Source organism: Pseudomonas sp. 18058 (genome assembly GCF_902706155.1).
Lineage (GTDB): Bacteria > Pseudomonadota > Gammaproteobacteria > Pseudomonadales > Pseudomonadaceae > Aquipseudomonas > Aquipseudomonas rustica.
Map to the genome: position 1 here is coordinate 1 of NZ_CACSJY010000012.1, position 57,671 is coordinate 57,671.

Genomic DNA, 57,671 nt, shown 5'->3' on the forward strand with positions numbered 1-57,671 from the left:
GTTACATTTGTGTTGTCAGGTCGGACGCCTTCGCGAGCAAGCCCGCTCCCACATTCGACCGCATTCTTCCCGATGGAATGCGGTCACCTGTGGGAGCGGGCTTGCTCGCGAAGAACGATAACGCGGTCTACCTAGTCAGCACTGCGCGGCAATTGCAGGGTCACCCGCAACCCACCCTCACGCAAATTCTGCAACGTCACTTCGCCGCCATGACTGTGGGCGATGTTGCGCGCAATGCCCAATCCCAAGCCATACCCCTGCTGCTGCCCCGCCAACCGGAAGTGCGGCTCGAACACCTGCTCCAGCCGCTGCTCCGGCACTCCCGGGCCTTCATCATCAACGTGCAAGACAAAGGCGCTGTCATCGTCATCGATGTGCAGATGCGCGTTCTGCCCGTACTTCAACGCGTTGTCGATCAAGTTGCCAATGCAGCGTTTCAACGCCAACGGCTTGCCCGAATACGCCGCCAGTGCCCGGCCCTGTTGGGTCACGCGGCCATTGCCGTTTGGCGCCAGATACGGCTCGACCAGACAATCGAGTACGTGGTTAAGGTCGACCGGTTCAATGTTCTCGTGGATGTCGGTGTCTTTCACGCATTGCAGCGCGCCTTTGACCAGCAACTCCAACTCGTCGAGATCGCGGCCGAACTTGGCTTGCAACTGTTCGTCTTCGAGCAACTCCACGCGCAAACGCAATCGCGTGATCGGTGTGCGCAAGTCATGGGAAATAGCACTGAACAACTGGCTGCGTTCGGTCAGGTAACGACTGATACGTTCGCGCATGCTGTTGAACGCGCGCCCCACTTCCACCACCTCACTGCCGCCGCCCTCCGCCACCGGCTCAACGTCGGCACCCAGCGACATGTCCCGCGCCGCACGAGCCAGACGCTTGAGCGGGCGGCTCTGCCAGTGCACCAGTACGCCGATGAACAACAACAGAAAGCCACTGGTGAGGACGATAAACCACACCTGCTGCGACGGCAGGCCTTGTTCTTCAAGACTGGTGTACGGCTCGGGCAGCAACGAGGCGATGTACAGCCATTCGCCCGGCGCCATCTGGATTTGCGTGACCAGAACCGGCGGATTGACCGGCTCGAGGGTCAACGCGTAATGCGCCCAAGAGCGTGGCAATTCATCGAGTTTCAGCCCGGCGTTGAAGATCCGCAGATCCTCGGGGCTGACGAAGGTCACCGAAATATCGGTGTCATGGCCAAGGGTCTGGCGCAGCACTTCGTCGACGGCTTTCATCACTGCGGCTTTACGCGGGGTGACCGGCAGAACGTCCATGCCCAGCGGTTTGTCATTGAGCGTCACGACAAATCGGGTGCCGCCCATGCTGCGCAATTGGTCGAGCACCAGTGGGCGATAAGCCACTGGCAACGAGCGGAAATAACTGACGCTGGCGGTCATCGAATGGGCGAGGCTGCGGGCGCTGGTGACCAGGCCTTCAAGCTGGGTGGCGCGCAGTTGCGAGACCCAGATCACGCTGGACAACGTCTGCGCAAACAGCACGGCGAGCAAGGTCAGCAGCAACATCCGCCCAAGCAGCGAGCGCGGCACTGGTACCTTGGCGGCGAGTTTACGCAGCGACTCAGTGACCATTGCCGGCAACCACATTGGCTGCCAATTGGTAACCGCTGCCGCGCACGGTGCGGATCAGTCGCGGCGGTTTTTCCGTATCGCGCAGGCGTTGGCGCAAGCGGCTGACGGCCATGTCGACGATGCGATCGAGCGGCATCAGGTCGCGGCCACGGGTGGCATTGCCGATGGTGTCGCGGTCGAGAATTTCCTGCGGATGATCAAGGAACAGTTTCAGCAGGGCGAAATCGGCGCCGGAGAGAATCACTTCTTCGCCGTCGGTGTGAAAGAGACGATGACTGACCATGTCCAGCCGCCATTCATCAAACGCCAGCACTTCGCTGCCATTACGTTCCTGACCGAATTGCGCGCGGCGCAGCAGGGCTTTGATCCGCGCTTGCAGTTCGCGCGGGCTGAAGGGTTTGCCGAGGTAGTCGTCAGCGCCGAGTTCGAGTCCGATCACGCGATCGGCTTCGTCGGAACTGGCGGTGAGCATGATGATCGGCACCTGCGCCTGACGCGGATGCTGACGCACCCAACGGCAAAGGCTGAAGCCGTCTTCGTCGGGGAGCATGACATCGAGGATCACCAGATCACTCGGCGCCTCGTTGAGTGCCTGACGGAAACTGGCGCCATCGGCCGTGGCACGTACCTGAAACCCGGCGCGGGTCAGGTAGGTTTCCAGCAACTCGCGTATTTCCTGGTCGTCATCGACCAACAATATCGACTTGTTGACTGAGCTCACTTCGAAGGCATCCTTGTTGTTGGAATTGGGGCGGATTATGCCTGATGAACCGATCGTTCCCACGCTGATCGTTCCCACGCTCTGCGTGGGAATGCCTCTGGGGACGCTCCGCGTCCAGTGACGCGGAGCGTCACGGGCTGCATTCCCACGCGGAGCATGGGAACGATCTCACGCTTCAGCCTGCCTGTTCCAGAGCCACACCCGCGCCCATCAGCCCGGAATACGGCGCTGTCACCAGCCACACTGGAATGCCTTTGAAGTAATCACTCATGCAACCTTTATCCGCAAAGCTGCGAGCAAAACCGCTTTCGAGGAAGAAATCAGCAAACCGTGGAATCACACCGCCAACGATAAACACCCCGCCACGCCCACCCGTGGTCAGCACGTTATTACCGGCGACACGGCCGAGCCAGCAGCAGAATTGCTCGAGCACTTCCAGCGCTATCGGATCACCCGCCAGCCCGGCCGCGGTAATCGCTTCCGGCGTATCGAGTGTCGGCTCATGCCCATCGACCGCGCAAATAGCCCGGTAAACACGCGGCAAACCGCCGCCGCTCAACGCCGTCTCGGCACTGACATGGCCGATTTCGTTATGGATGTGCTGCCACAATTGCGTTTCACGCGGGCTGCTCAGCGGCAGATCGACGTGACCGCCCTCGCCCGGCAGCGCCGCAAAACGGCCTTCGCCCAAATCGAGCAAAGTGCCCACGCCAAGGCCAGTGCCCGGGCCGATCACCACCGCCGGGCGCAACGGCTCCGGCGTGCCTTCGCAGACCACGCGAAATTCGCCCGGCTGCAAACGGGTCATGCCCAGCGCCATTGCCGAGAAGTCGTTGACCAGCAACAACTGCTCGACCTGCAAGGTTTTGCAGAACGCCGTGCGGCTCAGCCGCCAGTGGTTATTGGTGAATTTAAATTCATCACCACTGACCGGACCGGCCACCGACAGGCACACCGAACCGATCGAACCCGGCGCCAGACCGAGCCCGCTCAGGTAAAGGCTGATCGCCTCTTCCGGGCTGGCGTGGTCGGCGGTGGCCAAGACCTGAACCGATTCCAGTTGCTGATCTTTCCACAACGCAAACCGTGCGTTGGTGCCTCCGATGTCACCGACCAAAGCCAGTTTCAATTAAGCGTCTCCAGGGCAGAAGTGAAGGCGCTGGCGCCCTGCTCTGCCGAGCTGAAAGCCATGCGCATAAAGCCGAACAGTTCGCGACCGCTGCCGATGTTGTTGCCCAACAGGCCTTTGGCGGGTTCGCGCGCTGCAAATTCTGCGGCGTCGACTTTAAGTTCCAAAGTGCCTTTGACGCCATCGACGCGGATGATATCGCCCTCTTGCACGCGTGCCAAAGCGCCGCCGACATAAGCTTCGGGGCTGACGTGAATCGCCGCCGGAATTTTCCCCGAGGCGCCGGACATGCGTCCGTCAGTCACCAGCGCGACTTTGAAGCCGCGATCCTGCAGCACACCGAGGAACGGCGTCATCTTGTGCAACTCGGGCATGCCGTTGGAGCGCGGGCCCTGGAAGCGCATCACGGCGACAAAATCTTTTTCCAGCAGACCGGCCTTGAACGCGTCGGCCAGATCCTGTTGATCCTGGAACACCATCGCTGGTGCTTCAACGATCTGGTTTTCCAGCGCCACCGCAGACACCTTCATCACACCGCGCCCGAGGTTGCCTTCCATCACGCGCAAACCGCCTTCCTGCGAGAACGCACGCGCGACCGGGCGCAGGATGTTTTCGTCGAGGCTGTCGACCGGCCCTTCGCGCCAGACCAGTTCACCGTTATCGAGGAACGGTTCTTTGGTGTACTTGCTCAAGCCGTGGCCTAGCACGGTGTTGACGTCTTCGTGCAACAGACCGGCGCCGAGCAGTTCGCGGATCAGGAACGACATACCGCCCGCCGCCTGGAAGTGGTTGATGTCGGCTTTGCCGTTCGGGTAGACGTGGCTCAGGGTCGGCACGACTTCGGAGAGGTCGGCCATGTCCTGCCAGGTCAGTTGAATGCCTGCCGCCATGGCGATGGCCGGCATGTGCAGGGTGTGGTTGGTCGAACCGCCGGTGGCGTGCAGCGCCACAATCGAGTTGACCAGCGACTTCTCGTCGACGATTTCGCCGATCGGCATGAAGTTGCCGTTTTGTTTGGTCAGGCGCGTCACCTGGTGCGCGGCTTCGCGGGTCAGCGCGTCACGCAGCGGCGTGTTCGGGTTGACGAACGAGGCGCCCGGCAAGTGCAGACCCATGACTTCCATCAGCAACTGGTTGGTGTTGGCTGTGCCGTAAAAGGTGCAGGTGCCCGGGCTGTGGTAGGACTTCATCTCCGATTCCAGCAGCTCTTCGCGGGTCGCTTTGCCTTCGGCGTACTTCTGGCGCACGTCGGCTTTTTCCTTGTTGGAAATCCCCGAGACCATCGGCCCGCCCGGCACGAAAATCGTCGGCAAGTGGCCGAAACGCAGCGAGCCCATCATCAGGCCCGGCACGATCTTGTCGCAGATGCCGAGCATCAGCGCGCCGTCGAACATGTTGTGTGACAGCGCTACCGCTGTGGACATGGCGATCACTTCGCGGCTCGGCAGGCTCAGTTCCATGCCCGGCTCGCCTTGGGTCACGCCGTCGCACATCGCCGGAGTACCACCAGCGAACTGTCCGACCGAGCCGATTTCGCGCAGGGCGTTTTTGATCTGTTCCGGGAACACTTCGTACGGCTGGTGCGCCGAGAGCATGTCGTTATAAGACGAAACAATGGCGATGTTCGCCGAGTTCATCATCCGCAGGCTGTGCTTGTCTTCGCTGCCGCAACCGGCCACGCCATGGGCGAAGTTGGCGCATTGCAGCTTGCCGCGCATCGGCCCGTCAGTGGCGGCGCCGCGAATCAGTGCAAGGTAAGCCTGACGCGTGGCGCGGCTGCGGGCGATAAGCCGTTCGGTGACCTCAAGAACGCGGGGATGCATGTGTAGAACTCCAGGCTAACGGATGTGGCGACCTGATTGTCTATGCTGATCAAACGCCGTTGTTGTTGGAATGACAGACGGTTTTTTTGATCATTCGGACCAGTTGATTCAGGTCACTCGTTGTAGATAAAACAAAATATTGCCATTAAAAAGGCTTGTTTTCTATTTTTATGCGAATAATCTTGTAATTCCAACAACAAAACGACGGCGGCGCTGTTCCATGACTCTACGAATCGCAATCAATGGTTTTGGCCGCATCGGCCGTAATGTCCTGCGCGCACTGTATACCCAAGGCTATCGACAGGATTTGCAGATCGTCGCCATCAACGATCTGGGCGACAGCTCGATCAACGCCCATCTGCTCAAATACGACACCGTTCACGGCACGTTCGACGCGCAAGTCGAGCATGACAACGAGAGTCTGACCGTCAACGGCGACCGCATTGCGGTCAGCGCGATTCGCAATCCGGCCGACCTGCCCTGGGCCGCGGAAAAGATTGATGTGGTGTTTGAATGCACCGGTCTCTTTACCGACCGCGCCAAAGCGGCCGCGCATATTACTGCCGGCGCGCGCAAAGTGATTATCTCGGCCCCGGCCAAAGGCGCCGACGCCACCGTCGTTTATGGTGTGAACCACGACATTCTGCGCCAGTCGCACCAGATCATCTCCAACGCTTCGTGCACCACCAACTGTCTGGCGCCAGTGGCGCAGGTGCTGCACCGTGAGCTGGGCATCGAAAGCGGCTTGATGACCACCATTCACGCCTACACCAACGATCAGAACCTCACCGACGTCTATCACACCGACCCGTACCGCGCGCGTTCGGCCACGCAGAACATGATCCCGAGCAAGACCGGCGCTGCTGAAGCGGTCGGCCTGGTGCTGCCGGAACTGGCCGGCAAACTGACCGGCATGGCCGTGCGGGTGCCGGTGATCAATGTCTCGCTGGTGGATTTGACCGTGCAATTGAAGCGCGAAGCCTCGGCGGATGAGGTCAATGCGCTGCTCAAGGCTGCGAGCCAGCATTCGAAGATTTTGGGTTACAACACGTTGCCGCTGGTTTCCAGCGACTTCAACCACAACCCGCTGTCGTCGATCTTCGACGCCAACCACACCAAATCCAGCGGCAAACTGCTGAAAGTGCTGGCCTGGTACGACAACGAGTGGGGCTTCTCCAACCGCATGCTGGATAACTGCCTGGCGCTGTGTAACGCCGAGTAAGGGTGCCTCGCTCTCCCCGTAGGAGCTGCCGAAGGCTGCGATCTTTTGATCTTGTTTTTAAGTTCAACATCAAAAGATCGCGGCCTTCGGCAGCTCCTACATTTATCCGTGTCGATCACAAAACAATACTTGACCATTCGCATAGATGATAAGCATTATCATTCGCTCGAAATGGATCAGGTTCCCCCGTGAGTCAATCGCGCTTCAACCACGTCTTCCTCACCCAGCGTATGTCCCTGCTGCGGACGCTGGAACGGATGGTCAACAATCACAGCACCGCTGAAGACCTGCTGCAGGAAACCTACCTGCGCGTGACGCGGGCGTTGAGCGAGCGGGCCATCGATCACCTCGAGCCCTTTGTCTTCCAGACCGCGCGCAATCTGGCGCTGGATCATTTGCGTGCGCGCAAGCTGCACTCACGGACGATGGTCGATGACGTGCCGCAAGACGTCGTGCACAGCATCGCCGCCCCCGCCAGCAGCGCCGAAGACGCCGCCCACGCCGAACAAATGCTGGAGCGATTGAACGTGAGTCTCAGCGAACTCAGCTCGCGTCAGCAGCAGATTTTCATCCTCAGCCGTTTGCACGGCAACAGCTACCAGGAAATAGCGGACGAACTGAACGTCTCCCTGAGTACCGTGCAGAAAGAATTGAAACTGATCATGTCCATTTGCATCGGCGTCGCCGAACGGCATAACAGCAGCGGCGAGTTATAAGCTTCAAGCGGCAAGCTGAAAACTCAAAGTTCACACCGAATGAGCTTTAGCTTGCAGCTTGTCGCTTGAAACTCGAAACTTGCTTTGAAAAAGCCCGAGGAAACACCGTGACGGACACCCACCGCTCGCCTTCGCCTGATTCGGCGCGGGACGCTGCAGACGCAATGGACCAGGCGCTGGACTGGCTCATCGTGCTCGGCAGCCCGGACGAGGAGCAGACCCGGCAGTTCCATGCCTGGCTGGCGGCTGATCCGTTGAACGCCGAAGCGTTCGCCAAGGCGCAGGCGATCTGGGATGGCCCGCAAGTCATTCAGTGCGCGCAAAGCCTCGCGGCGAAACCTGCCAAGGTCACCTTTCTCAAGCGGTTGCGCCCGCACTGGAAACCGTTGGCCACTGCTGCAGTGCTGATTCTTGGTCTGTTCAGTTTCAGTAACCTGCCGATGCGCATTCAGGCCGATCACTTGACGGTGGTCGGCGAGCGTCAGCGTCTGCAACTGGAAGACGGTTCGAAAGTCCTGCTCAACACCAATTCCGCTTTCTCCAGCACGATCAATGATCAGCAACGCGTTGCTCGCTTGTATCAGGGCGAGGCGTATTTCGAGATCGCCGGCAGCCGCACTCAGCCCTTGGAAATCGATGCTGGCCCGGTCAAAGCCAGCGTGCGCGACACCGAATTCGCCGTGCGTTATCTCGATGGCGTCGCGCAGGTCAACGTCCAGCGTGGCGATGTCGATTTGCGCGCGACCCACAACGATGCCCGCGTGCGCCTGTCGGCCGGGGAAAGTATCCGCATCGGCCCTAATGGCTTCGACCGCCCGTCCAAACTTGATGCGGCGACCGATCTGGCCTGGGTACAAGGCCGACTGGTGTTCGAAAACTGTCCGCTCAACCAAGTGCTGGCCGAGTTGCGCCGCTACTATCCGGGCTGGATCATCAACACCAACGAGCAGTTGGCCGACGTCGCCGTGACCGGCAATTATCGCCTCGATCAGCCACTCGACGTGGTGCGTTCCCTCGCCCACATCACCTCCGCGCGCTTGCAGGAATTCCCGGCGCTGGTGATCTTGAACTAAATGAGAATTATTTTTACTCGATAGCTGAAGCCCGTTCGTCTCGTTATAGCCAATGCAATTGATTCGCATCACGATGCCAATCAGCACCTATAAAGATTCGTGCGACACGGAGCGCTATCGATGTCCTCACGCCTTACCCGTCAGACTTCCCCTTCCCGCGTATTGTCGCTGCTGACCGCTGCCATTCTCATGGCCGGCACCGCACCGCTGATGGCTGCCACCGAGCAACCGGCGCGCAACATGGGTGATTACGCGTTCTCCATCAACCAGCAACCGCTGGTGTCGGCGCTCAATGCCTTCACCTCTGTGACCGGTTGGCAGGTCGGCTTGCCGGCGGAACTGGGTCAGGGCGTATCGTCGCCGGGCGTGCGCGGCTCGCTGCCGCCGGAGAAAGCGCTGGAGCGGCTGTTGGTGGGGACCAATTTGAGCTTCCGCAAGCTGAGCAACAACAATGTGGTGCTGGAAAAGCGCAACAGCAGCGGCACCCTTAACCTTGATCAGGTGACCATCAGCGCCACGCGTCAGGAACAGTCGGTCAACAGCGTGCCGGCCACCGTCAGCGTGCAGACCCGCGAAGATCTCGATCGCAACAACGTCAATTCGATCAAAGATCTGGTGCGGTACGAGCCGGGCGTTTCGGTGGGCGGCGCCGGTCAACGTGCCGGCATCACCGGCTACAACATCCGTGGTATCGATGGCGACCGTGTGCTGACTCAGGTCGACGGCGTGCAAGTGCCGGACAGTTTCTTCAACGGCCCGTACGCGCAGACCAACCGCAATTACGTCGACCCGGAAATCGTCAAACGCGTCGAAATTCTCCGTGGCCCGGCCTCGGTGCTGTACGGCAGCAATGCGATTGGCGGCGCCGTCAGCTACTACACCCTCGATCCGGACGACATCATCAAGCCTGGCCAGGACGTCGGCGCCCGGCTGAAAACCGGTTACAGCTCGGCCGATGACAGCTGGCTGACCTCCGGTACCGTTGCTGGCCGCACCGGCGACTTCGACGGTTTGCTGCACCTGAGCCAGCGCAACGGTCACGAAACCGAATCCTACGGCGAAACCGGTGGCACCGGCCTGAACCGCACCGAGGCCAACCCGGAAGACGTGCGCACCACCAACGTGCTGGCCAAACTTGGCTGGAACTACGCTGACGACGCGCGCTTCGGCCTGACCTACGAACACTATAAAGATGATCGCGACACCAACCAGTTGAGCGCCGTCGGTGGCCCGTTCAACGCTGGACGCGGTTTCGGTTTCTATAAGTCGCGCACCGGCAACGACACCGTTACCCGCGAGCGTTTTGGTCTGGAACACCGCTTCGCGCTGGACACTGTGCTGGCCGACAACATCAAGTGGTCGCTCAACTATCAGATCGCCAAAACCGATCAGAGCACCCAGGAAATCTACGCGCCGTCGCGCACTGTGCTGCGCAACCGCGACACCAATTACAAAGATCGCCAGTGGGTATTCGATGCGCAGGCTGACAAGTCGTTTGCCATCGCCGACACCGATCACACCATCACCTACGGCACGACCATCAAGCAGGACAAGGTCACCGGTCTGCGCACCGGCTCCGGCACTTGCCTGACCGTCGCCGGCGCCTGCCGCGTGATCGGTGCGCCAAGCGCGGCCGACACCTTGACACCGGCCAGCGACTTCCCGGATCCGACCATCAACAGCTACAGTCTGTTTGCCCAGGATCAGATCAGTTGGGGCAACTGGACGTTCCTGCCGGGCGCACGTTACGACTACACCGAACTCAAACCGCACATCACCGATGAGTTCCTCGCCACTGCCGACCAGAGCGGCAACGGTCAGGTCAGCGACGAGAAGAAAACCTGGCATCGTCTGTCGCCGAAGTTCGGCACCACTTACAGCTTCAACGACAACTACACCTGGTACGGTCAGTACGCCGAAGGCTTCCGCACCCCGACCGCCAAGGCTTTGTATGGTCGCTTTGAAAACCTCGCGGGCGGCTACCAGGTCGCGCCGAACCCGGATCTGGAACCGGAAAAAAGCAAAAGCTATGAAACCGGTCTGCGTGGCCAGTTTGAAGCGGGCACCTTCGACGTTGCGGTGTTCTACAACAAGTACCGTGATTTCATCGACGAGAACGCCATCACTCCCGGTTACACCGAGACCACGTTCCAGAGCAACAACATCAAACACGCCACCATCAAAGGCGTGGAGCTTAAAGGTCGCTTGAACCTCGATACCTTCGGCGCACCGACCGGCCTCTACACCCAAGGCTCGATGGCGTACCTGTATGGCCGCAACGATGACAGCGGTGAGCCGCTGAACAGCATCAACCCGCTGACCGGCGTGTTCGGCCTCGGTTATGACCAGGACAAATACGGCGCGCTGCTGAGCTGGACGCTGGTCAAGCGCAAGGATCGTGTCGACAGCACCATGTTCAAAACACCGGACGGCACCAGCACCCAGTTCAAGACCCCGGGTTATGGCGTGCTCGATCTGGCGGGCTTCTACAAAGTCACCGACGACGTGACCGTCAACGCCGGTCTCTACAACCTGACCGACAAGAAATACTGGCAGTGGGATGACGTGCGCGGTTACGACAGCGTCGGCGAAGCCTCGGTCACGCAACCGGCCAACCTCGATCGCCTGACCCAACCGGGCCGCAACTTCGCGATCAATCTGGTCTGGGACATCTGATCCGGCCAACCTCACTGCGCGTGTTCAAGCACCGCGCAGTGAGGTTTTTTTACGCTCATGCGTCTGCTTGTTCGTCTCGTTAGCAAGCGCCTCTCTTTCTCAAGGATTTCCCATGACAGCTCAAGACACCGAACAACGCCCTGCCCTGCGTTCGCAACGCTTGAACCAGATCACCAACGAACCGCACACCAAGCTCGATGCCCTGGTGAAGGCTCACGCGCCGTTCGAGACCCGCGCCAACTTCGCCCGTTTCGTCGTCGCGCAGTACCTGTTCCAGTCGGAACTGGTCGACCTCTACAACAGCGCCGAACTGACCGCCATTGTCCCTGACCTGCCGGCCCGCTGCCGCGCTGAAGCGGCCAAGGCTGACCTCGCCGATCTCGACACCGAAGTCCCGGCCCCGGTTGCCGGCGCGGTAAAAAACCCGAGCAAGGCACGGGCACTGGGCTGGATCTTTGTGTCCGAAGGTTCGAAGCTCGGCGCTGCGTTCCTGATCAAACGCGCCGTGGCCCTTGAGCTGAGCGAAACCTTCGGCGCCCGTCACCTCGGTGAGCCAGAAGGTGGCCGTGCCGAAGGCTGGAAGAGCTTCGTGCGCACCCTGGATTCACTGGAATTCAGCGCTGAAGAAGAAGCCGAAGTGGAGCAAGGCGCGATCGACGCGTTCAACCGCTTCACCGTGTTGCTGGAACAGGCTTACGCCACCGAGGCCGAACCGGCCTGATTCCCGACACAGCACAAAACCCATTGTGGGAGCGGGCTTGCTCGCGAATGCGGCCTCACATTCGACAGAGATGTTGGCTGACATACCGCCTTCGCGAGCAAGCCCGCTCCCACATGGGAACTGCAACAACCTGTAAGATCCCGATCCCGCTTCAGAAGCATCCCGCCGAGCCCATGCCGCAACCAGCCTCCTCCAAACTCGCCCGCGTGCTGTTCGGCCTCCTGGCCTACGTCAGCCTCGGCATCGGCCTGATCGCCATTGTCGTGCCCGGCCTGCCGACCACCGAGTTCATCCTCCTCGCCGCCTGGGCCGCCACCCGCAGTTCGCCGCGCCTGAGTGCCTGGCTGGAGAACCATCGCCTGTTCGGGCCGATTCTGAGCAACTGGCGCAACGGCAAAATCATCGCGCGCAAAGCCAAAGTCAGCGCGACGGTAAGCATGTTGCTGTGCGCGACGTTGATGCTGGTGATGCTCGATCACGGCTGGCCGATCTATCTGGCGATTGCCGGGATGGGGTTGGGGAATCTGTGGATCTGGTCGCGCCCGGAATCGATTCCTGTTTAAGCCACACCGAGTTTCTGTGTGAAGAACTTTTGTGGCGAGGGGATTCTGTGGCGAGGGGATTTATCCCCGATTGGCTGCGAAGCAGCCACAGTCCAGAAACCCTGATTTTTCCGACAGAACCCATTCTCAGGTTTTGGGCCTGCTTCGCAGCCGAACGGGGATAAATCCCCTCGCCACAAGTGCCCTCCAATTCACGCAGACACTTCCCTGAAATTGCTCTGATTTCCAGCACTTTCCCCTGCGCAAACGTTTAGCGCTGACCGTTCGTCGGCGCGCGCCTCATGCCTTTTCGCCTCGCGCCGATGAGCATTCATGGCGCTGAATGGATTTGGCGAACCGGGTAGTCCATACCCGCAAGCCACCCGTTTATCCATTCGCGAGATCGCCCCATGTTCGACTCTCTGTCCATCCGCCTGAAAATCGTCCTGCTCTCCGGTCTGTGCCTGCTCGGTGTGGTCGCGCTGATTGTTGGCATGAACATCTACCAGACCAACCAGAACGATGAACTGGTCAGCAATTCCAGCAACCAGCTGCTCACCGCCAGTGTGCAAAACCTGCTGCAAGCCAAAGCCGCCGAACAAGCGGTGCGGGTGCAGAAAACCTTTGGCGAAAGCTTGTTGGTGATTACCGCGCTGGCGGATCAGATCAAAGACATGCGCGTGATGGCCGCCAAGCGTTCGCTGGACGCCGGCGCCCTGCGCGAAGAGTTGAACCAGAGCCTGAAAACCGCGTTCGAGCGCAACGATAAAGTGCTCGGAATCTGGCTCGCCTTCGAACCCAACGGCCTCGACGGCAAGGACAGCGAGTTCGCCAACGACGCCGCGCGCCAGTCCAACGAAGCCGGACGTTTCGCGACCTATTGGAGCCGCGCGGCCGGCGCCTCGCTGAACACGATCATGGTCGAAGAAGACCTGACCAAAACTACCCTCAGCGTCAGCGGCACACCGTACAACAGCTGGTACACCTGCCCTCGCGACAACAAACGCACCTGTTTGCTCGACCCGTACGCAGACACCGTGGGCAATAAGGAAATGCTCATGACGACCATTTCCGTACCATTGATTGTCGACGGCAAAGCGATCGGCGTGGTCGGTGTCGACATCGCCCTCGACGCGCTGCAAGCAGCCGCCGTCGAGTCGCAACGCAACCTCTTCAACAACGCCGGGCACATGCTCATCGTCTCCGGCAGCGGCGTGCTCGGCGCCGACAGTTCGGACGCGGCCAAGGTCGGCAAAAAGATCAACGACACCCTCGGCGCTAATGGCCAGGACGTACTGCAACTGCTCGCCTCCGGCACACCGAAAATCCTCGAACAGGGCGACCTGATCCGTGCGGTGTACCCGGTCGACCCGATTGGCAACTCGCGCGCTTGGGGTGTAGTCATCGACCTGCCGAAACAAGTGCTGCTGGCCGACTCGGTCAAGCTGCAAGCGGTGCTCGATGATGCCCAGGAAACCGGCGTGCTCACCGCGTTGCTGGTGGCTGTGGTGGCTGGCGTGGTCGGTCTGCTGCTGATCTGGCTGACCGCGTCTGGCGTTACCCGTCCGATCAACAGCGTCGCCGAGATGCTGAAGAACATCGCCAGCGGCGAAGGTGATCTGACCCAGCGTCTGAACTACAGCAAAAAAGATGAACTGGGCGAACTGGTGAACTGGTTCAACCGTTTCCTCGACAAGCTGCAACCGACCATCGCGCAGATCAAACAGAGCATCACCGAAGCGCGCGGCACCGCCGACCAGTCTTCGGAAATCGCCCGTCAGACCAGCGAAGGCATGCAGGTGCAGTTCCGCGAAATCGACCAAGTGGCTACCGCGTCCAACGAAATGAGCGCCACCGCCCACGACGTCGCCAACAGCGCGTCGAACGCAGCCAACGCCGCGAAAGGTGCCGATCAGTCGGCGAAGGACGGCATGTCGATCATCGAACGCAGCACCCGCGACATCAATCAATTGGCCGATGAAGTCAGCAAAGCGGTGACCGAAGTTGAAGCGCTGGCGGTCAACAGCGAGCAGATCGGTTCGGTACTGGAAGTGATCCGCAGCATCGCCGAACAGACCAACCTGCTCGCGCTCAACGCGGCGATTGAAGCGGCCCGTGCCGGTGAAAGTGGACGCGGTTTCGCGGTGGTCGCCGATGAGGTGCGCAACCTCGCCAAACGCACGCAGGATTCGGTGGAAGAAATTCGCGTGGTGATCGAGCGTATTCAGACCGGCACCCGTGGCGTGGTCGCGACCATGCATTCGAGCCAGACCCAGGCGCACAACAACGCCGGGCAGATTCGTCAGGCCGTGGATGCGCTGGGCAAGATCAGCGACGCGGTGACGGTGATCAGCGACATGAATCTGCAGATTGCCAGCGCGGCGGAACAGCAGAGCGCGGTGGCCGAAGAGGTTAATCGCAACGTTTCGGCGATTCGCACCGTGACCGAGACCTTGACCGGACAAGCCACCGAGTCGGCCGCGATCAGCAGCCAGCTCAATGCACTGGCGAGCCAGCAGATGAAATTGATGGATCAGTTCCGCGTCTAGACCCTCACCACACAAACTTGTAGGAGCAGAGCTTGCTCGCGAAGAGGCCGTCACATTCAACATCTTCGTCGACTGACACACCGCTTTCGCGAGCAAGCTCAGCTCCTACAAGAGCCTTCATCTAATCCCGTGACGTTTTGCACTATCATCGCCCTCTCGCTCCGGAGGGCCTTCGATGACTGATTTACTCACGTCCATTCAAGCCGCACTCGGCTTGCCGCACACGCCGATTGCGTTCACCGCCAGTGGCGCCCTGCCCTCGGCCTTCGCCGTCACCGATCTTGCCTGCGCCAGCATCGCCGCTGCCGGGCAAGCCATCAGCGAACTCTTGCAGCAACAAACCGGCCACCTGCCCGCCGTAGAAGTCGATCGTCGCCTGGCCTCGTTCTGGTTCTCCTCATCACTGCGCCCGATCGGCTGGCAAGTGCCACCGCTGTGGGATCCGGTCGCCGGCGACTACGCAACGCGCGACGGCTGGATTCGCCTGCACACCAACGCCCCGCATCACCGCGCCGCCGCTGAACGCGTGCTCGGTGCCTGCTCCGATCGCGCGGCGATGGCGGTGAAAGTCGCGCAATGGGCGAGCACGGAACTGGAGCAAGCGGTGGTCGACGCCAAGGGTTGCGCCGCCGAAATGCGCAGTTGGGCGCAGTGGCAACAGCATCCGCAGGGGTTGGCGGTGAATGCCGAGCCGCTTGTTCACTTCTTCTCAGATCAGGATGAACATGCGAAATCCTGGCAAGGCTCGGTGGAACGCCCATTGGCCGGGATCAAGGTGTTGGATCTGACGCGCGTGCTCGCCGGCCCTACCGCCAGTCGTTTCCTCGCGGGGCTCGGTGCTGAGGTTTTGCGCATCGATCCACCGACCTGGAATGAACCCGGCGTCGTCCCGGAAATGACCTTGGGCAAACGCTGCGCACGGCTGGATTTGCAGGTTCCGGCGGATCGCGCGGTGTTCGAGAGTCTGCTGAAAGGCGCCGACATTCTGCTGCACGGTTATCGCGCTGATGCGTTGGAGAATCTTGGTTTCGGCGTTGAACGTCGTCGCCAATTGGCACCGGGATTGATCGACGTCTGCCTCAACGCTTACGGCTGGAGCGGCCCGTGGCAAAACCGTCGGGGCTTCGACAGTCTGGTGCAAATGAGCAGCGGCATCGCCGAGGCCGGGCAGCGCTGGAAGCACGCGGACAAACCGACGCCGTTGCCGGTGCAGGGGCTGGATCATGCGACCGGGTATTTGATGGCGGCGAGTGCGATCAGGTTGCTGACTGAGCGGTTGCGGAATGGGCATGGTGGTTCGGCACAGTTGTCGTTGGCGCGGACGGCGAGTTTGTTGATCGAACAAGGGTTCGGAATAGCCGAAACGTTGCGTGCCGAGGATGAACAAGACCAAGGGTTGCCCTTGGAACAAACCCCATGGGGGCCAGCACATCGGTTGCTGGCGCCGGTGAAGATCAGCGGCACACCGTTGCAGTGGGCGTTGCCTGCCATGGATTTGGGCGCCCACCGGCCGCAGTGGGTTTGAAGAGCCCCTCACCCTAGCCCTCTCCCAGGGGGAGAGGGGACTGATTGGGGGATATTGGCGAGATTCACCGACTTGAAAGATTGGTGTTGAATCCAACATCAGCATGGAAAATTGGCCTTGAATCCATAATCGCCTCGGTTACTCAGGTCGATGTATAGCGCCAGACACCTCGGTCGGCCCCCTCTCCCTCCGGGAGAGGGCTGGCGTGAGGGTGACTCAAAGACGCCCACAACACCTGCGCCGCATACCCGCGATAAGGCCGCCAACCCTCCGCCCGCACAGCCAATTCCCGCGCCGTCGGCCGCTGTCCTTCCAACACTTCCAACGCCCGCAACAACCCGACATCCCCGTGCGGAAACCCATCCAGATCGCGCAATTGCCGCAGCGCAATGTACTGCGCCGTCCACTCGCCAATCCCGTGCAACGCCAGCAACCGCGCCACCCCGCCTTCGCAATAAGGCTCAAATAATGCAGGATCATCAAGCAACGCTTGAGCCACGCCCGACAGTGTCCGCCCTCGACTCTTGGGCATCCCCAACGCCGCCAAATCCGCCTCAGCCAACACACTCGCCTCAGGAAACACGTAACTCAAACCCGGCACCGTCGATTGCAACGGCACGCCATACTGAGCCACCAATTTCCCGCCAAGCGAATCGCCGCCAGCACGGTAATCTGCTGCCCGAGCACAGCACGAAACGCCAGTTCCAAACCATCCCACGCCCCCGGAATGCGTAACCCGGGACGCTCAGCCATCAACCGCGCCAGCAGCGGATCCTGCGCAAGATGCCCTTGCATCACTGCCACATCCGCATCCAGATCGAACATCCGCCGCAACCGCCGCACAATCTCTGGCAGCGCCTGCGAATCAGGAAAATCCACTTCAACCGCCAGCGAATCACCAGCACCGGGCCACACTGAAACCGTGCCATGCACCCCGCTCAACCCGATGCTGCGCGAGTACACGCCATCGACCACGGCCTCCATCCCGACCACCGCCCGCGCCGTGAGAAAACCCAGCATCGCCTCCCAGTCATAGGGCGGTTGATAGTCCAGCGCCAACCTTACAACGACAGCATGCCGCTGTACAAGCCATACGCCGCCAGACCCGCACCGATGATGACGACGGTAAAGATGCCCTTCTCAATAGACGTGAAGATCGGCTCGCCCTGCTCATGTTTGGCCTTGGCAAACAGGATCACCCCCGGCGCATACAGCAGCGCCGACAGCAGCAAATATTTCACCCCGCCGGCGTACAGCAACCACACCGCATAACCCAGGGCGATGCCGCCGATCAGCAAATCCTTGGTGCGTTCGGCCGAGGCGTGTTCGTAGGTTTCGCCACGCCCGCTCAGCAGCACGGCATACGCCGCCGACCACAGATACGGCACCAGAATCATCGACGAGGCCAGATAAATCAGGCTGGTGTAGGTGCCCGCCGAAAACAGGGTGATCAGCAGGAAAATCTGGATCATCGCGTTGGTCAGCCACAACGCGTTCACCGGCACGTGGTTTTTGTTTTCCTTTTTAAGGAACGCCGGCATGGTTTTGTCTTTGGCCGTGGCGAAGAGGATTTCTGCGCAGAGCAGCGCCCACGACAGCAGCGCACCGAGCAGCGAGATTGCCAGGCCGATGCTGATCAGCAGCGCGCCCCATGGCCCGACGATGTGTTCCAGCACCGCTGCCAGCGAAGGGTTTTGCAGGTTGGCCAGTTCCGGCTGGCTCATGATCCCCAGCGACAGCACGTTGACCAGCACCAGCAACGCCAACACACCGATAAAGCCGATCACCGTGGCGCGGCCGACGTCGCTGCGTTTCTCCGCACGCGCCGAGTAAACACTGGCGCCTTCGATGCCGATAAACACGAACACCGTGACCAGCATCATGTTGCGCACTTGATCCATGACATTGCCGAAATTCGGGTTGCTGGTGCCCCAGATGTCGCGGGTAAAAATGTCGGCCTTGAAGGCGACGGCGGCAATGACGATGAACATGACCAGCGGCACGATCTTCGCCACCGTGGTCACCTGATTGATGAACGCTGCCTCTTTGATCCCGCGCATCACCAGAAAATGCACGCACCACAACAGCACCGAAGCACAACCGATGGCGATCGGCGTATTGCCCTGACCGAACACCGGAAAGAAGTAGCCGAGGGTGCTGAATAAAAGGACGAAATAACCGACGTTACCCAGCCAGGCGCTGATCCAGTAACCCCACGCCGATGAAAACCCCATGTAGTCGCCGAACCCGGCCTTGGCATAGGCGTAGACGCCGGAATCCAGTTCAGGCTTTCGGTTGGCCAGAGTCTGAAAGACGAACGCCAGCGTGAGCATGCCGATCGCGGTGATGCCCCAACCGATCAATATCGCCCCGGCATCGGCCCGCGCCGCCATGTTCTGCGGCAGCGAGAAAATCCCCCCACCAATCATCGACCCCACCACCAGAGCGATCAACGCGCCTAGGCGCAGCTTTTGCGTCGGTTGCGACATTCAAATCTCCCTTCCTGATCAACGAATTCTCAATTTCCAGCCAAACCCCAGGATCCACCCAAACCCCAGATGCACCGAACCCCTCACCACAGGTTTATGACTTAACTAACTAAATGGGTAAAGAGTAAGTACGTTTATTAGATAACGCCAACAAATGCCCATTTATATATAGCCGATCACGCTAACGCCTAGCACGCTCAGACAATTTTGTGCGCTGATCCTAATAAATCAATTCTGTACTGAAAACAGACGCGGAAAATTTGCCAATCCGCCAAAACGAACTAGCGTCATAATTCGAAAGTAATAATAGCCATTCCCAAGCATGTAGCCACAAAGCGTCTAAATCGGGCTTCGCAGACGATAGCTTTATGCCTTCAGCCGATTCATAAGTCATTCATTAACAATGGAATGTGACCATGCACTGATCTAAGTCAGCTAACTGAACAGACAACAGAACTACGCTGTGATCTCTCTTCTCCTGCAATGGAGTCATGCAATGTCTGAAGCTCCCGGAAAACTACGACTCGGTGCATTGGTTGCGTTGGTAGTCGGTTCAATGATCGGTGGCGGGATATTCTCTTTGCCACAAAACATGGCCGCCAGCGCCGACGTTGGCGCCGTGCTGATCGGTTGGGCCATCACCGCTGTCGGCATGCTCACCCTCGCTTTTGTCTTTCAAACCCTCGCCAATCGAAAGCCTGACCTGGACGGCGGTGTCTACGCCTACGCCAAGGCCGGTTTCGGCGACTACATGGGTTTCTCGTCCGCCTGGGGTTACTGGATCAGTGCCTGGCTGGGCAACGTCGGTTACTTCGTTCTGCTGTTCAGTACCCTCGGCTACTTCTTCCCGATTTTCGGTGAAGGCAACACTGTCGCAGCCGTGATCGGCGCCTCGGTGCTGTTGTGGGCTGTGCACTTCCTCGTCCTGCGCGGGATCAAGGAAGCGGCGTTCATCAACCTCGTGACCACGGTCGCCAAGGTTGTGCCGCTGGTGCTGTTCGTTCTGATCGCGATTTTCGCCTTCAAACTGGACATCTTCACCGCCGACATCTGGGGCATTAAAAACCCGGATCTGGGCAGCGTGATGAACCAGGTGCGCAACATGATGCTGGTCACCGTGTGGGTGTTCATCGGCATCGAAGGCGCGAGCATCTTCTCGGCCCGCGCGGAAAAACGCTCGGACGTCGGTAAAGCCACCGTGATCGGCTTCATCACCGTGCTGCTGTTTCTGGTGCTGGTCAACGTGCTGTCGCTGGGCATCATGACTCAGCCGGAACTGGCGAAACTGCAGAACCCGTCGATGGCCGCCGTGCTTGAGCATGTGGTCGGTCACTGGGGCGCGGTGCTGATCAGCGTCGGTCTGATCATTTCGCTGCTGGGCGCACTGCTGTCGTGGGTGCTGCTGTGTGCGGAGATCATGTTCGCCGCCGCCAAAGACCACACCATGCCGGAGTTCCTGCGTAAGGAAAACGAGAACCACGTACCAGTCAACGCCCTGTGGCTGACCAACGCGATGGTGCAGATTTTCCTGATCATCACTCTGTTCTCGGCGAGTACTTACCTGTCGCTGATCTACCTCGCCACTTCGATGATTCTGGTGCCGTACCTGTGGTCGGCGGCGTATGCCCTGCTGCTGGCGGTGCGCGGCGAAACTTACGAAGGCTTTGCGGCCGAACGGCGCAAGGATCTGATTATCGGCGGCATCGCGCTGATCTATGCGGTGTGGCTGTTGTATGCCGGCGGGGTCAAGTACTTGCTGCTTTCGGCCCTGCTCTACGCACCTGGCGCGATCCTGTTCGCCAAAGCCAAGCTGGAACTCAAACAACCGATTTTCACTAATGTCGAGAAGCTGCTTTTCGCCTTGGTGATCGTGGGTGCCCTGGTGGCAGCCTATGGTCTCTACGACGGCTTCCTGACGCTGTAATACCCGACTAATTTGTCATCTGGAGGATCACTGAAATGACCACGGAAAAAGTTAAGTACGGCGTACATTCCGAAGCCGGCAAACTGCGCAAAGTCATGGTTTGCTCCCCAGGTCTGGCCCACCAGCGGCTGACCCCGAACAACTGCGATGAGCTGCTGTTCGACGACGTGCTCTGGGTTGCCCAGGCCAAGCGCGACCACTTCGACTTCGTCACCAAGATGCGCGAGCGCGGCATCGATGTGCTGGAAATGCACAACCTGCTGACCGACATCGTCGCCATCCCTGAGGCGCTGGACTGGATTCTCGAGCGCAAGGTCACCGCCGATTCGGTGGGCCTGGGCCTGATCAACGAAGTCAAATCCTGGCTGAAAAGCCTCGAGCCACGGCACATCGCCGAGTTCCTGATTGGCGGCGTGTCCGCTGATGATCTGCCGGACAGCTTTGGTGGCAAGACCATCCAGATGTTCCGCGACTTCCTCGGCCACTCCAGCTTCATTCTGCCGCCGCTGCCGAACACTCAGTTCACCCGCGACACCACCTGCTGGATCTACGGTGGCGTGACGCTGAACCCGATGTACTGGCCAGCGCGCCGTCAGGAAACCCTGCTGACCACCGCCATCTACAAATTCCATCCACAGTTCACCAACGCCGAATTCGAAATCTGGTACGGCGACCCGGACAAGGATCACGGCAGCTCCACCCTTGAAGGCGGCGACGTCATGCCTATCGGCAACGGCGTGGTGTTGATCGGTATGGGCGAACGCTCGTCCCGTCAGGCCATCGGCCAACTGGCGCTGAACCTGTTCAAGAACAAAGCCGTGGAAAAAGTCATCGTTGCCGGCCTGCCGAAATCCCGCGCGGCGATGCACCTCGACACCGTGTTCAGCTTCTGCGACCGCGACCTCGTGACGATTTTCCCGGAAGTGGTCAATCAGATCGTCGCCTTCACCCTGCGACCTGACGAAGGCAAACAGGGCGGCATCGACATCCGCCGCGAAGAAGGCACTTTCCTCGACACCGTGGCCAAGGCCCTCAATCTGAAAGCGTTGCGCGTGGTGGAAACCGGCGGCAACAGCTTCGCCGCTGAACGCGAGCAATGGGACGACGGCAACAACGTGGTGGCCGTGGAACCGGGCGTGGTCATCGGCTACGACCGCAACACTTACACCAACACCCTGCTGCGCAAGGCCGGCGTGGAAGTCATCACCATCAGCGCCGGTGAACTGGGCCGAGGCCGTGGCGGTGGCCACTGCATGACCTGCCCAATCGTGCGCGACGCAATCGACTACTAAACCTCTGAGCCCTGGCCGTCACTTATAAAGTGCGGCCAGGGGGATAACCGACACCGAAGGAGATCCATCATGGCTTTTAACATTCACAACCGTAACCTGCTCAGCCTGGAACACCACACCCCACGTGAGCTGCGTTACCTGCTCGACCTGTCCCGCGACCTCAAACGCGCCAAGTACACCGGCACCGAGCAACAACATCTGAAGGGCAACAACATCGCCCTGATCTTCGAAAAAACCTCGACCCGTACCCGTTGCGCGTTCGAAGTGGCGGCGTATGACCAAGGCGCCAACGTCACCTACATCGACCCGAACTCTTCGCAGATCGGTCACAAGGAAAGCATGAAAGACACAGCCCGCGTGCTGGGTCGCATGTACGACGCCATCGAGTACCGTGGCTTCAAACAGGAGATCGTCGAAGAGCTGGCCAAGTTCGCTGGCGTGCCAGTGTTCAACGGTCTGACCGATGAATATCACCCGACACAAATGATCGCCGACGTGCTGACCATGCGTGAGCACGCCGACAAGCCGATTCACGAAATCAGCTACGCCTACCTTGGCGATGCGCGCAACAACATGGGTAACTCGCTGCTGTTGATCGGCGCCAAACTCGGCATGGACGTGCGCATCTGCGCGCCGAAAGCCCTGTGGCCGCTGGATGATCTGGTTGAGCGTTGCCACAAATATGCCGAAGAAAGTGGCGCGCGCATCACCCTGACCGAAGACCCGAAAGCGGCGGTCAAAGGCGTCGATTTCATCCACACCGACGTTTGGGTATCGATGGGCGAGCCGGTGGAAGCCTGGGCCGAGCGTATCCAGCAACTGCTGCCGTACCAGGTCAACGCCGAGCTGATGAAAGCTTCCGGCAACCCGCGCACCAAGTTCATGCACTGCCTGCCGGCGTTCCACAACAGCGATACCAAAGTCGGCAAGCAAATCGCCGAACAGTATCCGCACCTGAAAAACGGCATCGAAGTGACCGACGACGTGTTCGAGTCGCCAGCCTGCATCGCCTTCGAGCAAGCGGAAAACCGCATGCACACGATCAAGGCGATCCTGGTCTCGACCCTCGCTGATCTGTAACCACTGCTTATCCATGATCGTTCCCACGCTCCCGCGTGGGAATGCATCCCGTGACGCTCTGCGTCACAGCGGACGCGGAGCGTCCGTGGCGGCATTCCCACGCAGAGCGTGGGAACGATCACTAAGAAAAGGACATGCACCATGCGTATCGTCGTAGCTCTGGGCGGTAACGCCCTGCTCCGCCGTGGTGAACCGATGACCGCTGACAATCAGCGCGCCAACATCCGCATCGCCACCGAGCAAATCGCCAAAATCCATGCCGGCAACCAACTGGTCATCGCCCACGGCAATGGCCCGCAAGTCGGCCTGCTGTCGCTGCAAGCGGCGGCTTACACCTCCGTCACCCCTTACCCGCTGGACGTGCTCGGTGCCGAAACCGAAGGCATGATCGGCTACATCATTGAACAGGAACTGGGCAACCTGCTCGACTTCGAAGTCCCGTTCGCCACCCTCCTCACTCAGGTTGAAGTCGACGCCAACGACCCGGCCTTCAAGAATCCAACCAAACCGATCGGCCCGGTTTACGACAAAGCCGAAGCGGAAAAACTCGCCGCTGAAAAAGGCTGGGCGATTGCGCCGGACGGCGATAAGTACCGTCGCGTGGTGGCCAGCCCACGACCAAAACGCATTTTCGAAATCCGCCCGATCAAGTGGTTGCTGGACAAGGGCAGCATCGTGATTTGCGCCGGGGGTGGCGGGATTCCGACCATGTATGACGAGAACCGCAACCTCAAGGGTATCGAAGCGGTGATCGACAAAGATCTGTGCTCTTCGCTGCTCGCCGAGCAACTGGAAGCGGATCTGCTGGTGATCGCCACCGACGTCAACGCGGCGTTTATCGATTACGGCAAACCAACGCAGAAAGGCATCGCCGAAGCGCATCCGGACGAACTCGAGCGCCTCGGTTTCGCCGCCGGTTCGATGGGGCCGAAGGTGCAGGCAGCCTGCGAATTTGCGCGCCATACTGGCAAGGTCGCGGTGATCGGTTCGCTGGCGGACATCGAAGCGATTGTCCAAGGCACCGCCGGTACACGCGTGACCACAGCGAAGCCTGGCATCACTTACCGATAATTAGAAACGGCGGGGGCAGGCCCAGGGTCTGCCCTCTTTCCATGCCTTGAAAGGAGTTCCTCATGGCCCAGTTTGAACCCGGTCATTTGCACATCGAGCGGCATGCGTTGACCGACGATGACGTCAATTACAACGTCTGCCTCGACTATGAAGTGTTCAACGATCCGCAAAAAGGCAAAGGGATACAGTTCACCCTGCACGGCAATATGCAGGGCAAGGACATGAAGGAAACGTTTTTCCTGCCCAAGGAAGAGGCCTACAACTTCGCCCGCGACGTGACCCGGATTGCCGAAAAATACGGGATTCCCAAGACGCACAGCCAGATCGGCTCGGTGCACAAGCATTACGATCTGATGTTTGAAGACATCCGCAAGCAGCTGAATATGCAGTCCGGAGATCCGGTTAATCCTGAGCATTTTGAGTAACCGTCAAGATCAAAAGATCGCAGCCTTCGGCAGCTCCTACATCGATTGATCGTTCCCACGCTCTGCGTGGGAATGCCGCCACGGACGCTCCGCGTCCGCTGTGACGCAGAGCGTCACGGGATGCATTCCCACGCGGAGCATGGGAACGATCAGCGCAGGACACAGATTTCACCATTAGCCCGCCCCAAGGCATACTTGCCACCCTCCGCTCTGCAGATCACTGAACCGCCCCATGCGTATCCACGTCAGTTTCATCGACCGCGTCGGTATCACCCAGGAAGTCCTGGCTATCCTCGGTGGGCGCAACCTCAATCTGGATGCGGTGGAGATGATCCCGCCGAACGTCTATATCGACGCGCCAACCCTGAGCCCGACAGTGCTCGAAGAGCTGAAAGATGCGTTGTTCCGCGTGCTCGGCGTGGAGGCGGTGACCGTGGTCGATATCCTCCCCGGCCAGCGTCGGCACTTGCAGCTCGATGCCTTGCTCGCGGCGATGACCGATCCTGTTCTAGCCCTCGACAGCGCCGGCAACGTCCTGCTTGGCAACCCGGCCTTGATCGCCCTCTACGGTCGCGAACCGGCCGGTGAAAGCGTCTCCGAATTGTTCAACGACCCCGGCCTGCTCGACACGCTGCTGGAACACGGCTTCCGTCTGCCGCTGCGTGAAATCACCGTCAATGGTCAGACTCTGCTGCTCGACGCCACGCCAATCACCGACGCAGGCGCGCTGCTGACGTTGTATCAACCCAACCGCATCGGTGAACAACTCTCGGCGCTGCACCACGACCACGCCGAAGGTTTCGATGCGCTGCTCGGCGAGTCCCCGGCGATCCGTACGCTCAAGGCCCGCGCTCAGCGTGTGGCGGCCCTCGATGCGCCGCTGTTGATTCAAGGCGAAACCGGCACCGGCAAAGAACTGGTCGCCCGCGCCTGTCACGCGATCAGTGCGCGGCACAACGCGCCGTTCCTTGCTCTGAACTGCGCAGCGCTGCCGGAGAACCTCGCCGAGAGCGAGCTGTTCGGCTACGCCCCCGGCGCCTTCACCGGTGCGGCGCGTGGCGGCAAACCGGGGCTGATGGAGCTGGCCAACCAGGGCACGGTGTTTCTCGATGAGATCGGCGAGATGTCGCCGTACTTGCAGGCGAAATTGCTGCGCTTCTTGAATGACGGCAGTTTCCGTCGCGTGGGCGGTGATCGCGAAGTGAAGGTCAACGTGCGCATCCTCAGCGCGACACACCGCGATCTGGAAAAAATGGTCAGCGAAGGGTCGTTCCGTGAGGATCTGTTCTATCGCCTCAACGTGCTCAACGTGGAAGTGCCGCCGCTGCGTGAACGTGGTCAGGACATTCTGCTGTTGGCGCGCTACTTCATGCAGCAGGCCTGCGCGCAGATTCAGCGCCCGGTCTGCCGCCTCGCCCCGGGCACTTACCCGGCGCTGCTCGGCAATCGCTGGCCGGGCAACGTGCGGCAATTGCAGAACGTGATCTTCCGCGCGGCGGCGATTTGCGAAAGCAGCCTGGTGGACATCGGCGACCTCGACATCGCCGGCACCTCGGTGGCGCGGCAGACTGACAGCGATGTCGACAGCCTCGAACAAGCGGTCGAGTCGTTCGAGAAAGCGCTGCTGGAAAAACTCTACGTCAGCTACCCCTCGACCCGGCAACTGGCGAGCCGCCTGCAGACTTCGCATACCGCTATCGCCCATCGGTTGCGCAAGTACGGCATTCCCAACAAGCCATAAGCCGAACGCGGTCAAAAATGTGGGAGCGGGCTTGCTCGCGAAGGCGGTGGGTCAGTCGACATCATTGGTGAATGACACACCGCATTCGCGAGCAAGCCCGCTCCTACATTTTGAACTGTGCTCCAGATTGTTTTCTGTAGGAGTTGCCGGAGGCTGCGATCTGTTGACTTTGAATGTGTATTGGCCGGGACAAGATCGCAGCCTTCGGCAGCTCCTACAGTTCGGGTTTCCAATTCAACAATTGTATTTCCTGCTTAAAAGCGACCTTTATCTGTACTGAAAGCGCTACAGCGGAATGATGTCGTTACACCCTCCTCTGATCACCGCTGTGCAAGGCTTTGATCCGGTTCAGCTTTTCTCCTCGCCTTGTGCTGTAGCGATTTCGCTACACACACCACTGAGTCACATCCGTCCAAATCACTCAACTCATTGATTTATAACGATAAATCAACCTTGGCCGCGTTCTTGCTAATCAACCCTTCATAAATAAAGGGCTTCCCTGCCCAAGCCTTCCACCGCGTCCACCAGACGAGTCTGGCCCCTGAGGAGTTTCCATGAGCGAGTTGCGTTTTACTGAAGATCACGAATGGCTGCGCACCGAAGCTGACGGCAGCGTTACTGTCGGCATCACCGCTTTCGCGCAGAACGCCTTGGGCGACGTGGTGTTCGTGCAACTGCCTGAATTGCAGGCGTACGACAAAGGCGCCGAAGCCGCCACCGTGGAATCGGTGAAAGCCGCCAGCGGCGTGTACATGCCTCTCGACGGTGAAGTGCTGGCAACCAACCCGGCGCTGGAAGACAGCCCGGAACTGGTCAACGAAGATCCGCTGGGCGAAGGCTGGTTCTTCCGCTTCAAGCCAAGCGACGCCGCCGCTGTCGGCAAACTGCTCGATCAGGACGCGTACGACCGTCTGATCAAAGCCCAAGCCGAAGCCTGAGGAACACCGACATGACTCAAGTAAACCTTGGCACCGCCAACGAATTCATCGCCCGTCACATCGGCCCGCGCGCCGGTGACGAGCAAGCCATGCTCAACAGCCTCGGCTTCGATTCGCTCGAAGCGCTGAGCGCCAGCGTCATCCCGGAAAGCATCAAGGGCACCAGCGTGCTCGGCATGGACGACGGCCTCAGCGAAGCCGATGCTCTGGCGATGATCAAAGGCATCGCCGGCAAGAATCAGCTGTTCAAGACTTACATCGGCCAGGGCTACTACAACTGCCACACGCCGTCGCCGATCCTGCGCAACTTGCTGGAAAATCCGGCCTGGTACACCGCTTACACGCCGTACCAGCCAGAAATTTCCCAGGGCCGTCTCGAAGCGCTGCTGAACTTCCAGACCATGATCAGCGACCTCACCGGCCTACCGATCGCCAACGCATCCTTGCTCGACGAAGCCACCGCCGCTGCCGAAGCCATGACCTTCTGCAAACGCCTGAGCAAGAACAAGGGCAGCCACCAATTCTTCGCCTCGATCCACAGCCACCCGCAAACCCTCGACGTGCTGCGCACCCGTGCCGAGCCGCTGGGTATTGAAGTTGTAGTGGGCGATGAGCGTGAACTGACTGATGTGACGCCGTTCTTCGGCGCGCTGCTGCAATACCCGGCCGCCAATGGTGACGTGTTCGACTACCGCGAACTGACCGAACGCTTCCACGCCGCCAACGCGTTGGTGGCCGTGGCCGCTGACTTGCTGGCTCTGACTCTGCTGACCGCCCCGGGCGAATTCGGCGCTGACGTCGCCATCGGTTCGGCACAACGCTTCGGCGTGCCGCTGGGCTTCGGTGGCCCGCACGCCGCTTACTTCTCCACCAAAGATGCGTTCAAGCGCGACATGCCGGGCCGTCTGGTCGGTGTTTCGGTTGACCGTTTCGGCAAGCCGGCCCTGCGTCTGGCGATGCAAACCCGCGAGCAACACATCCGTCGCGAGAAGGCCACGTCGAACATCTGCACCGCGCAAGTGCTGCTGGCCAACATCGCCAGCATGTACGCCGTCTACCACGGCCCGAAAGGCCTGACGCAGATCGCCAACCGCGTGCATCACTTGACCGCGATTCTGGCAAAGGGCCTGACCGCGCTGGGCGCGACAGTTGAACAAGCCAGCTTCTTCGACACCCTGACCGTCGCCACCGGCGCACAAACCGCCGCACTGCACGACAAGGCGCACGCTGCGCAGATCAACCTGCGCGTGGTCGACGCTCAGCGCCTGGGCCTGTCGGTCGACGAAACCACCACCCAGGCGGATATCGAAACCCTGTGGGGCCTGTTTGCCGACGGCAAAACCCTGCCGGACTTTGCTGCCCTCGCCGCCTCCGTGCAAAGCACCATTCCTGCGTCGCTGGTACGTCAGTCGCCAATCCTCAGCCACCCTGTGTTCAATCGCTATCACTCGGAAACCGAGCTGATGCGCTACCTGCGCAAACTGGCAGACAAGGATCTGGCACTGGATCGCACCATGATCCCGTTGGGCTCGTGCACCATGAAACTCAACGCCGCCAGCGAAATGATCCCGGTGACCTGGGCTGAATTCGGTGCCCTGCACCCGTTCGCCCCAGCCGAGCAAAGCGCCGGTTACCAGCAACTGACCGACGAACTGGAAGCGATGCTCTGCGCCGCCACCGGTTACGACGCGATCTCGCTGCAACCGAACGCCGGTTCGCAAGGTGAATACGCTGGCCTGTTGGCGATTCGCGCTTATCACCAGAGCCGTGGCGATGAGCGTCGCGACATCTGCCTGATCCCGTCGTCCGCCCACGGCACCAACCCGGCCACCGCCAACATGGCTGGCATGCGCGTGGTCGTGACTGCGTGCGATGCCCGCGGCAACGTCGACATCGAAGACTTGCGCGCCAAAGCCATCGAGCACCGCGAACACCTCGCCGCGCTGATGATCACTTACCCGTCGACCCACGGCGTGTTCGAAGAAGGCATCCGCGAAATCTGCGGGATCATTCATGACAACGGCGGCCAGGTGTACATCGACGGCGCCAACATGAACGCGATGGTCGGCCTGTGCGCACCGGGCAAGTTCGGCGGCGACGTCTCGCACCTGAACCTGCACAAAACCTTCTGCATCCCCCACGGCGGTGGCGGCCCGGGCGTCGGCCCGATTGGCGTCAAGTCGCACCTGACGCCGTTCCTGCCCGGCCACGGCCAGATGGAACGCAAAGAAGGCGCGGTCTGCGCGGCACCGTTCGGCAGCGCAAGCATTCTGCCGATCACTTGGATGTACATTCGCATGATGGGCGGCGCAGGCCTGAAACGCGCTTCGCAACTGGCGATCCTCAACGCCAACTACATTTCCCGTCGTCTGGAAGAGCACTACCCAGTGCTGTACACCGGCAGCAACGGTCTGGTGGCGCACGAGTGCATCCTTGATCTGCGTCCGTTGAAAGACAGCAGTGGCATCAGCGTTGATGACGTCGCCAAGCGCCTGATCGACTTCGGCTTCCACGCGCCGACCATGTCCTTCCCGGTCGCCGGCACGCTGATGATCGAGCCGACCGAAAGCGAATCCAAGGAAGAACTGGATCGCTTCTGCGACGCCATGATCCGCATCCGCGAAGAAATCCGCGCGGTGGAAAACGGCACGCTGGACAAGGACGACAACCCGCTGAAAAACGCTCCGCACACCGCAGCGGAACTGGTTGGCGAGTGGACGCACCCGTACAGCCGCGAGCAAGCGGTCTACCCGGTTGCGTCGTTAGTTGAAGGCAAATACTGGCCACCGGTCGGTCGTGTCGACAACGTCTTCGGCGACCGCAACTTGGTCTGCGCCTGCCCGTCGATCGAAAGCTACGCTTAAACGTGTTGGGGGCGAATTTCTCGCCCCCACCGCTTCACCTGTAGGAGCTGCCGAAGGCTGCGATCTTTTGATCTTGCTGTTGAAAGATCAGGATCAAAAGATCGCAGCCTTCGGCAGCTCCTACAGGGGGATGTAACCAGCCTGATGTTTCGCCAATTCCTATAACAAGAAACCGGAGAACCACTCATGTCGTTAAGCGTGTTCGACCTGTTCAAGATTGGCATCGGCCCCTCCAGTTCCCACACCGTCGGCCCGATGCGTGCTGCTGCGCGTTTCGCCGAAGGTTTACGCCGTGAAAACCTGCTGACGGCCACCGCCAGCGTTCGTGTCGAGTTATACGGTTCCCTTGGCGCCACCGGTAAAGGTCACGGCAGCGACAAAGCCGTGCTGCTCGGCCTCGAAGGCGAACACCCGGACACTGTTGATACCGAAACCGTCGCCGCGCGCCTGCAGGAAATTCGCAGCAACGGCCGCTTGAACCTGCTCGGTGAGCACAGCATTGCGTTCAACGAGAAAGAACATCTGGCGATGATCCGCAAGCCGCTGGCCTATCACCCCAACGGCATGATCTTCCGCGCCTTCGATGCGGCCGGGCTGCAGATCCGCAGCCGCGAGTACTACTCGGTCGGTGGTGGTTTTGTCGTCGATGAAGACGCAGCCGGTGCCGATCGCATCGTCGAAGACGCGACGCCGCTGACCTTCCCGTTCAAAAGTGCCAAGGATTTGCTCGGCAATTGCACCACCTATGGTCTGTCGATCAGTCAGGTGATGCTGACCAACGAAAGCGCCTGGCGCCCGGAAGCGGAAACCCGCGCCGGCCTGCTGAACATCTGGCAAGTAATGCAGGATTGCGTCGCTGCCGGTTGCCGTAACGAAGGTATTTTGCCCGGTGGGTTGAAAGTCAAACGCCGAGCGGCAGCGTTGCACCGGCAGCTGTGCAAGAACCCGGAATCAGCATTGTGCGATCCGTTGTCGGTGCTCGACTGGGTCAACCTTTACGCACTCGCCGTCAATGAAGAAAACGCCAACGGTGGGCGCGTGGTCACCGCACCCACCAACGGTGCGGCGGGGATTATTCCGGCGGTGCTGCATTACTACATGCGTTTTATCCCCGGCGCGAATGACGACGGCGTGGTGCGGTTTCTGCTGACCGCTGCGGCCATCGGCATTCTCTACAAGGAAAACGCGTCGATCTCCGGCGCCGAAGTCGGTTGTCAGGGTGAAGTCGGCGTCGCTTGTTCGATGGCGGCCGGCGCGTTGTGTGAAGTGCTCGGTGGCAGTGTTCAGCAAGTTGAGAACGCCGCAGAAATCGGCATGGAGCACAACCTCGGCCTCACCTGCGACCCGATTGGCGGTCTGGTGCAGGTGCCGTGCATCGAGCGCAATGCGATGGGCTCGGTGAAAGCCATCAACGCAGTGCGCATGGCCATGCGCGGCGACGGCCAGCATTTCGTCTCCCTCGACAAAGTCATCCGCACCATGCGCCAGACCGGCGCCGACATGAAAAGCAAATACAAAGAGACCGCCCGCGGCGGTCTGGCGGTCAACATTATCGAATGCTGATCGCGAACCTAGCCAAACGAAATCGACCACCTCTCCCCCTGGGAGAGAAACGTAACTAACTCCCTCTCCCTCCGGGAGAGGGCTGGTGAGGGGCTTTTGATCTTGATCTTGCCCTTACCCCAACCCAAATTTTCAAGGAGCCACGCATGTCCACCGAACAACTGTCGAAAACTCCACTTCACGCGCTGCACATCGAACTCGGCGCCCGCATGGTGCCGTTCGCCGGCTACGACATGCCGGTGCAATACCCGCTCGGCGTGATGAAAGAACACCAGCACACCCGTGAACACGCCGGGCTGTTCGACGTCTCGCACATGGGCCAGATCCGCCTGACCGGCGCCAACGCCGCCAAAGCCCTGGAAACCCTGGTGCCGGTGGACATCATCGACCTGCCGGTGGGCATGCAGCGTTACGCCATGTTCACCAACGAGACCGGCGGCATCCTCGATGACCTGATGGTCGCCAACCTCGGCAACGACGAACTGTTCCTGGTGGTCAACGCCGCGTGCAAGGATCAGGATCTCGCCCATCTGCAAAAACACATCGGCGACCAGTGCACCATCACAGAGCTGTTCGAAGAGCGCGCCCTGCTGGCGCTGCAAGGCCCGGCAGCCGTTACGGTGCTGGCGCGCCTTGCACCTGAAGTCGCGAAGATGACCTTCATGCAATTCAACCGCGTGTCGTTGCTGGCCGTGGATTGTTTCGTCAGCCGCTCGGGCTACACCGGTGAAGACGGTTTCGAAATCTCCGTTCCTGCCGCTGATGCAGCAAAACTCGCCCGTGCCCTGCTCGCCGAACCGGAAGTCCAGGCCATCGGCCTCGGCGCCCGCGATTCGCTGCGCCTCGAAGCCGGCCTGTGCTTGTACGGCCACGACATGAACACCGAAACCACACCGATCGAAGCCAGCCTGTTGTGGGCGATCTCCAAGCCCCGTCGTGCAGACGGCGCGCGGGCCGGTGGTTTCCCGGGTGCAGAGCAGGTATTCGCACAGCAACAGAATGGCGTCGCACGTAAACGCGTCGGCCTGCTGCCGCAAGAACGTACCCCGGTGCGCGAAGGCGCCGAAATCGTCAACGAAGCCGGCGAGATCATCGGCAGCGTGTGCAGCGGCGGTTTCGGTCCGACTCTTGGCGGGCCTTTGGCGATGGGTTACCTCGACAAGGCTTATAACGCGATCGATACCGTCGTATGGGCCATCGTGCGTGGGAAAAAGGTGCCAATGCTTGTAAGCAAAATGCCATTTGTTCCGCAACGCTACTACCGTGGTTGATTGACTGTTTCTATAAGTAACGCGGTTGCGTTAAACGTGCACTAATGTGTAACGCAACCGCCATAAAACAGTGCACCTCCCACCCTTCTATTCGAATATGAACTTTGCTTATAACGATCGAAAACAATTGAACAAGCGAATCGCCTAAGCCGCACTAGTGAACTGACTAATTGCCATCAAGCGTAGGGAAACCGGGGCCTTCACGGGGGCTTGTTTTTTCTCCCGTAGTTGGCGTAGAGTTTGTTCACTGTGTTTGCATGGGTCAGCTTTGAATCGTGACCTGGGCAGTAGCCTACAAGTTAGCTACATCCCGTTCGACGTCTTCTTACTCTCCTGCAACCAGCCCCAGTACTCTTTCATGTGAAAGAGACTGTCATTAATTTTTGCGTCAAAGGAAATAAGAAATGTCCACACGTCAGAGCGGTACCGTCAAGTGGTTTAACGACGAGAAAGGTTTTGGTTTTATCACTCCAGAAAGCGGTCCGGATCTGTTCGTGCATTTCCGCGCCATTCAGGGCAACGGCTTCAAGAGCCTGAAAGAAGGCCAGAAAGTGACTTTCGTTGCTGTGCAAGGCCAGAAAGGCATGCAGGCTGACGAAGTACAAGCAGAAGCCTAATCTTCTGTAACGAAAAAGCCCCTGATATTGATATCAGGGGCTTTTTTGTGCGCGCGAACCCGTAAAATGGCGCTTCCTTTTGCGTCCAGAGGCTGCCATGTCGAAAAACCTGCTCACTCCCCAGGGCGATTTTCCTGCCGTTGGCCTGGGCCGTCGTCTGGCCGCGATGTTCTATGACTTTCTGCTGTGCACGGCACTGTTGATCGTCACCGGTTTCATTTACAAACTGATCCAGGCCGCGATCATCGGCGAAGAACGCCTGCGCGTGCTGACCGATGCCGGAAAAATGGACGGCGATCCGCTGTACTCCACCGTGCTGCTGTTGGTGTTGTTCGCCTTCTTCGCCAAGTTCTGGACCCACGGCGGGCAGACACTGGGCATGCAGGTGTGGGGGATTCGCGTGCAGAACGCGGATGGCAGTGCGATCAGCCTGTGGCAGGCGCTGTTGCGGTTTATGGTGTCGATTGCGTCGTGGCTGTGCGTGGGACTGGGTTTTTTCTGGTCGCTGTACGACAAGCAGAAGCGCACGTGGCATGACATCTATTCGGATACGCGCGTGGTGCGAATCCCGAAGAAACAAAAGTAAGCGCCCACAAAAAAGATCGCAGCCTTCGACAGCTCCTACAGGGATCAATGTAGGAGCTGCCGAAGGCTGCGATCTTTTGCTTTTAGGCGTTACCGGCCAACTTCATCCGTGCAGCCTGGGTGAAGTCGAGCATGCGCTTCAACGGGCGAATCGCCTGCGGAATCAGCGCCGGATCGACAAAGATCTCGTTCGTGCCTTCCTTCAAGCTCTTCAGCGTGCGCTCAAGGGTGTTCATGGCCATCCACGGGCAATGTGCGCAACTGCGGCACGCTGCGCCGTTACCGGCGGTTGGCGCCTCGATGAAGACCTTGTCCGGGCACAGCTGCTGCATCTTGTAGAAGATGCCACGGTCGGTCGCAACGATCAGCGTCTTGTTCGGCAACGACTGTGCAGCGGCAATCAGCTGACTGGTCGAGCCCACGGCGTCTGCCAGCTCGATCACCGAGGTCGGTGACTCCGGGTGCACCAGAATCGCGGCGTCCGGGTACAACGCTTTCATGTCTTCGAGCTGCTTGGACTTGAACTCCTCGTGGACGATACAGGCACCGTCCCACAACAGCATGTCGACGCCAGTCTTGCGCTGGATGTACGTCCCCAGGTGCTTGTCAGGGCCCCAGATAATCGTCTCGCCGTTGTCCATCAGGCTTTCGACGATCTCCAGCGCGCAACTCGATGTCACCACCCAGTCGGCTCGCGCTTTAACAGCAGCGGAGGTGTTGGCGTAGACCACCACCGTACGCTCCGGGTGCTGATCGCAGAACGCCGAGAACTCGTCGACCGGGCAACCCAGATCCAGCGAGCAGGTCGCCTCAAGCGTCGGCATCAGCACGCGTTTTTCCGGGTTGAGAATCTTCGCGGTCTCGCCCATGAACTTCACGCCGGCGACCACCACGGTCTTGGCCGGGTGGGCGTTGCCGAAGCGCGCCATTTCCAGGGAGTCGGACACGCAACCGCCGGTTTCTTCGGCCAGAGCCTGAATCACCGGGTCGCAATAAAAGTGGGCAACCAGCACCGCGTCCTGAGCCTTGAGCTCGGCGGCGATGGCGGCACGGTAATAAGCCTCTTCCTCAGCCGTCAGCGGTTTGGGCTGTTTGGCATCGAGGTGGGCTTGAACCAGAAGGCGTTCGGAAATCTGCGTCATGTTCGCAAGACCTGCAGGCGCGTTCGCGCGAAAGTCGAGTATACACCCGGCTCCGGACCGCTTGAGGGTACCGCCGGGAGAGTGAGTATTATCAGGCACGGACAGCATTGAAGCTGCGCAAGGCTACAGAATATCCCGTTGATACAAAAGATCATTCTGACCTGCGTCAGCGCTGCTGACACTGAAACGACGCGGGGCCGAATTGCAGGCAAAAAAAAACCCGGAAATCCTCACTTGCGTGGGCCTTCCGGATTTTCTAAACCGCCAAAAATGGTGGGTCGTGTGGGATTCGAACCTACGACCAATTGGTTAAAAGCCAACTGCTCTACCAACTGAGCTAACGACCCGCTGTGTGGTGGCGCGTATAATACTGATTTTTAAGGACTATTCAACACCTTTTTGAAAATAATCAAAAATAAGGTGTTGGGTCGTCCACACCAGCGGCCGCGAAGCCTTCCGCACGCAGGCGGCAGCTGTCGCATTTGGCGCACGCGCGGCCTTCATCGTCGGCCTGATAGCAGGAAACGGTGAGACCATAATCAACGCCCAGCTTCACGCCGGCCTGGACGATCTGCGCCTTGCTCAGGTTCTGCAACGGCGCCTGGATGCGGAAGCCATTGCCTTCCACGCCAGCCTTGGTTGCCAGGTTGGCCATGCGCTCGAACGACTCGATGAACTCGGGACGGCAATCCGGGTAACCGGAATAGTCCACCGCGTTCACACCGATAAAGATGTCGCGCGCGCCAACTACTTCTGCCCAACCCAATGCCAACGACAGGAACACGGTGTTACGTGCCGGCACGTAGGTCACCGGAATGCCTTCGCCGAGTTCTTCCGGAATGTCGATGCTGGTGTCGGTCAGGGCCGAGCCGCCCATGCCGTTCAGGTTCAGGCCAATCACTTTGTGCTCGACCACACCCAAATCGCGGGCGACGCGTGCAGCGGCGTGCAATTCGGCGTGGGAGCGCTGACCGTAGTCGAAGCTCATGGTGTAGCAGGCGTAACCTTCAGCGCGGGCCATGGCCACGACCGTTGCCGAGTCGAGACCACCGGACAGCAGGATTACCGCACGTTTTTCGTTAGTGTTCAGTTGTTCAGTCATATCAGCGCCCCGGCTCATCATTCCATAGATATTTATGCAGCTGCAGTTGCAACCGCACTGGCAGGTTGTCTGCCACCACCCAGTCCGCCAGATCCCTGGCATTGAGGTCATGATGACTTGGCGAAAACAGCACTTCGCCCGCACGTCGATCAAGCCCGTACTGAATCAGTTTCGATACCGCCCAGTCATAGTCTTCCCGCGAGCAGATGACAAACTTCACCTGATCGTTGGGGGTCAGCAATTCGATATTTTCGTAACGGTTGCGATGGGCTTCTTTCGAACCCGGCGTTTTCAGGTCAACCACGCGACTGACGCGCGGATCGACCGCCGAGACGTCGAGGGCGCCGCTGGTTTCCAGCGAGACCTCGTAACCGGCATCACACAACTGTTTAAGCAGAGGAATGGCATTGGGTTGTGCCAGCGGCTCACCGCCGGTGACACAAACGTAGCGAGGACGAAATCCGGCCACTTGCTCGAGGATGTCGTCGAGGCTGCGCACGGTGCCGCCACTGAACGCATAGGCGCTGTCGCAGTATTGGCAACGCAAAGGGCAACCGGTCAGGCGCACAAAAACAGTGGGCAGCCCGGCAGTCCGCGTTTCCCCCTGCAAAGAGTAGAAAACTTCGGTGATTCTCAATGTGTCTTGCATAGTCGCCACGGGCGTAACAGCTAAACAGGCTGTCCGCCTCCGTCAGGCACTTCAGGCAATCCCGCCAACGCGTAGACCGCAAGAAGCGTGTTTCAGAAAAAGGGCGTGAATTCTAACGAAAAAACCCGCGACAAGCGCGGGTTTCTTCTTGAAAGGTCAAACGGCCTTACATGCGTTGCAGATCGCGTTGGGCCAACTGAGCGGCGGAGGTACCCGGATATTGGGCCACCACTTGCTGCAGAATGCCTTTGACCTTGTCGGTGTGACCAAGGCGGCGCTCTACATCAGCCAGCTTGTACAGCGAATCCGGCACTTTGGCGTGCTTGGGATACAGCTGCGAAACCTTGGCGAAAGCCTGACCCGCACCTTGCAGATCGCCTTTGGCCAAGTTGACTTCGCCCAACCAGTACTGGGCGTTGCCCGCGTATTGGCTGTTCGGGTATTTGCGCAGGAAAGCGGCAAAAGCCTGGCTGGCCTTGTCGAAATCCTTGGCTTTGATCAGGTCGAAAGCGGCATCGTAATACAGCTTTTCTTTGGCCGGATCAGCCGGTTCGCTACCCGCAGCCGGGGCCTGGGTTGCTGCAGCAGCAGCCCCTGCACCAGCGGCAGCACCGGCAGCAGCGCTTGCGTCGCCACCGGCAGAAGAATTCTCGGGAGTCGCGGCAGGTGCAGCACCGGATCCTATGCGCCGATCAAGATCCTGGTATCGCTCCAGGGATTCCTGCTTCATGCGCGCAACCTGATTCTGCAGTTCTTCAATCACGCCTTGCTGGCGCGAGATCTGATCCTGCATCTGTTGCAATTGGTTGAACAGCATGCCTTGTGCCGAGGCAGGGGCCGAAGCCGCTCCCCCGGCATAGGCGCCGTTCGTACCGTAACCTGCAGGCGGATAACTGCTCCCGCTATTGTTATAACCGGAGTTGTCATCGACCACAGGAACCGCAGCCCACGCTGCAAGCGGCGCGAGGCTGAGAGCCAGAACAGTTACAGCACGACGGCACGTTCGCATATCGAATTACTTACGCAGTTCGACGCGACGGTTTTGAGCCCAGGACTGCTCGTCGTTGCCGGTAGCAACTGGACGCTCTTCGCCGTAGGAAACCAGTTCCAGCTGAGCTGGGGAAACACCTTGCAGTACCAGGTAGCGTTGAACGGCTTTCGCACGACGCTCGCCCAGTGCCATGTTGTACTCACGAGTACCACGTTCGTCGGTGTTGCCTTCCAGAACAACGCGAGCGCCGTTTGCTTTCAGGTCTTTGGCGTGAACGTCCAGAGCGCGCATGGCTTCTGGCTTCAGGTCCGAGCTGTCGTATTCGAAGTAGAAGGTGGTGATTGCGCGCAGAGCAGCTTCTTCGCTCAGGGAACCGTCAACGGCACCAGTGTTTGCGCCGTAACCAGCGTTTGGATCAACAGCGCCTTCACCGGCGTTGTCGCCGCCTTTGGACGAGCAACCTACAGCTACAGCCATGGCCAGAGCCAGCGCAGCAAATTTACCAAACTTCAGCATTTCCATCGTGAAACTCCTAATGAACCCCAGTGTGTTAAGTAAAACGTGTAGCGCCCGCTCACTTCAGGTAAGGGGACCAGGACGGTTCTCTGACTTCGCCTTGAGCGGTAGGAAGCGGGAGCCTAACGCGTCCATTAATGGACACGAGCATCAAGACTCCCCGGCCCTGTTGGCGGGTGGCGTAGATTACCATGGTGCCGTTGGGCGCAACAGTAGGCGACTCGTCCAGAGTGCTATCAGTGAGGATCTTTACACTACCTCGCTGCAAATCCTGGGCTGCCACCTTGAAATTGGTGAAACCGTCCTGACGATGGATCATCACCAGGGTCTTTTCATCCGCCGACAATTTAGGGTTGGCGTTGTAGTTACCGATGAAGGTCACTCGCTCCGCACCGCCGCCACTGGCGCTGGTTTTGTAGATCTGTGGCTTGCCGCCGCGATCCGAGGTGAAGTAGATGGTCGAACCATCCTTGCCCCAGTACGGTTCGGTATTGATGCCTGGACCTGCGGTCACGCGAGTGATCTGACGCGAAGCCAGGTTCATCACGTAAATGTCCGGGTTACCGTCTTTCGACAGGACGAACGCCAGACGATCACCATTCGGCGACCAGGCCGGTGCACCGTTCAAACCTTCGAAGTTGGTGATCTGCTCACGGCGACCGGTGTCGATGTTCTGCATGAAGATGCGCGGACGGCGCTGTTCAAACGAAACATAGGCGATGCGCTTGCCATCCGGTGCGAAACGCGGCGACAGGATCGGCTCACGCGATTGCAGCAGAGTCACGGCGCGAGCACCGTCGTAGTCCGAACGTTGCAGGGTGTAGCGAGTGTTCTTCTCGGAGAAACGCTCGGCCGTCACGTACAGCAGGCGAGTCGAAAACGCACCCGGGATACCGGTGAGTTTTTCGAACGACTGGTCAGCAATGAAGTGCGCCATGTCGCGGATTTGATCCGTGGTACCGGAGACACTGCCGTCAGCCACTTTCTGTTCGGTGGCAACGTTGAACAGTGCCCATTGCACCTGCAGGCGACCGCCGGCTGGAGCAATGCTGCCGACCATCATGTATTGAGCACCCACCGCCTTCCAGTCACGGAAGATGATTTCGCTCGGCTGGCTTGGCTGGCTGATCATGTTTTGCTTTGGAATCGGCGAGTAGTAGCCCGAGTTACGCAAATCGTTACCAATGATTTCAGCCATGTCGTCCGGCAGGACGGCACCGCCCTGCATACCAAACGGTACAACCGCGATCGGAGTAGCCCGATCACTGCCGCTGGTAACCAGAATGTTCTTTTCATCAGCCATCGCGATCCCTGCCATGCAGCAGATCACGACCAGCATTCCTCGAAGAAGGTTTCTCACAAGGCTAGATCCTCAGGTGTGAATGTCATCTTGAATGAACGATACGGAGCGAAATCGCTCGGCTTCATTCCCTGCATTTCTGTCAAACGTCCAATATTCTTCACTGCCGCCACTGCCGAAGCATCAAACGGACCATCGCCGCTGGACTTGGACACGCTGACCGAAGTCACCGTACCGTCCGGCAACATGCCGATTTGCAGCACGACCGTCATGCCTTTACGTGCCGAAGGTGGTCGAGCCCAACCTTCTGCTGCTCGCGCACGAATCAGGTCATCGAAACTGCCCGCGACTTCGTCACCCTGCTCATCCGCCAAAGCCTGCTGGCGCTGCGGCGTGTCGGAAAGCAAATCGGCCAAGGCCTGAGCCTTTTTGTCTTCGGTCGATTTACGTGCCGCATCCTGCGCTTTCTTCTTCGCAGCATCGGCAGCAGCTTTCTTCTTCGCTTCGTCGGCGACTTTCTTCTTCGCCTCGTCAGCTTCAGCTTTCTTCTTGGCGTCGTCGGCGGCTTTCTTCTTCGCGTCTTCGACAATCTTCTTCTTGGCTTCTTCAGCGGCCGCTTTCTTGGCCTCTTCTTCAGCAGCCTTTTTGGCTTCGTCTTCGGCTTTCTTCTTGGCTATATCAGCCAATTGTTTCTCTTCTGCCTTTTTCGCCTCAGCCTTTTTCGCGTCGTCGGCTTTTTTGGCTTCATCAGCCTTTTTCGCTTCGTCCGCTTTTTTCGACTCGTCGGCCTTCTTGGCTTCCTCGGCTTTTTGAGCCGCTTCTTCTTTCTTTTGTTCCGCCGCAGCCTTGATCTCTTCCTGCTCGACCTTTTTCTGCTCCATCTGCTCGACTTCGGTCTGACGCGCGGCGGATTTCTTCGCCTCACCCGCAATCTTCTGATTGGTCTGGGTGGTTGCCTGACTTTTCGATTTCAGCTGGTACAGGGTCGCCTGGACAATCGGCTTGGCCGGCGGCAGCTCTGGTGTAAAGGCGAAACTGACGAACAGCATGCCGAACACCAGCACGTGCAGGACAATTGCCAGAACACTAGGCCAGAAGTAGCTTTCCGAGGCGGACGGCTCTCGCTGTTGCTGCATCAGGGGGCCTCGGTAATCAAACCAACATTACCGACCCCGGCTTTCTGCAACCCGCCCATGGCGCCCATGACGGAACCATAATCGACGGTCTTGTCACCGCGGATGAAGACCTGGGTACGCTTGCCGCCTTCGGTGCCGGCACGAATGATCTTGGTCACCGCGTCGGTCATTTGCGGCAGGGTCATGGCCCTGTCCTGTTGCTTCTCGGTATCGACTTCGCTGCCAAGGTTCCAGTAGTAGGTCTTGTCAGCCTTGATCGAAATGGTCAGGACTTGCGTGTTGTTGTCCTGCGGCAAGGCTTCGCTGGAAACCTTGGGCAGATCAACTTTCACGCCCTGATTGAGCATCGGCGCGGTCACCATGAAGATGACCAGCAGCACCAACATCACGTCGATGTAAGGCACCACGTTCATCTCGGCGACCGGCTTGCGCTTTTTGCGAGCTCGAGCGATTAAAGCCATTGGAAATTACCTGCTTATTCTTCGCTGGTGTGCACTTTGCGGTGCAGGATCGCCTGGAATTCATCGGCGAAGGTGTAGTAGCGGCCCAGCAAGGTTTCGCTGCGAGCGGCGAAACGGTTGTAAGCGATAACCGCAGGGATCGCGGCGAACAGACCGATCGCGGTGGCGATCAGGGCTTCGGCGATACCCGGGGCCACAGTGGCCAGGGTTGCTTGCTGGGCGCTGGCCAGACCGCGGAAGGAGTTCATGATGCCCCACACGGTACCGAACAGACCGATGTACGGGCTGACCGAACCAACGGTGGCGAGGAACGGCAGGCTTTGCTCGAGTTTCTCTTCTTCACGGGAAATGGCAACGCGCATGGCACGGGCCACACCTTCCATCACCGCTTCAGGGTCGACACCTGGCTGCTGACGCAGACGCGAGAACTCTTTGAAACCGGCGCGGAAGATTTGCTCGACGCCCGAATCCGGATCCGGGTTGCTGCCCGCCTGACGGTACAGTTTGGACAGATCGATACCCGACCAGAAGCGCTCTTCGAAGCTCTCCAGGGCGCGTCGACCGGCACGCAGCAGATTGCTGCGCTGAAAGATCATGATCCATGAGGTCACCGATGCGGCCACCAGGGTCAACATTACCAACTGCACCACGATGCTGGCATTGCTGACCAGGCTCCACATGGAGGAATGGTCGACGACGTTAGCTTCCACGCTTTATCTCCTGCTTTGAGTGTGTACCCGGGCCGACCGCGTCGGCAAAGGCCGCACGCAAGTCTTCGGGAAGGGCCCGGGGTTTCAAACTGTTAGTGCGCACACAGGCCACCAAAAACTGCCCTTCACAGAGCAGCACATTATCCGTAGCCCGCCTGACCTGCTGTTTAAAGCGCAGGCTGGCACGGTTCAATTCGATTACTTCAGCGCTTACCAGCAGTTCGTCATCCAGTCGCGCCGGCGCGTGGTAACGCGCTTCGCTGGAATGCACGACAAACAACAGATCCTCCCCTGCCAACTGCGATTGGGCAAAGCCCAGTTCACGCAGCCGCTCGGTTCGAGCCCGTTCCATAAACTTGAGGTAATTAACGTAATACACGATGCCGCCCGCATCGGTGTCCTCGTAATAAACGCGACAACGATGTGCGAACGGCCCAAGCCCGTTTTGCGCGCGCATACTCTAGTGCTTACTCCTCAGGTTGCCAATCCGGCCAGGCAACTGTTTTTCATGGTTTCAAAGCTTTAACGCAAAAGTACCGTCGTCTGACAGTACAAACCCTGAATAAATCGACAACAAATGTGTATTAATCGTCCACGGCATCGAGAAACTCGTCTGCCACGGGCATTTCGCCCATTCGTGACGGAATGTTTAAACCGAAATGCAGGTACGCATGCCGGGTCACCACCCTGCCCCGTGGTGTGCGCATGATGTAGCCCTGTTGAATCAGGTACGGCTCCAGCACGTCTTCAATGGTGTGGCGCTCTTCGCTGATCGCCGCCGCCAGACTGTCGATACCGACTGGCCCGCCGTCGAACTTCTCGATCATGGTCAACAGTAGACGTCGATCCTGATGGTCGAAGCCATGTTCATCAACGTCCAACAGGTTCAACGCCAGATCGGCGACCGACTTGGTGATGTGCCCTTTGGCGCGGACTTCAGCAAAATCACGCACGCGCCGCAACAAACGGTTGGCGATACGCGGCGTACCACGGGCACGGCGAGCAATTTCAAAGGCGCCTTCCGGATCCAGTGGCAAACCGAGAATAGCCGCCGAACGACTGACAATCGTCGACAGATCGGCGGTGCTGTAGAACTCAAGACGCTGGACGATACCGAAGCGGTCACGCAGCGGGTTGGTCAGCATACCGGCGCGCGTCGTGGCACCGACCAGGGTAAACGGTGGCAGATCAAGCTTGATCGAACGCGCCGCCGGCCCTTCGCCGATCATGATGTCGAGCTGGAAATCTTCCATCGCCGGGTACAGCACTTCTTCCACGATCGGCGACAGGCGATGGATTTCATCGATGAACAACACGTCATGCGGTTCGAGATTGGTCAGCAATGCCGCCAGATCCCCGGGACGCTCAAGCACCGGGCCCGAGGTACTCTTGATCGACACGCCCATTTCCTGGGCAATGATGTTGGCCAGCGTGGTCTTACCCAAGCCCGGCGGGCCGAAAATCAGCGTGTGGTCGAGGGATTCACTGCGGCCACGCGCGGCCTGGATGAACAATTCCATCTGCTCGCGCACGGTCGGCTGGCCAATATAGTCGGCCAGACTGACCGGGCGAATGGCCCGATCCTGGACTTCTTCGCGCTCACGCGGGCTGTGCGCGGCGGCGATCAGACGATCAGCTTCAATCACTTAAATCATTCCCTTCAGGGCGCGGCGGATCATGTCTTCACTGCTCAAATTCTTGTCCTTGATCGCGGAAATCGCCTTGCTCGCTTCCTGCGGTTTGTAACCGAGGGAAATCAACGCGCTCACGGCATCGTTCTCGGCGCTATTGACCGGCGCCGGGCCATCCGGCTGATTCGGCACCAGCGCAAACATCGCCGGCGAAGTTTCCCACGCCTTGAAGCGATCTTTCAGCTCGACCAGCAAGCGCTCGGCCGTCTTCTTGCCAACGCCCGGCACCTTGGTCAGCGCCGAGGTTTCCTGGGATTGCACGCAGCGGATCAACTCGTCGACTTCCAGACTCGACATCAAGGCCAGGGCCAATTTAGGCCCGACACCATTGAGACGGATCAACTCGCGAAAAAAGTCTCGCTCACGTTTACCGGAAAAACCATAGAGCAGTTGCGCGTCTTCGCGTACGACCAAATGGGTGTGCAGGGTCAGTGGTTCACCGACCGACGGCAGACGATAAAGCGTGGTCATCGGTACTTCCAGCTCATACCCGAGGCCGTTTACATCCAGAATCAGGTGCGGCGGCTGTTTCTCAGCCAGGGTGCCGCGCAAGCGTCCAATCACGTTTCAGATCCTTGAGCGTTGGCCAACCGTGGGCTGGCGACTGTCGAAACGCGGATTTCGGGCCGACGACACAGGCGCAAGCATCCGCTTTCGGGAAATTTGATGCTGATGCTATCAGAGACGCAGGCGCCCGCCACGACTGCGTGCGGTGCCCAAGCCGTGCGGCAGCAGACTGGAGCGGGTGTGCGCGTGGCAAATGGCAATGGCCAGTGCGTCGGATGCATCGATTTGCGGTTTGGCGGTCAGCTTGAGCATGTGCATGACCATCATCTGCACTTGTTCTTTATTGGCGGCGCCGGTCCCTACTACGGCTTGCTTGACCTGAGTCGCGGTGTACTCGGCGATCTCCAGGCTTTCTTCGGCGCCAGCGACGATCGCCGCGCCACGGGCCTGACCGAGCTTCAGTGCAGAGTCGGCGTTTTTCGCCATGAAGACTTTTTCGATGCCCATGGTGACCGGGCCGTAGGTCTGAATGATTTCACGCACGCCGCGATAAACGATTTGCAGCCGTTCGTGCAGCTCGCCCGCACCGGTGCGGATGCAGCCGGAAGCCACATAGATACAGCCGCCACGCCCGGTATCGCGAACAATCCCGTAACCGGTGATGCGCGAACCGGGGTCGATACCAAGAATTAAAGTCATAACGCCTGCGGTTTTGAAAAAACACGATTTACATAACAACAAAAAACAACTGTGGGAGCGGGCTTGCTCGCGAAAGCGGTGTGTCATTCAGCATTGATGTTTGCTGATACGCCGCCTTCGCGAGCAAGCCCGCTCCCACATTGAAGACTAGTCGCTCTTATCCGAGCTGAGCAGCCACGTCTTCCGGAATGTCCGCGTTGGAGTAGACATTCTGCACGTCGTCCAGATCCTCAAGCATGTCGATCAGCTTGAGCACCTTCTCCGCGCCTTCCAGATCCAGCTCGGCGCTGGTGGTTGGCTGCATGACGATTTCCGCGTCATCACCCTTGAAGCCAGCCGCTTCCAGTGCATTACGCACCGCGTAGAAACTGGTGAACGAGGTGAACACGTCGATCGAACCGTCTTCGTGTGCAACCACGTCATCGGCATCGGCTTCCAGCGCTGCTTCGGTCAGTGCGTCTTCATCGACGCCCGGTGCAAAGCTGATCTGGCCTTTACGTTCGAACAGATACGCCACCGAGCCGTCGGTGCCAAGGTTGCCACCGCACTTGCTGAACGCATGGCGCACGGCTGCAGCGGTACGGTTGCGGTTGTCGGTCATGCACTCGACCAACACCGCTACGCCGCCCGGGCCGTAGCCTTCGTAGGTCAGCTCTTCAACGTTGTCCGCTTCGGTCGCACCGGCGCCACGTGCAACGGCACGGTCGATGATGTCGCGGCTCATGTTTGCGCTCAGCGCTTTATCCAGCGCCAGACGCAGACGCGGGTTGGAGCCCGGATCACCGCCGCCCTGACGAGCCGCAACGGTCAGTTCGCGGATCCACTTGGTGAAGATCTTGCCCCTTTTGGCATCCTGACGTTCTTTGCGGTGCTTGATGTTCGCCCACTTGGAATGACCAGCCATAACTCGCTCCGAATTCTCTTTGAAACGTTGCCCGCCCTGCTCATGCAGCGGCCAGCACACAAAAAATCTCGACCTGCTTTCTATAGATAGAAAAAAGGCGCATCCGAAGATGCGCCTTCAGGCCCGTGTTACTCAGCCTTTGGCGTTTCGCGCAAACGAATGTGCAGCTCGCGCAGTGCCTTGGCATCCACGACACCCGGCGCTTGCGTCATCACGTCAGCAGCACTCTGGGTTTTCGGGAAGGCGATCACTTCACGGATCGACTGGGCGCCGGTCATCAGCATCACCAGACGGTCAAGACCGAAGGCCAGACCACCGTGCGGCGGCGCACCGTATTTCAGGGCGTCGAGCAGGAAGCCGAATTTCTCTTCCTGTTCCGCTTCGTTGATACCCAACAGGCGGAATACCGCTTGCTGCATTTCCTTGCGGTGGATACGGATCGAACCGCCACCCAGTTCAGTACCGTTCAGCACCATGTCGTACGCGCGGGACAGCGCGCCGGCCGGGTTGGCTTCCAGTTCTTCCGGGGAGCACTTCGGCGCGGTGAACGGGTGGTGCAGCGCGGAGAAGCTGCCGTCGTCGTTTTCTTCGAACATCGGGAAGTCGACAACCCACATCGGTGCCCACTTGCAGGTCAGCAGGTTGAGGTCGTGACCGAGCTTGATACGCAGTGCGCCCAAGGCTTCGCTGACGATCTTGGCCTTGTCGGCACCGAAGAACACGATGTCGCCGTCAACGGCGCCAACGCGATCGAGGATGGCGTTGAGGTTTTCCAGCGGGATGTTTTTCACGATCGGCGATTGCAGACCTTCAACACCGGCAGCGCGCTCGTTGACCTTGATGTACGCCAGGCCCTTGGCACCGTAGATGCCGACGAACTTGGTGTAATCGTCGATCTGCTTGCGTGGCATGCTCGCGCCACCTGGTACGCGCAGCGCAGCGATACGGCATTTCGGATCGTTGGCCGGGCCGCTGAATACTTTGAAATCAACTTCTTTCAGTTGATCGGCAACGTCGACCAGTTCCAGCGGAATACGCAGGTCTGGCTTGTCGGAACCGTAGCGGCGCATGGCTTCTTCGAAGGTCATGTGCGGGAATTCGCCGAATTCCAGATCCAGCACTTCCTTGAACAGGTTGCGGATCATTTGCTCGGTCAGGCCCATGATCTCTTTTTCATCGAGGAAGCTGGTTTCGATGTCGATCTGGGTGAATTCTGGCTGACGGTCAGCGCGCAGGTCTTCGTCGCGGAAGCACTTGGCGATCTGGTAGTAACGGTCGAAACCGGCAACCATCAGCAGTTGTTTGAACAGTTGCGGCGATTGCGGCAGAGCGAAGAAAGAACCGGCGTGAGTACGGCTCGGCACCAGATAGTCACGCGCACCTTCAGGGGTGGCACGGGTCAGGATCGGTGTTTCAACGTCGAGGAAGCCGTTTTCGTCGAGGAAGCGACGGATGCTGGTGGTCATGCGCGAACGCAGACGCAGCTTCTCGGCCATTTCCGGACGACGCAGGTCGAGGAAGCGATAGCGCAGGCGGGTTTCTTCGCCGACGTCGGAGAACTCGTTCAGCGGGAACGGCGGGGTTTCCGACTCGTTCAGCACTTCCAGCTCATAACCCAGCACTTCGATCATGCCCGACGCCATGTTGGCGTTGGTGGCACCGGCCGGACGCAGACGCACCTTACCGGTGATCTTTACGACGTATTCGCTGCGCACGCGGTCGGCGGCGGCGAAGCTCTCGGCGCGATCCGGATCGAATACCACTTGGGCCAGACCATCACGATCACGGATATCGAGGAAAATCACCCCGCCGTGGTCGCGACGACGGTGAACCCATCCGCAAAGGGTAATTTCCTGACCTTCCAGGCTTTCGTTCAGTTGGCCGCAATAATGGCTGCGCATCATGGTAGTGGTTTCGCTTCTCGTAATTCGAAATTCGGTGGAGATCCCGCCGCACTCAAACTGTGTGCGCCATCGGGACACTCACGCGTGTCGTTCGACCTGGGCCTGAACCCTAGTCAGATTTGTCGCCACCGGCCAGGTTCTTCTTGGCGCCGGTCTTGAAATCGGTTTCGTACCAGCCGCTGCCGCTGAGGCGAAAGCCTGGCATGGACATTTGTTTCTTGAGCTCTGGCGCCTGGCAGGCAGGGCAGTCGACCAGCGGTGCAGCGCTGATCTTTTGAATGGCTTCCAACTGATGACCACAGGAAGCACATTGGTAATCGTACATCGGCATGGAGGTGTCTCGGCGATCAGATTGCTACCGCGCGCAGGGCTTTGCGGCGAAAGAGCGGGATTATATCCATTAAATGCGGCCTGTGCAGCCGTAAGACTGCACGGGCCGCGACCTCGCTTGCAACCGTCACCGTTCAGACCGCGATGGCCGGCGCCACCTCCCGACCACTGTTCATCACACAGACCACCCGCACCAGCGCACTGAAATTTTTCACTCCGCCGTGACGCAACTGCACCTCGCGGTCGACATGGGACAACAGCGAACTGATCGAACAGCAATTATTGGCCGCCATATTGGCGAGGATGTTCCAGTACACCTGCTCCAGTCGCAGGCAGGTGGCGTAACCATTCAAACGCACGGATCGCGACAGCGGCCGGATCAATGCCATGTCGAACTCATTGACGAACGGATCGACGATCAGTTCATGGGGCGGCACGACAACCCTGTCGTTGCGCCTGTCTGCATCTTCCATATCGTTGACACTCCTTTGCCATCTCTGCGGATTTTCAAAGCCCCTTCCTGTGACCTCCATAAAAACGCAGACGCAAAGTTATAGCCAGACGACTTGTTGACCCGCCACGTAGGATAAGCCAACGCAACAAGTAAGAGTCTGGACAGCGCGCCTGCAACCCAACGATTACAGGCGCGCTTCGATCAGCCTTCGAGCAGCGCGCGGAGCATCCACGCGGTTTTTTCGTGCACCTGCATGCGCTGAGTCAGCAGGTCGGCGGTCGGCTCATCGCTGACTTTATCGAGCAACGGGAAGATGCCACGTGCGGTGCGGGTCACCGCTTCCTGGCCAGCGACGAGTTGCTTGATCATGTCTTCGGCGCTCGGCACGCCCTCTTCTTCCTTAATAGAAGAAAGACGCGCGTACGTCGCGTAAGCGCCCGGAGCCGGAAAGCCCAGCGCGCGAATGCGCTCGGCGATCGAATCCACGGCCAGCGCCAGTTCGTTGTATTGCTCTTCGAACATCAGGTGCAGCGTACGGAACATCGGGCCGGTGACGTTCCAGTGGAAGTTGTGGGTCTTGAGATACAGCACGTAGGTGTCGGACAGCAGTCGCGACAGTCCTTCAACGATGGATTTGCGGTCTTCTTCACTGATACCGATATCGATTGCCATGTTTACCCCCTAACGGCGATTGAATTCATCCAACAGGTGCAGACCCACTCTAGCAAGGCTGACCACACCTCGCAGCCTTGATTGGCCACAGACGCTGCGACAAATCGACCGACGCTGTGCCGCTGGCCGGGCTGATTTGAGTAGCCGCAGGCTTTGCTGTTAAATAGGCAGTGTGTCGCCATGCCCCATTTTTCGGGGTGTTGCGCATAGGCTGATGCCGTGTACGTGTCCAACGCCTCTTATTTTTGTTCCGAAGCGAACCGTGCGCCTTCAGCTCTTCCTTGTGAGCCGTCATAAACGTGAGCCAATTAAAATGTTGAAAATCGTCCACCTGCTAATGGGCGCAGCGGCTTTGCTGCTGTCGTTCATACCTAGCTTGAAATCCGAAGCCGTTCCCTACCTGCAACAACCCGATGCACTTTACCTGGCCTTTTTCGGCCTGCTGAACCTGATCATTGCCCCGGTGATTCCTTACTGGAACAAAGGCCCGCGTCAGCATCTGCAAAACCTCGTCAGCGCGCTTCTGGTACTGACCGTTGTCCTGCAAACCCTGACCCTGATCGCGCCGATGCCTGTCATCGCCGGCCAGCCAGCCGTGCTGTTCACCCTGGTGATCGCTCTGGTTGCCGTGGTTCTGCACCTGGCCGTCAGCTTCTATCGTTCTTCACCTGCTGCCGCGCCAACCAGCTATGACATGACCAATCGTGATACCGGTACCGTCAAGTGGTTCAACACTTCCAAAGGCTTCGGCTTTATCTCCCGGGATTCCGGCGATGATATTTTCGTGCACTTCCGTGCAATCCGTGGCGAAGGCCACCGCGTTCTGGTCGAAGGCCAGCGCGTCGAGTTCTCGGTGATGAACCGGGACAAAGGCCTGCAAGCCGAGGACGTGATTGCTGCTCTGCCGCGTCGCTGATCCAAGGCAATAAAAAACCGCGAGCAGCCTGGCTGTTCGCGGTTTTTTTATGCCTTCAGAAAAGCCTTAATAGTGCGGCGGTGGCGCCTCTTCATCAAAAGACTCGAACTGCCCGACCATTTCTTCCTGACGCTTGAGCAGCGCCGCCATCTGCAGTTGCAGACGATCGACTACGCGCTGCTGCGCGACCAGCACGTCGTTCAACGCCTGAATGGTGTCGTCCTGAAACGCCAGACGGCTTTCCAGATCGGTAACGCGTTGTTCCAGGCTCATGCTTCAGCCCTCCAGAAACGTGAAGTCTTCGGTCAACACCAGACGCAAGCGCTCGCGAATCGCGGCAACCTGCTCGGCACTGTATGGCTTGGCCGGGTGTTTGCCCCAGACCGGCGCCGGCCAGGCGGCGTCATCGCGTTTGCGCACAATCACATGCATGTGCAACTGGCTGACAACATTACCCAGTGTTGCCACGTTCATTTTGTCCGCATCCAGCAAGTCCTTGAGCAACTCGGCCAGTGCGGTAGTTTCCAGCCACAACTGCTGCTGATCGGCGACATCCAATTGAAACAACTCGCTGATATCGTCGCGACGAGGCACCAAGATGAACCATGGATAGTTGCTGTCGTTGGACAGCAACAGGCGGCAGAGCGGGAAGTCACCGATGGTCAGCGTGTCCTGTTGAAGTCGTGAATCTAAAGCAAACACTGCGCGCACTCCCGGCTGATCGACATATTCAGCTTAGCGGCCAGCCCGATGGGCAGCGCACCAAGCGACAGACCGGAAGCATACCGCGAATACGCCAGTCTTCACGACAGCTGTGCCCTGCGGCGCTTTCGCCGAACGCCCCGACATGTGACATTTATTGGCGCCCTGCACCAGCACGGAACCGAGAGGGATAACGAATACGCGTAAATGACTGAAAACCATTGAAGCGTTCGAGATTACCCACATGCCGGACTGTGTGATTACAGGACAGGGTGTAATTTTTTTTGCACCAAAACCGCACAGTGCGTCTACGCTCAGGCGTCGAAGCATCCGCCGAATACTCACTGGCGGGGTGAACCGGTAACGTTTTTGGCTGTCGCACGCGGCCGATGCCTTGGCAACACGATAGCCGGAATGGCGTCAAGCCCTTGTAGAAAGGGGCTTGGCGCCCCGTATTTATAAGGTTTTTACAGGTAACACGCGCTGTTCAGAAAAATAACCGCACCGACATTGCGGTTTGTGCACGCTTGTTGCATTCGTACACATATGGACTATAAGCGCCACACGATGTGGATGCCTCAAGCCCAACAAAAACAGTGGCAGGGTTGCCCGATGGAGATTCAAGTGTTTTGCCAGGGACTCTTTTTTAGCGATGCAAAAGGCTAGAAAAACAGCGAGAAAGTTGTAGACCCGATTGCATCGGTACTGTGAATTTGCGACCTCTACAAAGCCATCTGCGACAGCGTCGTAAAGAAGGTGAAACGTTAGATTCGCAAGTATCGCCAACATTGTCGGCGTGATATAAGTTTGCGCCGACACAAAAAGAAAGAGCCGCCCAGATAATAAAACAGGTGGGACGGCAGTACTCTTCTAAAAACCAAAGGAGCAAATCACGATGCGCGTGATGAAGTGGAGCATGATCGCACTGGCTGTTGCAGCAGGCACCTCGCAGTTCGCAGTGGCGTCTTCTCAGGATGATTCCAAAGGTTTCTTCGGCGACCAGAGTCTGAAACTGAAGACTCGTATGGAATACATGAACCGTGACTTTAAAAACGGTGCAGGCAACGGCTCTTCCGGTACTGCTGGCTATCGCCAGGACACCGGTGTCAGCCAACTGCTGACTTACGAGTCGGGCTTCACTCAAGGCACCATCGGCTTCGGTCTCGACGCCATGGCAATGGGTTCGGTCAAACTGGACGGCGGCTCGGGCCACCGCGGTAACGGCCTGTTCGCCAGCGACAGCGACGGCAACCCGGAAAAATCCCAGGGCAAAATCGGCGGCGCAGTTAAATTCCGTCTCTCCGACACCACCCTGAAATACGGCCAGCAATTTGTTGCCAGCCCAGTGTTCGCTACCGATGACAGCCGTCTGCTGCCAGAAGTCGCGACCGGTACCCTGATCACTTCCAAAGAGATCAAAGGTCTGGAACTGAGCGCAGGTCGCTTCACTTCCCTGAGCAAGCAAACCGGTATGGGCCGTGACAGCATCGGCGGTCTGCCTGATGAGAACGGTAACGGCGGCAAAGGCCTGACCAACATCAATATCTTTGGTGCCAGCTACGCCTTCACCGACAACTTCACCGGTGCACTGGCTGCTTCCGACGCTGATGACTACTTCAAGAAGTACTACATCAACCTGAACTACACCTTGCCGATCGACGACACTCAGTCGTTGAACTTCGACCTGAACGGTTACAAAACCAAGGGCGACAGCCGTGGTGACCTGGTCGACGCCATCGGTGACGGCACTCTGGGTGTGGACAACAACCTGTGGTCCCTGGCCGCTGCTTACAGCCTGGGCGCGCACAAGTTCACCGTTGCCTACCAGCAGTCGAGCGGCGACAACGCTTACTACTATGGCGTTGACGGTAACAGCACAATCTTCGTAGCCAACTCCATCCAGATCTCCGACTTCGTGGGTCGCGAAGAGAAATCCTGGCAGGCTCGCTACGACATCAACATGAAAGACTACGGCGTTCCTGGCCTGAGCTTCATGACCCGTTACGTGATGGGTGACAACATCGAGACCAACGGTCTGGGTGAAGGTAAAGAGAACGAGTGGAACGCCGAGTCCAAGTACGTTCTGCAAGAAGGTCCAGCCAAAGACCTGTCGTTCCGTCTGCGTTATGCCATGTACCGTTCGAACGGTGCTTACAGCGGCTACTCGTCTGACAACAACGACGTGCGTCTGATCGTTGAGTACCCACTGAACATCCTCTAATAGGGATGCACAGCTGAAGTACTGTAGAGCTCTGCTCTAAACAAGAACCGCTCACCTGATTCAGGTGGGCGGTTTTTTTATGCCTGGCTTAACTGCATTCGAATGACAAAGATTAGTCAGCTATCTATTAGCTGGCGAACTTTAATGGCGGCCATAAAAAACCCAAGAGTGCGAACAGCTCTTGGGTCTTTATTGATTAACTGACTGCAAAGCCAGGTATCAAGGTTGTTACTGCGCTGCTGTTTCCTGAACTACGCGAATGGTTCGCTGCGGAAAAGGAATATCAATACCAGCGGTTTTTAAACGATCACGCGACTGCTCGTTAAACATGAACATCACGTCCCAGTAGTCTGCAGTTTTAACCCACACACGCAGGGAAACGGTGATCGCGCTGTCACCCAGCGTCGAAATTACCGCCTGCGGCGCCGGGTCTTGCAGAATGCGCTCGTCGTTGGCCAGATCCAGCAGCACCTGACGGGCCTTTTGCAGATCGGCTTCGTAATCAACGCCCACATCGAACACCACCTTGCGGGTCGGCTGACGATTGGTGTTGGTGATGATGCCGTTCGACAGGTTGCCGTTAGGCATGATGATGGTCTTGTTGTCGCCGGTACGCAGTACGGTGTGGAAGATCTGGATGCTATCGACAGTACCCGCCACGCCCTGCGCTTCGATCCAGTCACCGATACGGAACGGACGGAACAGCAGAATCAGCACGCCACCGGCGAAGTTCGCCAGGCTGCCCTGCAACGCCAGACCGATGGCCAGACCGGCAGCACCGATCGCCGCAACGAACGAGGTGGTTTCCACGCCGATCATCGACGCGACGCTGACGATCAGCAGCACTTTGAGAATGATGTTGGCCAGGCTGCTGATAAAACCTTGCAATGCCAGGTCAGCATTGCGCAGAGCCAGCAGACCGCCGAGTTTTTGCGTGACCTTGTTGATCAGCCACCAGCCGATGGCCAGGGTAATCACTGCCAGCAGCACGCGGCTGCCGTATTCCATGATCATCGGGATCCACGCCTGGGATGCCTTGACCAGTTGGTCTACCTCAGCATTCAAATCCATCTTCTATCTCCTGATTTCCGGCCATTCGGCACGCGAAAGATAAGCGGCAGAAACCGCCGGGGGTATACAAAATCAATGTGGGAGCGAGCTTGCTCGCGAAGGCGGTGTGTCAGTCAACTCAATGCTGAATGACATAGAGCTTTCGCGAGCAAGCTCGCTCCCACAGGTCATCTGACCGGGCTTAGTCGCGGAAGTTGTTGAACTGCAGCGGCATGCCGAATTCCTTGGCACGCAGTGCAGCGATGGCTTCTTGCAGGTCATCACGCTTCTTGCCGGTCACGCGCACTTGCTCGCCCTGAATGGCGGCCTGCACTTTCAGCTTGGCGTCTTTGATGTGGCCGACGATTTTCTTCGCCAGTTCTTTGTCGATGCCTTCCTTGAGGATGGCGTCCTGCTTCATCAGCTTGCCCGATGCATAAGCGTCCTTGACCTCAAGGCACTGCACATCGATCTTGCGCTTGACCAGCGCCAGCTTGAGGATTTCGATCATCGCTTCGAGCTGGAACCCGGCTTCAGCGGTCAGGCTCACGGTCAGGTCTTTTTCCTTGAACTCGAAGCTGCCTTTGCCTTTCAGGTCATAACGACGATCGAGTTCCTTCACGGCGTTCTCGACCGCGTTGGTGAGTTCGTGTTTGTCCAGTTCGGATACCACGTCGAACGACGGCATGTAATCTCTCCAATAAAAAGGCGCGCTCGATGAGGATGGAGCGCGCTTGGCTTGCGGTTAAAATCGGGCTCATTATAACGGGTCTTTTCCTACGAACACGGCGAGCCGCACATGCCTGTACGCAATCGAGCAAAAAACTGATGTCGACCACCTGGCACGTCCTCGGCGCCGGCAGCCTCGGCACACTGTGGGCCACGCGTCTGGCCCGGGCTGGTTTGCCGGTGAAATTGATCGTGCGCGATGCCGAACGCCTGCGCAGTTATGAAGCGGCCGGCGGGCTAACGCTCGTCGAACACGGCCAGGCCAGCACGTATACGGTGCCGGGCGAAACCGCCGACAGCCCTGAGCCAATTCGCCGACTGCTGGTCGCCTGCAAAGCCTACGACGCCGAAAGTGCCATCGCCCGCCTTGCTCCGCGCCTGACAGCGGATGCCGAACTGATCCTGTTGCAGAACGGCCTCGGCAGTCAGGACGCCGTCGCCACGCGCGTTCCGCAAGCACGCTGCATCAGCGCGTCCAGCACCGAAGGCGCGTTTCGCGATGGCGACTGGCGCGTGGTGTTCGCCGGTCACGGCTTCACCTGGCTGGGCGATGTCACTCAACCGGTTGCGCCGATCTGGCTGGACGATCTGCAAGCCGCGAACATTCCCCACGAGTGGAGTACCGATATCCTCACGCGGCTGTGGCGCAAACTGGCGCTCAACTGCGCGATCAATCCGCTGACCGTGCTGCACCACTGCCGCAACGGTGGTTTGCAGGATCATCACTGCGAAGTCGCCACGCTGTGTGCCGAACTCGCCGAGTTGTTGCAGCACTGCGGCCAACCCGCTGCTGCTGAAAACCTGCAACAGGAAGTCGAACGGGTGATTCAGGCGACGGCGGCCAATTACTCGTCGATGTATCAGGACGTCGCCAACCAGCGCCGCACCGAAATCAGCTATCTATTGGGCCACGCCTGCAAAGTCGCCACGCGTCATCAATTGAATCTGCCGCACCTCAACCAATTGCAGCAGCGCCTCGTCGCGCATCTGCACAGCCTTGGATTGCCCAGCGACTGAGCAGCGGCTACGCTGGCCACTTGTTCCTTTGCTGCGATAAACCTGATGCCATTGCGCCAGCGCCTCGAAAACCTGCCGGTCGGCCAGAAACTGCTGGCCGCCCTGCTGGTGCTGTTGACCACTGTGTTGCTGGTCGCCAACCTGACCTTTATCAGCGCCGCCTACTACATTTCCCAGGAAAGCATGGCGCCGCAAGCCTTGCAGACCATCGGCCGACTGATCGCCAACCCGAGTCTGGTCAGCGAGTCCTTGCAGTCGCCGGAGAGCGCCGAGCGTCTGCTCAAGGAACTCGACAGCTATTCGCCATTACGCGCCGCTGCGATATATGACGGCAAAGGCGAACGCCTCGCGCAGGTGCAGCGCGGCGACAAACTGAAATTACCGGAACGCTACCGGCACATCGAAGCCTGGCAACTCACCGAGTTTCGCAGCAACCAGTTGATCACCCTGCCCCGCCCCGGCACCGCGCCCGGCCATCTGCTGTTGGTAGCGAGCAGCGAACTGCCGATGGCGTTCTACACCGGCACCCTGACCGCGAGTCTTGGGATTCTGATTTTCAGCGTGCTGTTGTGGCTGGTGATTGCCCGCCAGATCAAACGCCTGATCACCCGGCCGATCCATCAACTGGAAGAACTCTCGCGTCAGGTCACCCGCGAAGAGAACTACGCGCTGCGTGCCTCACGCGGCAACCACGACGAAATCGGCAGCCTCGCCGAAGCGTTCAACACCATGCTTTCGCGCATCGAAGCCCGCGAGCAGCAGCTCAAACGCGCCCGCGACGACTCGCAAGCCGCCTACGATCAGGCTCAAGGTCTGGCCGAGGAAACCCGCCACACCAACCGCAAACTGGAACTGGAAGTTCAAGTGCGCAGCAAAATCGAGAAGAAGCTCACCGGTTTCCAGAACTACCTCAACAGCATCATCGACTCGATGCCCTCGGCACTGATCGCCCTCGACGAACAGCTCTACGTCACCCAATGGAATCAGGAGGCCAGCGCCCTTTCCGGCACACGTCTGGACGAAGCGCTAAACCAGCCGATCTTCCTCGCCTTCGAACCGTTGAAGCCGTTTTTGCCGCAGCTCAAGCAAACCGTCGAACAACACACGGTGGCGAAAATCGAACGGGTGACGTGGTTCAAGGACGACGAGCCGAAGCATTACGCACTGACGTTTTACCCGCTGATGGGTGGCGCCGGACGTGGCGTGGTGATCCGCATCGATGACATCACCCAGCGTTTGTCGCTGGAAGAAATGATGGTGCAGTCGGAGAAGATGCTTTCGGTCGGTGGACTCGCGGCGGGCATGGCCCACGAGATCAATAACCCGCTGGGCGCGATCCTGCACAACGTGCAAAACATCCGTCGACGCCTTTCAGCAGATCTGCCGAAGAACATCGAAACCGCCGAACAACTGGGCATCGAACTCGATACCGTCAACCGTTACCTGCAAGGCCGCGAAGTGCCGAAACTCCTCGACGGCATTCAACAGGCCGGTGCGCGCGCGGCGAAAATCGTCACGCACATGCTCAGCTTCAGCCGTCGCAGCACTCGGGAAATGGCACCGTGCGACCTGCCGGCGCTGATCGATCAAGCGGTGGAAATCGCCGGCAACGACTTCGATCTGGCGATCGGTTTCGACTTCAAGGGTCAAGCCATTGTGCGCCAGTTCGACCCGGCGCTCGGCCCGGTGCCCGGCACTGCCAACGAGCTG

General features: G+C 59.0%; 50 protein-coding genes, 1 tRNA gene and 3 pseudogenes (1 of these 54 running past the window's edge). 25 read left to right on the forward strand and 29 right to left on the reverse strand.

The features are described from left to right. Positions 1-131 precede the first annotated feature (131 nt). The 4 genes from GVL50_RS08695 to edd all read right to left on the reverse strand — a co-directional run bounded on the left by GVL50_RS08695 (position 132) and on the right by edd (position 5,274). Positions 132-1,601 (reverse strand): ATP-binding protein, encoded by a 1,470-nt coding sequence (locus GVL50_RS08695; RefSeq protein ID WP_053123022.1) that lies wholly within the window; start codon positions 1,599-1,601, stop codon positions 132-134. After that, a complete protein-coding gene (locus GVL50_RS08700; RefSeq protein WP_008082801.1) occupies positions 1,591-2,322 on the reverse strand; it encodes a response regulator in 732 nt (243 codons plus the stop codon). Before GVL50_RS08700 ends, GVL50_RS08695 begins: the two co-directional genes overlap by 11 nt. 175 nt (positions 2,323-2,497) lie before the next feature. After that, entirely contained in the window at positions 2,498-3,451 is a 954-nt protein-coding gene (locus tag GVL50_RS08705) for a glucokinase (RefSeq protein ID WP_159812515.1), read from the reverse strand. Beyond that, a complete protein-coding gene (gene edd, locus GVL50_RS08710; RefSeq protein WP_053123026.1) occupies positions 3,448-5,274 on the reverse strand; it encodes a phosphogluconate dehydratase in 1,827 nt (608 codons plus the stop codon). Before edd ends, GVL50_RS08705 begins: the two co-directional genes overlap by 4 nt. Positions 5,275-5,494: 220 nt before the next feature. Here edd and gap point away from each other — a divergent pair, with 220 nt between their 5' ends. The 9 genes and pseudogenes from gap (at position 5,495) to GVL50_RS08750 (ending at position 16,298) form a co-directional block, all read left to right on the forward strand. Beyond that, the gene (gap, locus tag GVL50_RS08715) at positions 5,495-6,496 is read left to right on the forward strand and encodes a type I glyceraldehyde-3-phosphate dehydrogenase (protein ID WP_053123028.1); all 1,002 of its coding nucleotides are present in this window, start codon (positions 5,495-5,497) and stop codon (positions 6,494-6,496) included. 188 nt (positions 6,497-6,684) lie between these two features. After that, positions 6,685-7,212 carry an RNA polymerase sigma factor gene (locus GVL50_RS08720; protein WP_053123030.1) on the forward strand — a complete coding sequence of 176 codons (528 nt, stop codon included), beginning with the start codon at positions 6,685-6,687 and terminating at the stop codon, positions 7,210-7,212. 107 nt (positions 7,213-7,319) lie between these two features. Continuing rightward, positions 7,320-8,285, forward strand: coding sequence for a FecR domain-containing protein (locus GVL50_RS08725; RefSeq protein WP_159812516.1), 966 nt, complete (start codon positions 7,320-7,322; stop codon positions 8,283-8,285). 120 nt (positions 8,286-8,405) lie between these two features. Next, positions 8,406-10,961, forward strand: a complete 2,556-nt coding sequence (locus GVL50_RS08730; RefSeq protein ID WP_159812517.1) for a TonB-dependent receptor — start codon at positions 8,406-8,408, stop codon at positions 10,959-10,961. A gap of 112 nt (positions 10,962-11,073) precedes the next feature. Beyond that, entirely contained in the window at positions 11,074-11,682 is a 609-nt protein-coding gene (locus tag GVL50_RS08735; RefSeq protein ID WP_159812518.1) for a biliverdin-producing heme oxygenase, read from the forward strand. 173 nt (positions 11,683-11,855) lie between these two features. Further along, entirely contained in the window at positions 11,856-12,245 is a 390-nt protein-coding gene (locus tag GVL50_RS08740) for a YbaN family protein (protein ID WP_159812519.1), read from the forward strand. 662 nt (positions 12,246-12,907) lie between these two features. Further along, positions 12,908-13,867, forward strand: a pseudogene (locus GVL50_RS29400) (chemotaxis protein); the annotation flags it as partial. A 378-nt stretch (positions 13,868-14,245) separates the two neighbouring features. After that, a pseudogene (locus GVL50_RS29405) lies at positions 14,246-14,773 on the forward strand (methyl-accepting chemotaxis protein); the annotation flags it as partial. 175 nt (positions 14,774-14,948) lie between these two features. Next, complete coding sequence (locus GVL50_RS08750) at positions 14,949-16,298, forward strand: CoA transferase (RefSeq protein ID WP_159812521.1); 1,350 nt, start codon at positions 14,949-14,951, stop codon at positions 16,296-16,298. 214 nt (positions 16,299-16,512) lie between these two features. On the opposite strand, the pseudogene GVL50_RS08755 reads toward GVL50_RS08750, so the two are convergent. Then, a pseudogene (locus tag GVL50_RS08755) lies at positions 16,513-17,318 on the reverse strand (DNA-3-methyladenine glycosylase); the annotation flags it as partial. A gap of 41 nt (positions 17,319-17,359) precedes the next feature. Further along, a complete protein-coding gene (gene arcD / locus GVL50_RS08760) occupies positions 17,360-18,787 on the reverse strand; it encodes an arginine-ornithine antiporter (RefSeq protein ID WP_159812522.1) in 1,428 nt (475 codons plus the stop codon). A 496-nt stretch (positions 18,788-19,283) separates the two neighbouring features. Here arcD (GVL50_RS08760) and arcD (GVL50_RS08765) point away from each other — a divergent pair, with 496 nt between their 5' ends. From arcD (GVL50_RS08765) to GVL50_RS08820, 12 genes are all read left to right on the forward strand, one after another. Next, positions 19,284-20,711, forward strand: coding sequence for an arginine-ornithine antiporter (gene arcD / locus GVL50_RS08765; protein WP_159812523.1), 1,428 nt, complete (start codon positions 19,284-19,286; stop codon positions 20,709-20,711). Between the two features lie 35 nt (positions 20,712-20,746). After that, positions 20,747-22,003: an arginine deiminase gene (gene arcA, locus GVL50_RS08770; RefSeq protein ID WP_053123052.1), complete on the forward strand. Its 1,257-nt coding sequence runs from the start codon at positions 20,747-20,749 to the stop codon at positions 22,001-22,003. Between the two features lie 69 nt (positions 22,004-22,072). After that, a complete protein-coding gene (locus GVL50_RS08775) occupies positions 22,073-23,083 on the forward strand; it encodes an ornithine carbamoyltransferase (protein WP_053123054.1) in 1,011 nt (336 codons plus the stop codon). A 141-nt stretch (positions 23,084-23,224) separates the two neighbouring features. After that, positions 23,225-24,154 (forward strand): carbamate kinase, encoded by a 930-nt coding sequence (arcC, locus tag GVL50_RS08780; protein ID WP_053123056.1) that lies wholly within the window; start codon positions 23,225-23,227, stop codon positions 24,152-24,154. A 62-nt stretch (positions 24,155-24,216) separates the two neighbouring features. Further along, positions 24,217-24,579 carry a DUF5064 family protein gene (locus tag GVL50_RS08785; RefSeq protein WP_159812524.1) on the forward strand — a complete coding sequence of 121 codons (363 nt, stop codon included), beginning with the start codon at positions 24,217-24,219 and terminating at the stop codon, positions 24,577-24,579. Between the two features lie 232 nt (positions 24,580-24,811). Continuing rightward, on the forward strand, positions 24,812-26,320 hold the full coding sequence (locus GVL50_RS08790) for a sigma-54-dependent transcriptional regulator (protein WP_159812525.1): 1,509 nt from the start codon (positions 24,812-24,814) through the stop codon (positions 26,318-26,320). 554 nt (positions 26,321-26,874) lie between these two features. Continuing rightward, positions 26,875-27,258 carry a glycine cleavage system protein GcvH gene (gcvH, locus tag GVL50_RS08795; protein WP_159812526.1) on the forward strand — a complete coding sequence of 128 codons (384 nt, stop codon included), beginning with the start codon at positions 26,875-26,877 and terminating at the stop codon, positions 27,256-27,258. 11 nt (positions 27,259-27,269) lie between these two features. Next, positions 27,270-30,122, forward strand: coding sequence for an aminomethyl-transferring glycine dehydrogenase (gcvP, locus tag GVL50_RS08800; protein ID WP_159812527.1), 2,853 nt, complete (start codon positions 27,270-27,272; stop codon positions 30,120-30,122). Positions 30,123-30,308: 186 nt separating this feature from the next. Continuing rightward, the gene (locus GVL50_RS08805; protein WP_159812528.1) at positions 30,309-31,685 is read left to right on the forward strand and encodes an L-serine ammonia-lyase; all 1,377 of its coding nucleotides are present in this window, start codon (positions 30,309-30,311) and stop codon (positions 31,683-31,685) included. Positions 31,686-31,831: 146 nt separating this feature from the next. Continuing rightward, complete coding sequence (gcvT, locus tag GVL50_RS08810; RefSeq protein WP_159812529.1) at positions 31,832-32,956, forward strand: glycine cleavage system aminomethyltransferase GcvT; 1,125 nt, start codon at positions 31,832-31,834, stop codon at positions 32,954-32,956. A gap of 404 nt (positions 32,957-33,360) precedes the next feature. Beyond that, positions 33,361-33,573: a cold-shock protein gene (locus GVL50_RS08815; RefSeq protein WP_003227496.1), complete on the forward strand. Its 213-nt coding sequence runs from the start codon at positions 33,361-33,363 to the stop codon at positions 33,571-33,573. Positions 33,574-33,670: 97 nt separating this feature from the next. Further along, complete coding sequence (locus GVL50_RS08820; protein ID WP_053123069.1) at positions 33,671-34,159, forward strand: RDD family protein; 489 nt, start codon at positions 33,671-33,673, stop codon at positions 34,157-34,159. Positions 34,160-34,241: 82 nt separating this feature from the next. Here GVL50_RS08820 and nadA read toward each other — a convergent pair whose 3' ends face one another. From nadA to GVL50_RS08915, 19 genes are all read right to left on the reverse strand, one after another. After that, the gene (nadA, locus tag GVL50_RS08825) at positions 34,242-35,300 is read right to left on the reverse strand and encodes a quinolinate synthase NadA (RefSeq protein ID WP_159812530.1); all 1,059 of its coding nucleotides are present in this window, start codon (positions 35,298-35,300) and stop codon (positions 34,242-34,244) included. A gap of 271 nt (positions 35,301-35,571) precedes the next feature. After that, positions 35,572-35,647 (reverse strand) — tRNA-Lys (locus GVL50_RS08830). A 62-nt stretch (positions 35,648-35,709) separates the two neighbouring features. Next, positions 35,710-36,402: a 7-cyano-7-deazaguanine synthase QueC gene (gene queC / locus GVL50_RS08835; protein ID WP_159812531.1), complete on the reverse strand. Its 693-nt coding sequence runs from the start codon at positions 36,400-36,402 to the stop codon at positions 35,710-35,712. Between the two features lies 1 nt (position 36,403). Next, positions 36,404-37,051: a 7-carboxy-7-deazaguanine synthase QueE gene (queE, locus tag GVL50_RS08840; RefSeq protein WP_159812532.1), complete on the reverse strand. Its 648-nt coding sequence runs from the start codon at positions 37,049-37,051 to the stop codon at positions 36,404-36,406. 166 nt (positions 37,052-37,217) lie between these two features. Further along, positions 37,218-38,060 carry a tol-pal system protein YbgF gene (ybgF, locus tag GVL50_RS08845; RefSeq protein ID WP_053123074.1) on the reverse strand — a complete coding sequence of 281 codons (843 nt, stop codon included), beginning with the start codon at positions 38,058-38,060 and terminating at the stop codon, positions 37,218-37,220. A 6-nt stretch (positions 38,061-38,066) separates the two neighbouring features. Next, positions 38,067-38,564, reverse strand: a complete 498-nt coding sequence (gene pal / locus GVL50_RS08850) for a peptidoglycan-associated lipoprotein Pal (protein WP_003178634.1) — start codon at positions 38,562-38,564, stop codon at positions 38,067-38,069. 52 nt (positions 38,565-38,616) lie between these two features. Continuing rightward, entirely contained in the window at positions 38,617-39,897 is a 1,281-nt protein-coding gene (gene tolB / locus GVL50_RS08855) for a Tol-Pal system beta propeller repeat protein TolB (RefSeq protein ID WP_172680149.1), read from the reverse strand. A 17-nt stretch (positions 39,898-39,914) separates the two neighbouring features. Continuing rightward, a complete protein-coding gene (gene tolA / locus GVL50_RS08860) occupies positions 39,915-40,994 on the reverse strand; it encodes a cell envelope integrity protein TolA (RefSeq protein WP_053123075.1) in 1,080 nt (359 codons plus the stop codon). Beyond that, positions 40,994-41,446, reverse strand: coding sequence for a protein TolR (gene tolR, locus GVL50_RS08865; RefSeq protein ID WP_161806672.1), 453 nt, complete (start codon positions 41,444-41,446; stop codon positions 40,994-40,996). The genes tolA and tolR overlap by 1 nt, the downstream gene beginning before the upstream one ends. A 23-nt stretch (positions 41,447-41,469) precedes the next feature. Continuing rightward, positions 41,470-42,165, reverse strand: coding sequence for a protein TolQ (gene tolQ, locus GVL50_RS08870; RefSeq protein WP_008080223.1), 696 nt, complete (start codon positions 42,163-42,165; stop codon positions 41,470-41,472). Further along, positions 42,155-42,622, reverse strand: a complete 468-nt coding sequence (gene ybgC / locus GVL50_RS08875) for a tol-pal system-associated acyl-CoA thioesterase (protein ID WP_053123077.1) — start codon at positions 42,620-42,622, stop codon at positions 42,155-42,157. The genes tolQ and ybgC overlap by 11 nt, the downstream gene beginning before the upstream one ends. Positions 42,623-42,749: 127 nt before the next feature. Further along, a complete protein-coding gene (gene ruvB / locus GVL50_RS08880; RefSeq protein WP_053123079.1) occupies positions 42,750-43,811 on the reverse strand; it encodes a Holliday junction branch migration DNA helicase RuvB in 1,062 nt (353 codons plus the stop codon). Further along, entirely contained in the window at positions 43,812-44,420 is a 609-nt protein-coding gene (gene ruvA, locus GVL50_RS08885; RefSeq protein ID WP_159812533.1) for a Holliday junction branch migration protein RuvA, read from the reverse strand. A 114-nt stretch (positions 44,421-44,534) separates the two neighbouring features. Continuing rightward, positions 44,535-45,062, reverse strand: a complete 528-nt coding sequence (gene ruvC / locus GVL50_RS08890; protein WP_008080220.1) for a crossover junction endodeoxyribonuclease RuvC — start codon at positions 45,060-45,062, stop codon at positions 44,535-44,537. A 157-nt stretch (positions 45,063-45,219) separates the two neighbouring features. Continuing rightward, entirely contained in the window at positions 45,220-45,966 is a 747-nt protein-coding gene (locus GVL50_RS08895) for a YebC/PmpR family DNA-binding transcriptional regulator (protein ID WP_016983823.1), read from the reverse strand. 128 nt (positions 45,967-46,094) lie between these two features. Further along, positions 46,095-47,870, reverse strand: a complete 1,776-nt coding sequence (gene aspS, locus GVL50_RS08900; RefSeq protein WP_053123083.1) for an aspartate--tRNA ligase — start codon at positions 47,868-47,870, stop codon at positions 46,095-46,097. Positions 47,871-47,979: 109 nt separating this feature from the next. Further along, entirely contained in the window at positions 47,980-48,201 is a 222-nt protein-coding gene (locus tag GVL50_RS08905) for an FmdB family zinc ribbon protein (RefSeq protein WP_053123084.1), read from the reverse strand. A gap of 133 nt (positions 48,202-48,334) precedes the next feature. Beyond that, on the reverse strand, positions 48,335-48,673 hold the full coding sequence (locus GVL50_RS08910) for a ribbon-helix-helix domain-containing protein (RefSeq protein WP_053123086.1): 339 nt from the start codon (positions 48,671-48,673) through the stop codon (positions 48,335-48,337). A gap of 182 nt (positions 48,674-48,855) precedes the next feature. Further along, positions 48,856-49,326, reverse strand: a complete 471-nt coding sequence (locus GVL50_RS08915; RefSeq protein ID WP_053123088.1) for a Dps family protein — start codon at positions 49,324-49,326, stop codon at positions 48,856-48,858. A gap of 313 nt (positions 49,327-49,639) precedes the next feature. On the opposite strand from GVL50_RS08915, the gene GVL50_RS29275 reads away from it, so the two are divergent. Continuing rightward, the gene (locus GVL50_RS29275) at positions 49,640-50,242 is read left to right on the forward strand and encodes a cold-shock protein (protein WP_053123090.1); all 603 of its coding nucleotides are present in this window, start codon (positions 49,640-49,642) and stop codon (positions 50,240-50,242) included. Positions 50,243-50,308: 66 nt separating this feature from the next. Here the strand turns inward: GVL50_RS29275 and GVL50_RS08925 are convergent, their stop codons facing one another. Both GVL50_RS08925 and GVL50_RS08930 read right to left on the reverse strand, forming a co-directional pair. After that, positions 50,309-50,515, reverse strand: coding sequence for a SlyX family protein (locus tag GVL50_RS08925; RefSeq protein WP_159812534.1), 207 nt, complete (start codon positions 50,513-50,515; stop codon positions 50,309-50,311). 3 nt (positions 50,516-50,518) lie between these two features. Next, complete coding sequence (locus tag GVL50_RS08930) at positions 50,519-50,944, reverse strand: HIT domain-containing protein (RefSeq protein ID WP_053123094.1); 426 nt, start codon at positions 50,942-50,944, stop codon at positions 50,519-50,521. 895 nt (positions 50,945-51,839) lie between these two features. Between GVL50_RS08930 and GVL50_RS08935 the strand changes: the two genes are divergently transcribed. Beyond that, positions 51,840-53,165: an OprD family porin gene (locus tag GVL50_RS08935; RefSeq protein ID WP_053123096.1), complete on the forward strand. Its 1,326-nt coding sequence runs from the start codon at positions 51,840-51,842 to the stop codon at positions 53,163-53,165. 228 nt (positions 53,166-53,393) lie between these two features. On the opposite strand, the gene GVL50_RS08940 is transcribed toward GVL50_RS08935, so the two are convergent. Next, entirely contained in the window at positions 53,394-54,236 is an 843-nt protein-coding gene (locus GVL50_RS08940) for a mechanosensitive ion channel family protein (RefSeq protein WP_053123098.1), read from the reverse strand. Positions 54,237-54,417: 181 nt separating this feature from the next. Continuing rightward, positions 54,418-54,903 carry a YajQ family cyclic di-GMP-binding protein gene (locus GVL50_RS08945; RefSeq protein ID WP_008080210.1) on the reverse strand — a complete coding sequence of 162 codons (486 nt, stop codon included), beginning with the start codon at positions 54,901-54,903 and terminating at the stop codon, positions 54,418-54,420. Positions 54,904-55,043: 140 nt separating this feature from the next. Here GVL50_RS08945 and GVL50_RS08950 point away from each other — a divergent pair, with 140 nt between their 5' ends. Then, on the forward strand, positions 55,044-55,961 hold the full coding sequence (locus tag GVL50_RS08950) for a putative 2-dehydropantoate 2-reductase (RefSeq protein WP_159812535.1): 918 nt from the start codon (positions 55,044-55,046) through the stop codon (positions 55,959-55,961). Positions 55,962-56,006: 45 nt separating this feature from the next. Next, positions 56,007-57,671 carry the 5' portion of a PAS domain-containing sensor histidine kinase gene (locus GVL50_RS08955; RefSeq protein WP_159812536.1) on the forward strand. The gene runs 372 nt beyond the window's last position, so only the first 1,665 of its 2,037 coding nucleotides appear in the window; the start codon lies at positions 56,007-56,009; its stop codon lies off the right edge, out of view.

Bases quoted from the DNA above. Each gene is read 5' to 3' on its own strand.
- GVL50_RS08695 (WP_053123022.1), bottom strand. From the start codon at position 1,601: ATGGTCACTGAGTCGCTGCGTAAACTCGCCGCCAAGGTACCAGTGCCG.
- edd (WP_053123026.1), bottom strand. From the start codon at position 5,274: ATGCATCCCCGCGTTCTTGAGGTCACCGAACGGCTTATCGCCCGCAGC.
- gap (WP_053123028.1), top strand. From the start codon at position 5,495: ATGACTCTACGAATCGCAATCAATGGTTTTGGCCGCATCGGCCGTAAT.
- GVL50_RS08730 (WP_159812517.1), top strand. From the start codon at position 8,406: ATGTCCTCACGCCTTACCCGTCAGACTTCCCCTTCCCGCGTATTGTCG.
- GVL50_RS08735 (WP_159812518.1), top strand. From the start codon at position 11,074: ATGACAGCTCAAGACACCGAACAACGCCCTGCCCTGCGTTCGCAACGC.
- GVL50_RS08740 (WP_159812519.1), top strand. From the start codon at position 11,856: ATGCCGCAACCAGCCTCCTCCAAACTCGCCCGCGTGCTGTTCGGCCTC.
- GVL50_RS08750 (WP_159812521.1), top strand. From the start codon at position 14,949: ATGACTGATTTACTCACGTCCATTCAAGCCGCACTCGGCTTGCCGCAC.
- arcD (WP_159812522.1), bottom strand. From the start codon at position 18,787: ATGTCGCAACCGACGCAAAAGCTGCGCCTAGGCGCGTTGATCGCTCTG.
- arcD (WP_159812523.1), top strand. From the start codon at position 19,284: ATGTCTGAAGCTCCCGGAAAACTACGACTCGGTGCATTGGTTGCGTTG.
- arcA (WP_053123052.1), top strand. From the start codon at position 20,747: ATGACCACGGAAAAAGTTAAGTACGGCGTACATTCCGAAGCCGGCAAA.
- GVL50_RS08775 (WP_053123054.1), top strand. From the start codon at position 22,073: ATGGCTTTTAACATTCACAACCGTAACCTGCTCAGCCTGGAACACCAC.
- arcC (WP_053123056.1), top strand. From the start codon at position 23,225: ATGCGTATCGTCGTAGCTCTGGGCGGTAACGCCCTGCTCCGCCGTGGT.
- GVL50_RS08785 (WP_159812524.1), top strand. From the start codon at position 24,217: ATGGCCCAGTTTGAACCCGGTCATTTGCACATCGAGCGGCATGCGTTG.
- GVL50_RS08790 (WP_159812525.1), top strand. From the start codon at position 24,812: ATGCGTATCCACGTCAGTTTCATCGACCGCGTCGGTATCACCCAGGAA.
- gcvH (WP_159812526.1), top strand. From the start codon at position 26,875: ATGAGCGAGTTGCGTTTTACTGAAGATCACGAATGGCTGCGCACCGAA.
- gcvP (WP_159812527.1), top strand. From the start codon at position 27,270: ATGACTCAAGTAAACCTTGGCACCGCCAACGAATTCATCGCCCGTCAC.
- GVL50_RS08805 (WP_159812528.1), top strand. From the start codon at position 30,309: ATGTCGTTAAGCGTGTTCGACCTGTTCAAGATTGGCATCGGCCCCTCC.
- gcvT (WP_159812529.1), top strand. From the start codon at position 31,832: ATGTCCACCGAACAACTGTCGAAAACTCCACTTCACGCGCTGCACATC.
- GVL50_RS08815 (WP_003227496.1), top strand. From the start codon at position 33,361: ATGTCCACACGTCAGAGCGGTACCGTCAAGTGGTTTAACGACGAGAAA.
- GVL50_RS08820 (WP_053123069.1), top strand. From the start codon at position 33,671: ATGTCGAAAAACCTGCTCACTCCCCAGGGCGATTTTCCTGCCGTTGGC.
- nadA (WP_159812530.1), bottom strand. From the start codon at position 35,300: ATGACGCAGATTTCCGAACGCCTTCTGGTTCAAGCCCACCTCGATGCC.
- queC (WP_159812531.1), bottom strand. From the start codon at position 36,402: ATGACTGAACAACTGAACACTAACGAAAAACGTGCGGTAATCCTGCTG.
- queE (WP_159812532.1), bottom strand. From the start codon at position 37,051: ATGCAAGACACATTGAGAATCACCGAAGTTTTCTACTCTTTGCAGGGG.
- ybgF (WP_053123074.1), bottom strand. From the start codon at position 38,060: ATGCGAACGTGCCGTCGTGCTGTAACTGTTCTGGCTCTCAGCCTCGCG.
- pal (WP_003178634.1), bottom strand. From the start codon at position 38,564: ATGGAAATGCTGAAGTTTGGTAAATTTGCTGCGCTGGCTCTGGCCATG.
- tolB (WP_172680149.1), bottom strand. From the start codon at position 39,897: ATGCTGGTCGTGATCTGCTGCATGGCAGGGATCGCGATGGCTGATGAA.
- tolA (WP_053123075.1), bottom strand. From the start codon at position 40,994: ATGCAGCAACAGCGAGAGCCGTCCGCCTCGGAAAGCTACTTCTGGCCT.
- ybgC (WP_053123077.1), bottom strand. From the start codon at position 42,622: ATGCGCGCGCAAAACGGGCTTGGGCCGTTCGCACATCGTTGTCGCGTT.
- ruvC (WP_008080220.1), bottom strand. From the start codon at position 45,062: ATGACTTTAATTCTTGGTATCGACCCCGGTTCGCGCATCACCGGTTAC.
- GVL50_RS08895 (WP_016983823.1), bottom strand. From the start codon at position 45,966: ATGGCTGGTCATTCCAAGTGGGCGAACATCAAGCACCGCAAAGAACGT.
- aspS (WP_053123083.1), bottom strand. From the start codon at position 47,870: ATGATGCGCAGCCATTATTGCGGCCAACTGAACGAAAGCCTGGAAGGT.
- GVL50_RS08905 (WP_053123084.1), bottom strand. From the start codon at position 48,201: ATGCCGATGTACGATTACCAATGTGCTTCCTGTGGTCATCAGTTGGAA.
- GVL50_RS08910 (WP_053123086.1), bottom strand. From the start codon at position 48,673: ATGGAAGATGCAGACAGGCGCAACGACAGGGTTGTCGTGCCGCCCCAT.
- GVL50_RS08915 (WP_053123088.1), bottom strand. From the start codon at position 49,326: ATGGCAATCGATATCGGTATCAGTGAAGAAGACCGCAAATCCATCGTT.
- GVL50_RS29275 (WP_053123090.1), top strand. From the start codon at position 49,640: ATGTTGAAAATCGTCCACCTGCTAATGGGCGCAGCGGCTTTGCTGCTG.
- GVL50_RS08925 (WP_159812534.1), bottom strand. From the start codon at position 50,515: ATGAGCCTGGAACAACGCGTTACCGATCTGGAAAGCCGTCTGGCGTTT.
- GVL50_RS08935 (WP_053123096.1), top strand. From the start codon at position 51,840: ATGCGCGTGATGAAGTGGAGCATGATCGCACTGGCTGTTGCAGCAGGC.
- GVL50_RS08940 (WP_053123098.1), bottom strand. From the start codon at position 54,236: ATGGATTTGAATGCTGAGGTAGACCAACTGGTCAAGGCATCCCAGGCG.
- GVL50_RS08945 (WP_008080210.1), bottom strand. From the start codon at position 54,903: ATGCCGTCGTTCGACGTGGTATCCGAACTGGACAAACACGAACTCACC.
- GVL50_RS08950 (WP_159812535.1), top strand. From the start codon at position 55,044: ATGTCGACCACCTGGCACGTCCTCGGCGCCGGCAGCCTCGGCACACTG.